The organism is Burkholderia perseverans, from assembly GCF_022870505.1.
GTDB lineage: Bacteria > Pseudomonadota > Gammaproteobacteria > Burkholderiales > Burkholderiaceae > Burkholderia > Burkholderia plantarii.
This window is the reverse complement of sequence record NZ_CP045093.1, coordinates 980,418-1,037,102: the sequence shown is the minus strand read 5'-3', so window position 1 is coordinate 1,037,102 and position 56,685 is coordinate 980,418. Positions and strand designations below refer to the sequence as shown.

Below are 56,685 nucleotides of genomic sequence, written 5' to 3'. Positions count from 1 at the left end.
ATCGAGATCGAGGAACACGTCGCGATATGACATGTTCGAACCGTGCGCGTCCATCGACACGGTGTGCGCGTAGTTCTGCTTGACGGCCTTCTTCCACGCCGAGCCCCAGGCCGGCGTGCCGGCCGGCGTCGCGATCCCGCTGATCGGCTTCACGCCCGCCTGGTTGACCCACAGCGGCGAGCCGCCGACGAAGCCGAGCGGGCCGTGGTCGAAGTTGTCGGCGTTGAAATCGTCGACGGCCACGCCATTGCCGCCCGCGCCGATGAACGGGTTGGTCCAGGTGTCCTCGTCGAAGAACGCCTTGATGGTCGAGAGGTTCTGGTAGGCGAAGTTACGGCCCACCACGCCCTCGCCCGACACCGGATCGTAGGGCTTGCCGATGCCCGACAGCAGCAGCAGGTGGACGTTGTGATACTGGAACGCCGAGACGATCACGAGGTCGGCCGGCTGGAACACCTCGCGGCCCGCCGGATCGACATAGGTCACGCCGGTGGCGCGCTTGCGCGTGTCGTCCAGCTCGACGCGCAGCACGTGGCATTTCGAGCGCAGCTCGAAATGCGGCACCTGCTTCAGCGCGGGCAGGATGTTCAGGTTCGGCGAGGCCTTCGAATACATGTAGCAGGCGTAGCCGCTGCAGTAGCCGCAGAAGTTGCACGGCCCCATCTGCACGCCATACGGGTTCGTGTAGGGCCCCGAGGTATTGGCCGACGGCATCCGGTACGGATGCAGGCCGAGCGACTTCGCGGCGTCGTGGAAGCGTTGCGACGAATACGGATTCAGTTGCGCGGGCAACGGAAAATGATCGCTGCGGTTGGCCTCGAACACGTTGCCGTCGCCCACCACCCTGCCGCCCACGCGATAGGCCTGCCCCGAGGTGCCGAACACCTTCTCGGCGAAGTCGAAGTGCGGTTCGAGCTCGTCGTAGCTGACGCCGTAGTCCTGGATCGTCATGCCCTCGGGAATGAACTTCCGGCCGTAGCGCTCCTCGTAGTGGCTGCGCAGCCGCAGCTCCTCCGGCATGATCCGGAAATGCACGCCCGACCAGTGCAGCCCCGCGCCGCCCACGCCCTCGCCGGGCAGGAACGCCGCCAGCTGGCGGTACGGCAGCGCCGTGTCGCCGGGCGCATGGCGGATCGACACCGTGGTCTTCGAGAGATCGAGGAACAGCTTCTTGCGGATGTTGTAGGTCAGCTCGTCGAGCGTGTTCGGATAGGCGCCGTCGGGATAGGTGTCGCGGTACTCGCCGCGTTCGAGCGCGACCACCGAGAGCCCCGCCTCGGTCAGTTCCTTCGCGAGGATCGCGCCGGTCCAGCCGAAGCCCACCACCACGGCGTCCACATGCGGTTTCTTCCCGGCCATCAGCTGCGCTCCCCGTTGATCGACACCGGCCCGTAGGGATAGGGCTTGCCGTCCTGATTGACGAAATCCATGAAGTCGGCCCGCGCGCCCGGGAACCCGATCATCTTCCAGGCGGCCATGCCGCGATTGCCGCCATGCACGGGATCGCAGAAGTAGCCCTCGCGCGTGTTTTGCAGCAACTGGCCGAAGAACGCCTGGGCCGGCACCTCGCCGAGTTCGACGCGGCCGCCCTCCAGCGCGCCGAGCATGGCGTCACGCATGGCCGCGTCGAGTTCGGCGAACGGCTTGCCGTGCGCGGTCGCGCTGTAGCGGTTCACGGCCGCGATGCCGAGCCGGTAGAGATCGCGCGGCACCAGCTTCAGCTGGTAGCCGAGTTCGGCCGGCCCGCTCTGGAACGGCCCCTGCATGTACCAGTGCGCGCCGTGCGCATAGGGCGTGTCCATCTGGCGGTCGATGAATTCGGGCACGCCCGCCTCCAGCGCGCCGGGGCCTTCGGCATCGGCCGGGATCAGCCGGTCGCAGGCGGCGTGGACGAAGGCCCATTCGGCCGCGTCGAAGAAGCGCGGCCGATAGGCTTCGGCGGGCACCGGGGCCAGAGCCTTGGCGTCGGCCTGCGCCGTCGCGGCGGGCTTGCCAAGATCGCAGCCGGCCAGCGAGGCGGCCGGAACGAGCGCGATCGAGGTCCGCAGGAAACGGCGCCGCGAGCCCGGCGGGTCGGAGGAAGGAGGCATGCTGATCCGTTCGTGGTTGGGAACGATGGGCGAAAACGCGGTGGCGGCGCCCTGCTCCGTTTTGGCCGTCTGACGGCGAGCGGCGGGAGCGACGGGCGGGCCGCCGGCGCCGCTTATCTTGAAAATAGACGGTCCCGATATCGCCCCGACATCGTAATTGGCGCGTGCATTATAAATGGAACCGGTTCCAATTTGCGTCAGCGCGCCGCAACGGATTGTTGCGAAATCGAAACGGAATGGTGGGCGGAGGCGCGAGATTAGGTGGAAGGCTGGCGGGAATGGAGCGGCGTGCAGGCCCTGCCGGCAAAGCGAATCGGCGCCATATAGCACCGGCCGAACGCCCTGGCCGGCTGCGGAACGAGCCCCGGCGCGGTCTTCCCGTGCAGAAAAACCGCCCGCCGCGAAACGAAGCCCCTACCCGCGCCGCCCATCACGGCCGTCTATCGCGCATGGAAATCGCCGTCGAGACGCTGCCAGTCCACACAGCCGGCCGGTGCCCGCGCGATCTCCACGCCCGCGTATCGCGGCCGGGCCGACCCGACCTCGATCGTCAGCGTCACGTCGCGACCTTCGGCGGTGTCGTGGAAGCGCCGCGTGTCCACGCCGGTGCCGTCGCGCAGGAACGCGGAATCGTCACCCGCCGCATCGGCCCGCGCCGCGACATGCACGACGCCGGCCAGGCTCGCGTGGCAAGCGCCGCGCGCAACGCGCAGTTCGTAGGCGAAGCGCCGCTTGCCGCCCGGGTCGAGGCCGGCGTCGCGCAGCGTGAGCGTGGTGGTGGCCGAGGTGCCGTCCGCGCGCAGCGTGACCGCGCCGGCGCCCGCCGCCGCATGGGCGGCCGGAACGGCGGCGAGCGCCACGCCCGCCGCCAGGGCGAGGCCGGCGAGCCGCCGCGCCGTCCGGCTTCGTGCTTCGAATGCCCGCATCGTGTCGATCCCTGTCGTGGCCGGCGCGGAGACGGGCCGGCGTTGCGCCGTGAGCACTGCCGCTCCGGCCATGTGCGTCGAATCGCGGTGCGCATGGCCAGGTCGAGCGATCCGGTGTCGATCTTCGCACGGGCCACGGTCTCGTGCGTACGCGCCGCCGCGCGCTCCCTGGCCGTGCGTCCTGCCACGGATCCTTGCGGCTCGCCGCGCGGCATGCCCGAACCCAGCCGCATCCGCCGCCTCGCCCATCGACCGCGCGTGATCGGGCCACGGGCGCACCCGGTCCGCGCCCCGGTGACCGTCGCAACGGCTCGCGAGCGCGGCCAACCCGCCCCGGCCGCCGCGCGCGCCGCCGCGAAGCCGGCTTTCTTCACACTACTGGTCTTACCAGTATGAACAAAGCCACCGAGCGTCCCGTCGACGCCACCGAGCGCCCGGCAATCCGTCCGAACCGCGTCCACACACCCGCGTCACGCCCGCTCCAGACGCATTCCCGTGCCAATGCACCCGAACGACGCAGCGCCCGCGCGCGAAAACGGTGCATCGCGTCGCCTCTCCCCAGTCCGATGGCCGCCGCGGTGGCCAGACCGGCCAGTCGGCACATGGCCCGGCTCTTGCTAAATGTAGATTCGTGGCGCGCCACGACGCACGCCGCCCGACACCCAGACCGACCACCAAAGAACACCCCGCGATGGATTTCCGACCGAACCGCACTTCCTCCCGCCGCGCCTGGCTCGCCGCGCTGCTCGCCGCCCCGGCCCTGCTGCTGGCCGGCGTCCCCGCCGCGCACGCCGACGCGCTCGACACGATCACGAAGAGCGGCGTGCTGCGCGTCGCGGTGCCGGAGGACTATCCGCCGTTCGGCTCGGTGGGCGCCGACATGCAGCCGCAGGGCTACGACATCGACGCGGCCGGGCTGCTCGCCAGGGCGCTCGGCGCGAAGCTGCAGCTGGTGCCGGTGAACAGCGCGAACCGGATTCCCTACCTGACCACCAACAAGGTCGACCTGGTGATCTCGTCGCTCGGCAAGACGCCCGACCGCGAGAAGGTGATCGATTTCTCGGTCGCCTACGGCCCGTACTTCCAGGGCGTGTTCGGCCCGGCCGACATCAAGGTGAGCGGCCCGGCCGACCTGACGGGCAAGACCGTGGGCGCCACGCGCGGCGCGCTCGAGGAGATCGCGCTCTCGCAGATGGCGCCGAACGCCACCATCAAGCGCTTCGAGGACAACAACGCGACGATCCAGGCGTTCCTGTCCGGCCAGGTGCAGCTGATCGCGGCCGGCAACATCGTGGCGGCCGCGATCCTCGCGAAGAACCCGCCGCGCCGCCCGGAGACGAAGTTCGTGATCAAGAACTCGCCCTGCTTCGTGGGCCTGAACAAGAACGAGCCGCGCCTGCTGGCGAAGGTCAACGCGGCGATTACGCAGGCGAAGCAGAACGGCGCGCTCGACGCGATCTCGAAGAAGTGGCTCGGCCAGCCGCTGCCGGCCGGCCTGTGACGCCGCGCGCGGTCACGCGCTCGCAGGCGGCCCGCGAGGCCGCTCGCGGCGCACTTATGACCGCGCCCGACTGATGCGCGCCCGCCGGCAGCCACGGCGCCCGCCCCCCGCACCGCCCCTCTCCCCGCATTCGAGATGACCTACCAGCTCCAGTTCGGCGATCTCGCCGAGTACACCGGCCTGTTCGCGAGCGGCGCCGCCACCACGCTCGCGCTGACGGCCGTGTCCACCGTGCTCGGCCTCGGCCTCGGCATCCTCGGCGCGGCCGCGCACGACACGCACGCGCCGCGCCTCGCGCCGCTGCGCGGCCTCACCGGCGCCTACGTCGAGGCGATCCGCAACACGCCGTTCCTGGTGCAGCTGTTCTTCGTGTTCTTCGGCCTGCCCGCGCTCGGCATCCACATCGGCGAAGTCACGGCCGCGATCCTCGCGATGACGCTGAACCTCGGCGCCTACTCGGTCGAGATCGTGCGCGCCGGGGTGGCCGCGGTGCCGCGCGGCCATCACGAGGCGGCCGCCGCGCTCGCGATGTCGCGCGCCCAGGCGTGGCGCCACGTGGTGCTGCCGCAGGCGCTCGCCAAGGTGTTCCCGGCGCTCGTCAGCCAGATCGTCATCACCATGCTCGGCTCGGCCGTGGTCTCGCAGATCTCGGTGGCCGACCTGACCTACGCGGCCGGCTATATCCAGTCGCGCAACTTCCGTGCGTTCGAGACGTACTTCGTGATCACGCTCGCCTATCTCGCGATGGCGCTGCTGCTGCGCGCGGCGCTCAACACGGCGGGCCGCCGGCTGTTCGCGCGCGGCGCGGGGGGCGCGCGATGATCGAATTCACGTTCGGACAGATCCTCACGAACCTGCTGCTCGCCGCGCGCTGGACGGTGGTGCTCTCGCTCGTCTCGTTCGTGCTCGGCGGCGCGCTCGCGCTGGTGCTGCTGGCGCTGCGCGTCTCGAGCAACGTCGCGCTGCGCGGCCTCGTGAAGCTCTACATCGAGGTGTTCCAGGGCACGCCGCTGCTGATGCAGCTGTTCGTGGTGTTCTTCGGGCTGCCGCTCGTCGGCCTCGACGTGCCGCCCTGGATCGCCGCCACGCTCGGCCTCACGTTCTTCACCAGCGCCTATCTGGCCGAGATCTGGCGCGGCTGCGTCGAGGCGGTGCCGCGCGGCCAGTGGGAAGCGTCGGCGAGCCTCGCGATGAGCTATCTCGAGCAGCTGCGCCACGTGATCCTGCCGCAGGCCGCGCGCATCGCCATCGGGCCGACGGTCGGCTTCGGCGTGCAGGCGATCAAGGACACCGCGCTGGTCTCGATCATCGGCTTCACCGAGCTGACCAAGGCCGGCACCATGATCTCGAACGCCACGTTCCGGCCGTTCCTCGTCTACGGCCTCGTCGCCCTCATCTATTTCGCGCTCTGCTATCCGCTGACCCGCTGGGCGCGCTCGCTGCAAAGGAAATGGCATGCCGCTCGTTGAAACCCGGGGCCTCGAAAAGAACTTCGGCTCGAACCATGTGCTGAAAGGCATCGACTTCAGCGTCGAACGCGGTCAGGTGGTGACCATCATCGGCCGCAGCGGCTCGGGCAAGAGCACGTTCCTGCGCGCGCTCAACGGCCTGGAAAGCATCGACGCCGGCTCGATCTCGATCGACGGCACCACCGTCGACGCGCGCCACGGCGACCTGCGTGCGCTGCGGCTCAAGGTCGGCATGGTGTTCCAGCAGTACAACCTGTTCCCGCACCTGAGCGCGGGCCGCAACGTGATGCTCGCGCAGACCGTGGTCAAGCGGGCCAACCGGCATCAGGCGCGCGCCATCGCCGAGCTGATGCTCGAGCGCGTCGGCCTCGGCGACAAGTTCGATGCCTATCCGGACCAGCTCTCGGGCGGCCAGCAGCAGCGCGTCGCGATCGCACGCGCGCTGGCGATGAAGCCGGACGTGCTGCTCTGCGACGAGATCACTTCCGCGCTCGATCCGGAACTGGTCGGCGAGGTGCTCGGCGTGGTGGAGGCGCTCGCGCGCGAGGAGACGACGCTGATCATGGTCACGCACGAAATGCGCTTCGCGCGTGCCGTCAGCGACCAGGTGGTGTTCATGCACCAGGGGCGCATCTGGGAAAGCGGGCCGCCCGAGCAGATCTTCGAACGGCCGCAGACGGTCGAGCTGCAGCGCTTCGTCCAGCCGTCGTAACCGGCGCACGATGCTGCGTGCGCGGCATCCGGGTCCGCCCGGAGGCGCCCGGACGCGCGGGCCAACGCGCGCGCCGTTGCTGCGCAGCCGCACGCGTCAGGGGCCGTATTACGCGATCTGGACGGCGTGATCGAACGTAACAAAATCGTGGGAACGAGCGGCCTCGCGAGCCGGTCCATCGCTGCATGACCCATGCGGCACGCCGGCCCTCGCGGCGGCGTGCCGGTTCATCGCCGAGCTTTCGTGCGCGTCGTCATCGTCGCGTCACGTCGATACGGTATTTCCGATGTCCCGCGTTTCACGCGGCAGCCTTGCCTTCGGAGTCGACCATGCTGAGCCCTCATGAACTTGCCACCCTGATGCTGATCCACGGCGCGCCCGATGCGATCGATCCCGACCGCGCCGAACTCGGCACGCTGCTCGAATACCGCCTGGTTCGCGTCGAAGCGCACGACGACGGCGTCGAACGGCCGGCCCTGACCGACTCGGGCCGCTCGCTGCTGGCCGCGGCGGGCCGGATTCCGGTGCAGACGCCGGCGATCCGCGACCTCGGCGCCGGCGCCTGAGCGGCGCGGCACCGCACGACGCGTTCCGGAGCGTTCCACCCGGTCCCTCGCGGGGCCGCACCCCGCGGTCCCGCCACCCGACTCCCTTCTCGCTGTTCCCTCGCCCCGTCCGGGTACCGATACCGGCCGCGCCGGGCGACATCAAACGCGACAAATCGCCTCACATTTCCCCGCGAAAGCCCATCACGTCGTGATCGATATCACGCCGATGACGCAGGCCGCGCGCAACTGGTTTACCATCGCGCGATGCTGCCCCCAACCGATTCCCGTCGCCGCCTGACTGCCTGGCTCGGCCTGCTGGCCGTCTGGCTGCTGGTGCTGATGCCGCTCGCGAGCCAGATGGCCGAGGCGGCCGTCGCGCGCCAGCCCGACGCGACGATCTGTACCGCGGCGCAGCATCCGGGCCACCCCGTCCCGGCCGGCAATGCCCTGTCCGCCTGCGGCTACTGCGACCTGCTCGCCGCCCACTCCTACGCCCCGCCGGTGCCCGCGCCGGCCGCCCTGCCGCTGCACCCGCTGGCGCGGCGCGCGGCACGCCCGCTGCCCGCGTCGGCGCCGCGCTCGTTCACGACGCTCGCCGCATCCGCGCGCGCGCCACCGCCGTCGGCCTGATTCCCGTTTCGCGTTCGATCGCGCGGCGCCCGAACGGCACCGCATGACGGCCGCACGGGCTCGCCCGTGCCGGCCGCCGCGCCCACCCGGCGCGCGATCGATGTCTTCCTCGATGTTCCCGTTTTCGTGGCGACCTTCACCATGTCCACCCGATCCGCCCTTCCCGCGTTCCGCGCCTCGCGGCGCGCGGCCACCCTCGCGATCGCCTGCGCGCTCGCCGGCGTGTCGCTGCTGTCCGGCTGCAAGCAGAGCGAGCCGTCGTTTACCAATCTCGACATCACCGGCAACACGCAGTTCGGCCACGACTTCTCGCTGCCCGACACCGACGGCAGGACCCGCACGCTGGCCGACTATCGCGGCAAGGCCGTGGTGCTGCTGTTCGGCTACACGCATTGCCCCGACGTCTGCCCGACCACGCTCGCCGAACTGGCGCAGGCGCTGAACCAGCTCGGCCCCGACGTCGCGAAGCGCGTGCAGGTGCTGTTCGTCAGCGTCGATCCGAAGCGCGACACGAACACGGTGCTCGCGCAGTACGTGAGCGCCTTCGATCCGTCGTTCCGCGCGCTGCGGCCCGCCAGCGACGCGCAGCTGAAACAGGTGACCAGCGACTTCCGCATCACCTACGAGCAGGTGGCCGGCTCCAGCGCCGACAACTACTCGATGAACCACACCGCCGCCAGCATCGTGTTCGATTCGAGCGGCAAGCTGCGCCTGTTCGCGCGCGACGGCCAGGGCACCGCGCCGTGGGTTCACGATCTGCCACTGCTGCTCAAGAACGACGCGTGAGCCGCCCGCCGCGCCACCCTTCCTTCGCATCCCATCAGGAGTCCAACATGAAACTCGCATTCCGTCTGCTCGCCGCCGCGCCGCTCGTCGCCGCCTGCGCCACCGCGTTCGCCGCGCCCGGCGCCCTGACCGTCTCGCATTGCCGGATCCGCGCGATGCCGGCCGGCATCCCGTCGGGCGGCTTCTTCGAGATCGCGAACTCGGGCGCGAAGCCCGTCGACCTGACCGACGTGGCCACCGACGCGTTCGGCATGGCCATGCTGCACCAGACGCAGAGCAACGGCAGCATGTCGAAGATGGTGATGGTGGACAAGGCGACGGTGCCGGCCAACGGCACGCTGTCGTTCGCGCCGGGCGGCTACCACGTGATGCTGGAAGAGCCGAAGCAGGCACTGAAGGTGGGCACCACGATCCCGCTGACCTTCACGTTCAGCGACGGCGAGAAGCTGACCTCGCCGTGCATGCTGGAAAGCCCGAAGGCGATGTCGAAGTAAGCGGTCGCGCCTCGTCGCGGCCACCATTCATCATTCCATCCGGGAGCCTTCCATGAAGCTTCGCCAGATCGCGGCACGCGGCGCCATCGCCCTGCTGCTCGCGGCCGTCGCGCCGCTCGCGTTCGCGCACGCGCATCCGATCCATCGCACGCCCGAGGCCGGCGCCACCGCGCCGGTCTCCACGGCGGCCGTCGCGATCGATTTCGACGAAGGGCTCGAGCCCGCGTTCAGCTCGATCAAGGTGACCGACGCGGGCGGCCAGCCCGTCACGCAAGGCAAGTCGAGCGTGAGCGGCGACGCGCACAAGCGCATGAGCGTCGCGCTCGCCGCGCTGAAGCCGGGCGTCTATACCGTCAACTGGGTCGCCGTCGCCACCGACGGCCATCGCACCCAGGGTACCTACACGTTCACCGCGCAGTGAGCGACGGCGCGGCCGGCGCGTGATGCGCCGGCCGGGTCCGACATGAAACGGCGACGCCGGCCAGACAGCCGGCGTCGCCGTTTTTGATTCCCGCTTTTGATTCCCGTTCCTGATCCGGCCGGGCTCGCGTCAGGGCCGCTTCGCGATGAAATCGATCTCGACGATCGCGTCGCGCGCGAGCCCCGTCACGCCCACGCAGGTGCGGGCCGGCAGCCGGCCGTTCGGGAAATACGACGCGTAGGTCTCGTTCATCGCCGCGTAGTCGCGCTTGAACTCGGTCAGGAAGATGCGCGCCGACATCACGTGCTCGAGGCCGAGCCCCATGCCTTCCAGCACTAGGATCAGGTTGTCCATCACGCGCCGCGTCTGCGCGACGATGCCGTCGGGCAGCGGCGCGCCGTCGTCGTCGGGCTGCGTCGGCATCTGGCCGGTCACGAAGATCCAGCCGTCGCGCTCGGTCGCGTGAGAGAACGGGCCGACCGGCGTCGGCGCGCCCTCGACCATCCAGAACTGCGTGGGTGAAGACATCGGCAAGGCTCCCGTGTTGTAAAAGGCGGCAGGCGACGATTCTAGCGGGCCAATATTCGCGGCGGCAACGCTGCGCCGCATCACCGCCATCACGTCGTTGCCACCACGCGTGCCCTCAGAACGCGTAACGCATCCCCGCGAACACGCTGCGCCCCGCGCCCGGATAGAAGATCGCGGTGCTCGACGCGGTCTGCGCGTTCGCCACCGTGCTGATGTCCGACACGTAGCGCTTGTTCGCGAGATTGCGCAGATCGACGTAAACCGACAGGCCGTTGCGGAAATCCATCCCGGCCTGCATGCCGAACACCGTGTAGCCGGGCACGCGCAGCGTGTTCGCGTCGTCGGCCCAGGCGCCCGACGGCACCCAGTCGACGCTGGCCGAGACGTGGAAGCCGTTCGGCCGCGCGTAGCTCAGCACGCCGCGCAGGACATTGAGCGGCACGCCGGCGATGCGGTTCGAGCCGTATTGCGGATCGTCCTTGAAGCGGAAATCGCTGAGGTTCCAGACACCCGACAGCGTGATGCGATCGCCCGCGCCGCGGCGCGTCACGTCGCGCCAGACGTCGATCGACGCGCCGGCCTCGATGCCCTGCAGCACCGTCTTGTTGGCGTTGAAGGTCGCGGCCGGGATATCGGGATCGGTCGTGTATTGCAGCAGCTGGTCGCGCACCAGCGAACGGTAGGCGGTCAGGTCCCAGCTGACGCGATCGCGCCGGCCGCGCGTGCCGAGTTCGAGCGTCCAGGCGTGCTGCGCCGCGAGCGGCGTGAAGCGCGTGGTGCCGGCGAAGGTCTGCGAGAGATCCGTGAAGTCGGGCACGTCCTGGCTGCGCGTGATGTCGACGAACGCCTGGATCTCGCGCTCGGGCTGCCAGAGCAGGCCGAGCTTCGGGTTCAGGCCGCTGTACGAGGCGCGCGTGGACTTGTACGCGGCATCGCCCGGCAGGCCGCCGTAGTCGATGTATTCGCGCACCGAGTGCAGCACCTTCACGCCCGTCATCAGCGCGACGGTCGGCAGGAAGAACAGCCGGTTCTCGACGTAGGCCTCGTAGTTGAACGCGGTCTGCCGCGAGTCGAGCGTCTGCGCGCCGCGCTCGCCGTTCACGTTGACGAACTGGTTCGCCTCGGTGCGCCCGCCGAAGAAGCGCGCGCCCACGATCAGGTCGTCGCGCATCCCGGCCAGCGTCGGGTGGGTGGTGAAGCGCGGCGCGAAGCCGTAGGTCCAGCCGTCCTGGTCGATCACCTGGAAGATCGGGTGATAGAGGCTCTTGTGGATCGCCCAGGTGTCGAACTGCAGCTCGCTGCCGCCGTCCAGCTCGACCGTGGTGCGGTTCGCGATGCGCTCGGTGCGCGAGTTGCGCGCCTGGTCACCCGACAGCGCGCTCGGCGCCGCCGCGGTGGGATTGTGCAGCGCGTCGGACAGCGACAGCGAGCCGGGCAACTGCTGGTCCACCACGTAGGCGCCGACGTAGAAGCGCGTCTCCACGCTCGGGCTGAAGCGGTAGCCGACGTTCGCGTTGAACTGCTCGTACTGGCCGCGCTCGTGGTCGCGCCAGCCGTCGGCATGGTTCACGCTGAAGGTGGCGAGGAAATCGAGCGGCCCGATCACGCGCGAGAGCTGCGCGCTGGTACGCAGCGTGCCGTCGCTGCCGCCCTCCACGCGCACGAGGTTCGGCGCCTCGGCCGTGTAGGCCGTCGGCGTGACGAAGTTGATCGCGCCACCGAGCGTGGACGCGCCGTATTGCAGGCCGTTGCCGCCCTTGTAGATCTCGGTGGCCTGCAGCGCGAGCGGATCGATCTGGTAATAGTCGCCGCTGCCGTCGGCCAGGTTGGTCGGGATGCCGTCCTGCAGGATGTCGAGGCCGCGCGCGTGATAGCCGCGCGCGATGCCCGAACCGCGGATCGACAGCCGCAGTTCCTGGCCGTAGCGGTTCTCGACGAACACGCCCGGCGCGTTCTGCAGCACGTCGCGCAGCGTGAACGCATAGGTGTTCGCGTAGCTCGACGCATCGACGAAGCCGACCGAGCCGACCGTCTGGTCGATCCGGCGCCTCAGCTCCGCGCTCGGCAGCGAGGTGGGCGAGGCGATCGGGCGGGCGGTGACGGCGATCGAGGGCAGCGGCGTGGCTGGCGCCGGTTCGGCCGCGCCGCCGGCGGTGTTGGCCTGCGCGGCCGCGCCGGACGCGGCAAGGGCGGACAGCACGCCGGACAGGGCGGCCGCGAGTCGGGAAATACGGATCATGTCGTTATGGGAATTCATCGGTGGTCGGACCGCGGGCGCGGCGGCCGGCCTGTGTCACTCGCGTAGGACTGCGAACCGGATTTCGCAGCGCAATGGAACGACGCAAGGCCAGCCGGCGTGCCGCGCCGGCGGTCGGGATCGCCCCGGCGCGCGCATTACGCACGCACCGGGCGGCCGGTCGATCGGCTGGCGGTGCGCCCCCCGGCGCTCCGCGTTCCCGCCGGCGCGCCGATCGAACGGCGCCGGCGGGCTTGGCGTCAGGCCATCGCGCGCGCGTCCCGGCCGAACAGCAGCCGGTCGACGAGCCAGACGGCGACGAGGCTCGCGCCCATCATCGGGAACACGAGGCCGAGCAGCACGAGCCCGGCGATCCAGGCGCGCATCGGCGGCGGCCGGCGTTCGCGCGGCGGCGCGCCGAGCGACAGCGCCGGGCGCCGCTTCCACCACATCACGAAGCCGGTCAGCGCCATCGCCGCGAGGCCGAGCGATATCGCCGTGCAGATCAGCTGGTTCGCGAGCCCGAAATAGCGGCCCATGTGCAGCGCCGTGCCATACGAGACGGCCTGCGCGATCGCGCCGTAATCGGCGTAGCGGATGTCGCGCAGCACCGCGCCGCTGTACTGGTCGAGCGAGAGCGTGCGCTCCGCCTTCGGATCGGCGGGAAAGTACGAGGCCGTGTAGACGCCGTCCGGACTCGTCGGCAGCACCAGCGTGTAGCCGCTCGTCACGCCGAGCGCGGCCATCGCCGCGATCGCCTGGTCGAGCGTAAGCGGCCGCGCGCCCGGCGCCGCCGCGGCCGATTCGGGCACCGGCACCTGGCCGACGGCCCAGGGCGTGAGCCTCACCGGCAGGTCGTCCATCACCATGCCCGGCATCGAATCGTCGGTGCCGGCGGCGTGATGCATCGCGGCCGATCTGGCGTCCGGGTTGGCGTTCGATGCGGCCGGCGCCGCGCCGGGGCGCGTCGAGCGCAGCGACGCGTCCCCCCACGCGCCGGGCGGCGAGCCCAGCTTCACGCGCGTCGCGAACGCCTTGAAGCCCTGCCCCCACGAGCCCGTCCACGGCAGCCCGCTCAGCACGAACGCGAGCGCGCCCGCCGCGAGCCAGATGCCGAGCGAGCCATGCACGCTCTTCCAGAGTGCCCGGCCGCGCAACCGCGGGTCGGGCCACCAGAGCCGCCGCGCGCGGTCCGGCTCGCGCGGCCACCAGAGCGCCACGCCGGTGCCGATCATCACCAGCGTCCAGCACGCCACCAGTTCCATCAGCAGCTCGCCCGGCTTGCCGAGCAGCAGCCTGCGATGCAGCATCCGGTCGATCTGCATGAAGCGGTCGTCGACGCCGAGCGTACCGAGCACGGCGCCGTCGTAGGGATCGACGTAGACGCTCTCGCGCCGCCCGCCGGGCAGGCGGAACACGAACTCGGCGCTGCGGTCCGGCGCGCGGCGGATCTCGGCCGAGACCGGCATGGCGCCGCCCGGCAGCGATGCGCCGGCGCGGGCCAGCAGCGTATCGGCGTCGAGCGCGGGCGTGGCGCGCGGCGTCACGATCAGGCGATGCGGATAGAGCAGCGGCTCGATCTGCGGCTGGAAACAGTACAGCGTGCCGGTGATCGCAAGCACGATCAGGAACGGCATCACGAACAGGCCGGCATAGAAATGCCAGCGCCATAGCGTGCGATAGCCGGCCTGCGGGGAACGCACGGCCGCGCTCGCGCGCTCGAGGGTGGTGGACATGGCTCAGCTCCTTGCGATCGACGGCGCAACCAGGCGGCGCGCGGCCGGCGACGGCGAAACCGACAGCGACGATGGGGACGGCGACGCGAGGCGCGGCCGGCATGCGCGATCAATGCGCATGCCGGCGTCGCTCGCGGGCCGCGAGCGGTCGACAGGGTTCATGGTTCGGCTTCGGGAAACGGGATGACGAACGCGCGCGGCATCAGGCGCGCGGCGGCAACGGCTCGGTCAGGCGAAGCGGGGAGGCGCGCGGGAGGGAGGACGAACGCCGGACGGGGAACGCGCGGCCACGCACACGGCGGCACGCGCCCAGGCGCGCCGCGCGGCGGCGACGGGGAACAGCACGACGAGCAGCAGGCTCGTGCCCAGTGCAACGAACAGCGCCGCGCCGAACGGGCACAGATCACCGCTCGATCCGGACGAGGTCGAGCCGCCCGGTGAAGCATCGTGGCCATGATGCGAGAGCAGGCTCGCGAGCGCCATCGCGTCGTTGGCCGGCGTGATCGGCGACTGCGCGTCGAAGCGGGCGGAGAGCGTCGCGCCGATCACGAGCGGGCCGTGCCCCGAGCACAGCACCACGCCGCCCGCGCCCGGCGAATCCGGGTCGAGCATCACGGCTCCGGAGATCAGCGCGCGGGACAGCAGCACGGCCAGTATCAGGCCCCACAACAGTCGTGTCGCGACGCCGTTCCGCAACAGGAAATGGCGAAGTGCGTTCATGGCGGCGCGATTGTAACTCCCTGCGGCGGCGACCGTGAAGCGCTATCGCCGAATCGCCGGGATCAGGGCGGCCGGGCCGTGGGGTGCGATGGCGGGCGGCGCCCGCGCCGCCTCGCATCGCGGGTTCCCGCATCGTCACGCACCGCCTCGAAAACCGGCGCGGCGCGTGGCTTTCGACGTGGTGCGGCATCCCGTCGCGGAGCGGACGACCAAGGCAATGCGGCTACAATACCGCCGCCATGAGCCGACTCCGCCATCTGCTGGCGCGGCGCACGAATCACCCGTTGCTGTCGGCGCTGATTCTCTGCGTGCTCGCGTTCCGCCTGATCTTCCCGACCGGTCTGATGCTCGACACGAGCGCGGACGGCGGCTGGCCCGGCCTCGTGATCTGCACCGGACACGGCCCGCTCGCGCCGACGGACGCCGCCGCCGCGCAGGCCGCCGACGCGCTCGAGCAGGCGCTTGCGGCCACGCCCGGCCATGCCAGCGCCTTCAGCAGCGCCGATCCGCATCATGCCGATGCGATGCAGGGCGGCGAGCTGTGCCCGTTCAGCGCCGCGTTCGCCGTCGCGATCCCGTTCGCCGTGCTCGCGTGTCTGCTGTGGGCGCGCATCACGGTCGTCACGCGCCGCGCAACGCCGCGCGTGGTGCGCCCACGCCAGCAACTGCCTCATGCGCGCCCCGGCGCGCGTGCCCCTCCCCGCTTCGCTTCCGCCTGACGCGCTTCGTTTGCCGCGCCTTGCCGTCGCCTGATCCCGCGTGATCCGGCGCCGCCGTTGCGCGTCGCCGCTTCAATTCGTCGATCCGCGTCGGCTTTCGTCGGCCCCGTCACTCGCCACGGCCGCCCTGCTCGCCTCGCCCGTTCACGGCGATGCGATGCGCGGCGCGTTCGGCGCACAAGCAAAGCGCATGCGAACCGGGCCGCACGCCATCCAATACCACGCAGCCCTCAGCAGGCATGCGTGCTTCCTCGTTTCGCTTTCGATTCGCCTCACCGCTCCCGCCATGACGCCTCGCTCGTTTTCCGCCCTCGCCGCCGCGCTCGGCGCGCTGTCAAACCCTGCCCACGCCCAGACCAGCGCCACCGCGTCCGACCTCGCGCTGCCCGCCATCCAGGTCAAGGCCGCGCGCCCCGGCGTGCTGGAGCGCCCGCAGGACACCGGCAGCCATCTCGGCCTCACGCCGCTCGAAACCCCGGCCAGCGTCGAGCAGATCGACCGCGCCACGCTCGCCGAACGCGGCGACGCGTCGATCGTCGACGCCGTCAGCCGCGCCACCGGCATCGCCGCCTCGCCGCATCCGGGCAACGGCGATTCGGAACTGTCGGCACGCGGCTTCGTGGGCGCCTCATCGGTCACGCAGCTGTTCGACGGCGTGCGCCCCTACGGCGCGATCGGCGTGACCTATCCGTTCGATACCTGGTCCGTCGATCACATCGACGTGCTGCGCGGCCCCGCCTCCGTGATCTACGGCGAAGGCGCGATCGGCGGCGTGGTGAACGTCGTGCCGAAGAAGCCCACGCGCGGGCCGATCGAGAACGAGCTGCAGCTCGGCATCGGCACCGAGCGCACCGCGCGCGCCGCGTTCGGCAGCGGCGGCGCGATCAACGACAAGCTGTCCTATCGATTCGACGTGAGCGGCAACCGCTCGGCGAACTGGGTCGACGCGGGCAATTCGCGCAACCTGTCGATGTCGGGCGCGCTGCGCTACGACGTGACGCCCGACCTGTCGATCACCGCCTCGTATGCCGAGGGCTTCCAGCATCCGATGCGCTATTTCGGCGTGCCGCTCGAAAACGGCGTGCTCGATCCCGCGCTGTTCAAGAAGAACTACAACGTCGGCGACAGCCTGATCTCGTTTCGCGACAGCTGGGCCACGCTGGCCGCGAGCTGGCAGCCGAGCGATCAGCTGAGCGTGACCAGCACGTTCTACCGGATGAAGAGCAACCGCCACTGGAAGGACGCCGAGGATTACGCGTTCGTGCCGGCCACCGGCCGGATCGCGCGCAGCGGCTACACCGAGATCCTGCACGACCAGCAGCAGTTCGGCGACGTGACGACGGCCACCCTCGACAGCCTCGTGCTGGGCCACCGCAACACGTTCTCGGCCGGCTTCGAGTTCAATCACACCACGTTCCGCCACGACAACAATTCACCGTACTCCGGCAGCTCGATGGTCGATCCGTATGCGTTCGACCCGGGCAGCTTCATCAACGCGGCCGGCACGCGGCCGAGGTACGACTCGCAGGCCAACCAGTACGCGCTGTTCGCCGAGGATCGCCTCGCGCTCACGAAGCGCTGGTCGGTGGTGGGCGGCCTGCGCTACGACCACGCCAGCGTGAACCGCGACGATCTCGTCAACGGCGGCGGCTTCACGCGCGTCTACGCGAACACCGGCTGGCGCCTCGGCACCGTCTACGACATCACGCCGGCCTTCACCGTCTACGGCCAGTATTCGGTGGCGGCCGACCCGGTCAGTTCGCTGCTGATGCTCAATTCGTCGAGCGCGAACTTCCGCCTCGCCACCGGCCGCCAGATCGAGGTCGGCTTCAAGCAGTCGCTGATCGGCGGCCGCGCCGAGTGGACGCTCGCCGCCTACCGGATCGTCAAGGACAACCTGGTGGCCGCCGATCCGCAGAACCCGAACCAGTCGATCCAGATCGGCCAGCAGTCGTCACGCGGCATCGAGGCGAGCTTCGGCGCGCAGCTCGCGCGCGACTGGCGCATCGACGCGAACGTGGCCGCGCTGCGCGCGAAGTACGACGATTTCACCGAGGCGAGCGGCGGCGGGCTCGTCTCGCGCGACGGCAACGTGCCGGCCTCGGTGCCGCAGCGGCTCGCGAACCTGTGGGTGAGCTGGCACTTCGCCTCGCAATGGACCGGCATCGGCGGGCTGCGCTACGTGGGCAAGCGCTACGCCGACACCGCGAACCAGCTGTCGATGGCGTCCTACACCACCGTCGATCTGGCGCTCGCCTGGAAGCCGCGCAAGGACACCACGATCACGGCGCGTGCCTACAACGTGTTCAACCGCCATTACGTGGAGAGCGCCTACTACGACGAGACGCAGTATCTGCTCGGCAGCGACCGCCGCGTCGAGCTGCTGCTCGACTACCGCTTCTGACGCGCCGGCCGCCGCTCAGAACGAATGCGTGACGCCGACGCGCGCGACGACCTGATGCCCGTTCGACGACGCGCCGGCCGAGCCGAGCACGAACGCGTTCTCGAGCGGCGTGCCGGTACCGCCGCCACTCGCCATCTGATAGGCGACCTGCGAATAGAGGCCGGTGCGCTTCGACAGCGCGTACTGCGCCATCAGCCCGATCTGGTTCCAGTGCAGCGAGGCGCCGGCCGCCGTGTCGAGATGCGCGCGCGAGTACGTGTACATCGCGCCGACGAACAGGTCCGGCCGCACCTGCACCTTCGCGTTGGCTTCGAGGTTATCGAAGCGCAGCGCCGCGACCGGCACGCCGAGCGCGCCCGCGTACAGCGACTCGGTGGGCCGCCGCACCATCACGTGCGTGTAGACGAGCCCGAGCGTGGCCGGCCCGATGCCGTAGTTCGCGCCGATGCCATAGATCTTCTGGTTCGCGGCGGCGAACACCATGTCGCCCGTCGCGACGCTGCCGCCCGTGGTGGTGCCGGGCGCGCCGAGATCCTCGTAGACGGCGCCGAGCGTCAGCGTGTCGTAGCTGTAGCCGAGCCCGACGCCGATCGCGCGGTTCTGCGCGAAGCCGCCGGCCTGGTTGCTGAAGCCGTAGAGCGCGGTGGCCGTCAGCCCGGCGACGCTCGCGCTCGTGAACTTCACGGCGTTGTCGACGTGGAACGAGGCGTCGGTGTTGTCGTTGTCGAACGGATGCGAGAACAGGTAGCCGGCCCAGTTGCCGTTCGCGGTCAGCGGCGCGAGCACGTCGGCCACCGTATCGAACTGGCGCCCGAACGTGAGCGTGCCGAAGCGTTCCGACTGCAGCCCTGCGTAGGACTGATAGCCGAACAGGCGGTCGCCGTAGTAGATGCGGCCGTTGTCGAGCTGGAAGCCGCTTTCGAGATCGAAGATCGCATGCAGGCCGCCGCCGAGATCCTCGTTGCCCTTGATACCCCAGCGGCTCGTCGCGAGATCGACGCTGGTCTGCTGCCAGGCGGCATGACCGCCGGCGTTATTGGTGTAGTTGATGCCCTCGTCGAGCACGCCGAACAGCGTCACGCTGCTCTGCGCCTGCGCGCCATACGACGCGACCAGGCAGGCGATCGCCACCGCCACCCTCTTCCGCATATCGTGTTTCTCCCTGTTTCGATGAATCGGATCATCGTTATCGTCATGGGGCTGCCTCGCCCCGTCCTCACCGACTGCACCGGCCTCGCGAGGTTCCACCGCCGCGCGCGACGAGACGCCCGCGGTGCTGTGCTTCGTCAACGAATCCGTGCTGATCGCGCCGGCAACGCGTGTTCGAGGCTCATCCGAATCGATTCTCAGGAGCGACCCACGGCCGGTCAACGGCGATGGCGGAATGCATCGCATCGATGACGTATTGACGATGCCTCGCCGCCACCTCGCCCAGCTTCAGCGCAGTCCCAGCGTGTAGTCGCTCTCGTCGATCGCGGCCGCTTCGTCACGCGCCGTCACGCCGCGCCACGGCAGCAGGTAGGCCAGCGTCGCCACCGCGAGCCCGACCGCCCAGGCCACGTCCACGCCGCCCAGGCGTGCCGCGAGCGCGCCCGTATAGACGCCCGGCAGCACGAAGAACGGCACCGAGGCGAGCAGGCCGATCGCATACGAGGCGAGCCCGCGCAGGCCCCAGGCGCCGTAGATGCCGTCGGCCGAGAACAGGTGCGTGATCGCATAGCGGCCGCGCCGCACGAAGAAGTAGTCGACCAGATTCACGGCGGTCCATGGCGCGAGCAGGTAGAGCATCATCGTCAGCGCCGCGAACAGGATGTCGATCGCGTTGCCGGTCAGCAGCATCGAGATCACGACCCACGCGGCGCTCACCAGTACGATCGTCACGATGCGGATCGCGCGCGTGGGCCTGACCGGGCGGAACGAATCGAAGCCGGTGATCAGCGTCAGCATCGCGCTGTAGTTGTTGAGCCCCATGGTGGCGACCATTGCGCCGATCGAGACGATCGAGATCAGCGCGCCGAAGCCGTGGAAGATCGCGTTGCCGGCCGCGTTCAGCGCGATCAAGCCATCCGACGCGCCGAGCCGCGAGGCCAGCCAGGCGCCGAGCGCGATCAGCCAGATCGCCGACGACGAGGCGCCCACGAACACCGCGCCGATGATCGCGCGCGGCCGCGTGCGGCGCGGCAGGTAGCGCGAGTAGTCGGACACGTAGGGGGCGTAGGTGATGTTGTAGCTGGCGCTGGCCGCGAACTGCGAGGCGAACGCGACGAGGCTGAAGCTGCCCGCGTGGACCACCTTCGGCGCCACGCCGCCGAAGAGGATCGCGGCCGACAGCACCAGATAGAGCGGCAGGCTCGCGTAGAGCATCCACTTGAACGCGCGGTGCAGCCAGTCGTGGCCGTACACGGCGAGCAGCAGCGCGAGCAGCGCCGTGACGAGCGTGATCGCGGTGGGCGACCAGCCGAAGATCGCATGCAGCCCGCTCGCCATCAGCACCACGTCCACCACGTTGAACGCGACGAACGTGAACGCGGTGGCGAGCAACACCACCACCACGCCGCGATAGCCGAACTGCGCGCGCGACTGGATCATCTGCGGCAGCCCGAGGTGGGCGCCCTGCGAGGCATGGAACGCCATGAACAGCGTGCCGAACAGGATGCCGAGGATGCCCGACAGGATCGTGTAGCCGAGCGAGAGCCCCATGCCCGGGCCGACGAAGCCGATCGCGATGGTGAAGAACTGGAAATTGCCGAGGAACCAGAACGGCCCCTGGTCGATGACCCTGCCGTGCCGCTCGCTGTCGGGCACATAGTCGATCGAGCGCGTCTCGATCGTGGTGAAGCGCGCCTGCGCGGGCGCCGCGGCGCCGCTCAGGTCGGCCGTGCCGGGATGTTCCATGTGGAGTCCTTGTTAAGTTGTCCTGATTCATGTGACGCTTCGCGCCGGGCGCTCGCGGCTTTCCGGTCCGGCTTTTTGTTCTGGCTTACGCGCCGCCGCCGGTGTCCGGCAGCGGCGAGAGATGTTCGTGGATCGCGAGCCAGCGCTCGCCGCGTCGCGCGAACACGATCGTCTCGCGCTCGTCGAGGCACGCCTCGCCCGCCTGTGTGCGCAGGGTGGTACGCACCGCGTGCGTGAAGATCGCCGCGTCGTCGCCCACCAGCTGCACGGCGCGCTCGCGCGACTCGCAGGCGTGGACGGCGAAGCCGTCGTCGCGCTCCCATTCGCGCCAGCGGCGCTCGTAGGCGTCGCGCGAAGCCAGCGGCACGTCGACGTGATGGAACACGAAGGTCGCCTCCGGCGCGAACGCGGCGAAGTAGGCCGTGCGGTCGTGGCGGCCAAACGCGTCGATCAACGCGTCGGCGGCGGCCATCACCTGCTGCTCGGTCGGATTCATCGAAAGGCTCCCTGCTCGTGTGTCGATGGATTGAGGCCGATCGTAGTGAGTCAAAAATGCACGACCCATACCAACGTGTCGATGTTGACATCGACATCGATCGATGTGAGCCCGACGGCGGCACCGCGCCCGGGCGGCCGCGCTGTCCATCCGGGAATGCCCGCCCGGCGCGGCGTGCCGGGCGCCTTGCGCGCGGCTTTCACCGCCCGGCACCGATGCTGGCCACGCGGGCCGGCGCGGCCGTCCGAAACTTGGCATCATGGCGGCATCGCGTCGATCCACGAGCCCTCTCATGCCGTTACAGCGTCTGCGTATCGCCGAACCCGAGACCGCCTGCAAGTGCTGCGGTGCCGTGAGCCGGCTCTGCGGCGTGGTCGATTTTTCGGTCGGCGGCGCCGACCGCCTGGCCGGCCGCAAGATCGATCCGTATGCGGGGGTACCGGTCTACTACCACTGCTGCATCCGCTGCCGCTTCGTGTTCACGCGCTGTTTCGACGACTGGAGCCGCGAGGATTTCGCCGCCCACATCTACAACGCCGACTACGCACGCCAGGATCCCGACTACGCCGGCCAGCGCGCGCTGGGGAACGCCGAGCTGATCGCGCGGCAGTTCCCCGAGCTGGCCCACGCGCCGCTGCTCGACTTCGGCGCGGGCCTCGGCCTGCTCGAACGCGAGCTGCGCGCGCGCGGCTTCACCGGCGTCACGTCGTTCGATCCGTATGTCCATGCGCAAGACGCGGCGGGCACGGCCGCTGCGCCGCCCGCCGGCGCCAGCCGCGTCGTGCTCGCGTTCGAGGTGTTCGAGCATCATCCCGATCCGCACGCGCTGCTCCAGACGCTGCTGCAGCTGCTCGACGCCGACGGCGCGATCCTGTTCACCACCCTGCTCGTCACCGACGCGGTGCTGGAAGCCGGCATCGACGCGTGGTGGTACTGCATGCCGCGCAACGGCCATCTCTCGCTGTTCTCGGCGCGCGCGCTCGCGATGCTGGCCGGGCGGCACGGGCTGCAGCTGCGCTCGCTGGACGAGGGCCTGCATCTGCTGTACCGGCATGCGCCGCCGGCCTGGGCGGCCCGTTATCAGGCGCGGGACGGCGGCACGGCCTGAGTCGCCGCCGTCCATGCATGCCGGGGCCGGCGGGCCGCCCGGGTGCGCGTGGCCGTAGAATGTCGGGTTTTCGCTCGCGACGTCCGGGCTCGCCCCGTCTCGTGCCGCACCGCACGCCGCCGGTGCCGCGCTCCGCGAACGCACCGCCGAACCCGAGAAGCCGCATCGCCGCCCGACCATGACCTACACCCTCGCGCAAACCTGCACGCAGGAGATCGAGATCCGCAAGAGCCGGTTCATCGCCCACGCGATCCCGGTGGCCGATCGCGATGCCGCGATGGCCGAGCTGCAACGCCTGCGGGACACGCATCCCGCCGCCACGCACGTCTGCTGGGCGCTGCTCGCGGGCGGCCAGTCGGGCATGTCCGACGACGGCGAGCCGTCCGGCACGGCCGGCCGCCCGATCCTCGAGGTGCTGCGCCATCACGATCTGGACGGCGTGCTGGGCGCCGTGATCCGCTATTACGGCGGCGTGAAGCTCGGCGCGGGCGGCCTCGTGCGTGCCTACACCGACGCGATCGCCGGTGCGCTGCTCGGCGCGCAGCGCATCGAGCGCATCGCGCTGGCGCGGCTCGCGATCGAGATCGGCTATCCCGACGAGGCGCGCGTGCGACGCTGGATCGAACAGGGCGGCGCCGAACTGGTGGACAGCGCCTACGGCATGACCGTGCGGCTCGTTCTGCGGTTGCCGGTGACCGAGGTGGCCGCCGCGCGCGAGACGCTGTTCGACGCCACGCAGGGGCGCGCGGGCTTTCCGGCCTTCGAGTGAGCGCGGCGGGCTTGCCGGCGGCCAACCCGGCCGGGCCGTTGCGGCCCGGCGCCGGGAATTACGCCAGGAACAGCCGGTAGGCCGGGTTCGCGGTCTCTTCGTGATACGGGTAGCCGAGCGCGGCGAGGAACCGGTCGAACGCCGCGTGATCGGCGCCCGGCACCTGCAGCCCGACCAGGATCGAGCTGTGGTCCGCGCCCTGGTTGCGGTAATGGAACAGGCTGATGTTCCAGTTCGGCGCCATCGCCGACAGGAACTTCATCAGCGCGCCCGGACGCTCCGGGAACGTGAAGCGGAACAGCCGCTCGTCGCGCGAGAGCGGCGAGCGCCCGCCCACCATGTAGCGAATGTGATCCTTCGACAGTTCGTCGCCGGTCAGGTCGGCCGCCTCGAAGCCGTGCGCGGCGAAGTTCGCCGCGATCTCGGCCGATTCCCCGCGGCGGCGGATCTGCACGCCCACGAAGATCTGCGCGGCGCGCTCGTCGGCGATCCGGTAGTTGAACTCGGTCACGTTGCGCTCGCCCACCAGCTCGCAGAAGCGCCGGAAGCTGCCGCGCTCCTCGGGGATCGTCACCGCGAACACCGCCTCGCGCGCCTCGCCCACCTCGGCGCGCTCGGCCACGAAGCGCATCCGGTCGAAGTTCATGTTGGCGCCCGAGGTGATCGCCACCAGCGTCTCGCCCTCGATGCCGACTTGCGCCGCGTAGCGCTTCGCGCCCGCCACGGCCAGCGCGCCGGCCGGCTCCAGCACGCTGCGCGTGTCCTGGAACACGTCCTTGATCGCCGCGCACAGCGCGTCGGTGTCCACCGTGATCACGTCGTCGAGCAGCTCGCGGCAGAGCCGGAAGGTTTCCTCGCCGACCTGCTTCACCGCCGTGCCGTCCGAGAACAACCCGACCTCGGCCAGCGTCACGCGCTCGCCGGCGCGGATCGACTGCGCCATCGCGCAGGAATCCTCGGTCTGCACGCCGATCACACGGATCTCGGGGCGCACCGCCTTGACGTAGGCGGCCACGCCGGCCGCCAGGCCGCCGCCGCCGATCGGCACGAAGATCGCGTGGATCGGCCCCTGGTGCTGGCGCAGCACTTCCATCGCGACCGTGCCCTGGCCCGCGATCACGTCGGGATCGTCGAACGGGTGGACGAAGGTCAGCTCGCGCTGGCGCTGCACCTCGAGCGCGTGGGCGTAGGCGTCGCTGAACGATTCGCCGGCCTGGATCACCTCGACGGTCGGCCCGCCGTGCGTGCGCACCGCGTCGACCTTGACCTGCGGGGTGGTGACGGGCACCACGATCACGGCCTTCACGCCGAGGCGCGCGGCCGAGAACGCGACGCCCTGCGCGTGGTTGCCGGCCGAGGCGGTGATCACGCCGCGCGCGAGCGCATCGGCGCTCAGGTGGGCCATGCGGTTGTAGGCGCCGCGCAGCTTGAACGAGAACACCGGTTGATTGTCCTCGCGCTTGAGCCAGACGCGGTTGCGCACGCGCGCGGACAGGTTGCGCGCCGGTTCGAGCGCGGTTTCGACCGCCACGTCGTAGACGCGCGCGGTGAGGATCTTCTTCAGGTAATCGTCGATGCCGGGCGCGGACAAGCGCGCGGGTGACGGTGTGGCGGATTCCGGACTGCGGGGGGACGGCGATGACATCGGACGCTCCTGGCTTGGGATTCATGCCCGGAGACGGATATGAAAAACCCGCCTCGGGGGCGGGTTTCGTGTCGGCTTCCTGCGCGCGCTAACCCACCATTTGATGAATGGTGCGAATAATCTGCGCGATCGGGAAGGCGTGACGGTTCATGTGCGAGAGCATCCGTGATGCGGCGTGCTTTGTCAATCCCCGTCGGGTCCGGGCCGCTCAATAGCGCTCGGGAACGATCATCGTTTCCGGAACCGGGCGGCGCAGATAATCGGCGTGGTGGACGCGCTCGGGCAGTTGCACCGGCTCGCGCTCGACCTCGTGATACGGTACGAGGCTCAGCAGATGGTCGATGCAGTTCAGGCGCGCGCGCTTCTTGTCGACGGCCTGCACCACCCACCACGGCGCCTCGGGGATATGCGTGCGGGCCAGCATCTCCTCCTTGGCGATCGTGTAGGCTTCCCAGCGGCGGCGGCTCTCGAGGTCCATCGGGCTCAGCTTCCACTGCTTGAGCGGATCCTCGATGCGGCTCTGGAAGCGCGTTTCCTGCTCTTCGTCGGTAATCGAGAACCAGTACTTGACGATCTGGATGCCGCTGCGCACGAGCATCTTCTCGAACTCGGGCACCGAGCGGAAGAACTCCTCGTATTCGGCGTCGGTGCAGAAGTTCATCACGCGCTCCACGCCGGCGCGGTTGTACCAGCTGCGATCGAACAGCACCATCTCGCCGCCGGCCGGCAGGTGCGCGGCGTAGCGCTGGAAGTACCACTGCGTGCGTTCGCGGTTGTTCGGCGCCGGCAGCGCGGCCACCCGGCATACGCGCGGGTTCAGGCGCTGCGTGATGCGCTTGATCGCGCCGCCCTTGCCGGCCGCGTCGCGGCCTTCGAAGATCACCACCATCCGGTGGCCGGTGGCGACCACCCAGTCCTGCAGCTTGACGAGTTCGCCCTGCAGGCGGAACAGTTCGCGGAAATACTGCTTGCGCGCCTCGCGACGCTCGGCCGTGAAGATCGCGTCCGGATCGTCGAAGCGGCGGTCGTCGAGTTCCATTTCGAGTTCTTCGTCATAGGCATCGACGAGATCTTCCTCCAGGCGGCGCTGGCGCTCCTGAGCTTGCAATTCGGCGGCGTCGCCTTCGATTCGGGGGTCGGTCATCGTTCACCTCCATGAAACGTCAGATTCGTTCGTGCGCCGATTATCGCAGCCGTGCGTGTCAGATGCATTAATTCCGGAATCGGGCCGGGGCACGGCGATGCGGGCGCCGGCCGGGGCCGGGAAGCACGGAGCGGGCACTGCCAGCGGCCGGTGGCGGCCCGGGTGGCGACGCGCCGGTGCCGGCTCTCCGTTGATGACTCCCCATTCGCGCGCCGATTTCCTACACTGGGAGGGTTGCGCGGCCGGCGCCTCGGCCCGGCCGGACGCTCGGGCGGTTTGCCGCGACGCCTTGCATCGCAGCATGCCCGCCGTTCGCCGTTCGCCGTTCGCCGTTCGCCGTTCGCCGTTCGCCGTTCGCCGTTCGCCGTTCGCTCGTTAGCCGTCAGCCGTCAGCCGTCAGCCGTCAGCCGTTAGCCGTTAGCCGTTAGCCGTTAGCCGATGCTGCCATGCGCGCTGGCCCCGCGTCATGCATGGCGCCGGCCGTTCGCCGTCGGTCGCGGTCCGGGCCGGCATCCGGAACAACACGCTGCCCGAGCCCACGCCCCATGCGCCCGACTTCGACGCTCCCGCCCCATCCCTGGTTCGGCGTCCCGCTCGCCCGCCCCGCGCACGACGGCGGGATTCCGCCGTTCCTGCGCGAGATCTGCCGGCAACTGATCGTGCAGCGCCGCGAGGACGAGTTGCTGCCGTGGGCCGAGCGCGCGCTCGCGATCGATCCGGACGCCGTCGAGTTCATCGAGATGCGCGTCCGCGCCCTGTCGCTGGCGGGCCGCCACCGCGAGGCCGCCGACACGCTGCGCCGTCACGCGGCGCTTGCATCGCAGCGCGGGCGACTCGATGCGCGGCTCGGCCACGAACTGGCGATGGCCGGCGACCTAGACGGCGCGATCCGCCAGCTCGACGCGGCGCTGTTCCGGGCGACCGTCGAACGCGACCCCGCCACCGCCGCGCTGGCCGCGCACCGGCTCGGCGAGGCGCGGCTCCGGCTCGGCGAGCCGGCCGGCTTCCGGGGCTGGCTGCGGCGCGCCGAGGACCCGGCCTCGAGCGGCGGCTACCGCCCCGCCGGCATCGCGCCGTGGAGCGGCGGCGACCCGGCCGGCCGGCGCGTGCTGGTCACGCATCAGCTCGGCTTCGGCGACCAGTTGCTGATGCTCGCCTGCGCGCGCGACTGGCTGCATGCGGGCGCGCGGCTCATGATCACCTGCGATACGCCGCTGCTGTCGCTGGTGCGCGCGTCGCTGCCCGACTGCCGCGTGGTGGATGCGCCGCGCCCACTGACGACCGACGAGCCGCTGCCGGACTCGCTGCGCCGCGAGATCGCGGTGTTCGCGCCGGACCGGCACGCCACGCTCCTGCACCTGCCGCTGCTCGATGCGGCGCGCACGACCCCGCGCGCGCGTTTCGAGCCCTATCTGCGCGTACCGCCCGAGCGCGCACGGGCCGCGGCGCTGTGGGCGCGCCGGATGCGCGCCGCCGCGCCGGGCCGCAAGCTGGTGGGATTGTTTTACGACTGCTCGCAGCGCCACCGGCCCGAACTCGGCGCCGAGACACGCTGCTGGGCCGCGCGGCGCAGCCTGCCGCGCGCGGACGTCGAGCAGTGGGTGGCGAATCCGGTACTGGCCGCGCGCGTGCAGTTCGTGAGCCTCCACCATCCCGATGCCGAGGCGCTCGCCGGCGGCCTGCCGCACGGCATGCGCCGCTACGCGCCCGACATCGCCGACTTCGGCGACACGGCCGCCTGCATCCGCGAACTCGACGCGGTGATCGCCGTCGATTCGGTCGTCGCAAACCTGGCCGCACTGCTCGGCGCACGCACCTGCGTGGCCGTCAACGCGTCGGGAGACTGGCGCTGGGGCAACGGCGGACGCGGTACGCGCTGGCTGCCGGAGGCGGTCGTGCTGCGCCAGCGCGAAACGGGAGACTGGCGCCCCGTACTTGACGAACTGATGGACTGGCTGCTGGCCGAAATCGATCGAGAAGGTCGGACCAACTGATCGTGACCGTGCGCTGGATCGCGCGCGACGGTGCGTGATGGTCCGTGATGGCGTCGTGACACACAGCCGATGGCAGACCCACGGCATCGAGCCGTGCCGGCCGTCAGGTGCATCAGGAAAGGGGATGCGGCCGGCCTGAGTGCAGGCGCACGCGATCGTGATCGCAAACCACGCCAGCCACCCGCCACGACTCGCGAGCCCGATGGCATTGCACGCCGGCGGCAGGACGAGGCGAAAGAAGCGGAAGCGGACCGGGGTTCAGCCCCGCGCGTCGATCCAGTGGCGCGCGTAGCGGCTCGAATGGCGCAGCGCGGCTTCTTCGCTACCGAAATAGTCGAGCGAGTAGAACTCGTAGCACATCGGCCCGCCGCGCGGATCGACGCGCGTGAGCGTCAGGTTGGAGGAAAAGCAGCCGTCAGGCAGACGGTGGACCGAGGGGGCAACCGCGTATCCGCGATATTGTTTGATGTTGGCTTGTTGCATGATGAATTGAAATTGTCATGAGCATGGATCGGTAATGACACGGTCCGGCATGGCCGGTTGATCGTCAGGAATCCTGCCGTTATGGGCTCGCACCGCCGGCAATCCTGCGCGGCGGGCGGGGAAAATCCGGCCTGGGCCGGTGTCGCCCGGACGAGTCCGGGCAAAAAACGGGATGGGCAAGCGAAAAGCCGGCGCTCGCCGGCAAGCGAGCCATCGAAACGAATCGACGTGCAAATCGGCGAGCGAATCGGGGTGAAAGCACGCGAGCCGGCATCGCATGCGCGGGCTCGCTACGGCAACCTCGAGGTTCGGGGCGCGACGCTCACGTCGCCTTGCCACGATTCAAGAATACGACACGAATCCGTGTCGACTCGCGCTGCGTCAGCGTCGAGTTTGATCGAAACGGCCCACCCGTTTCAGGGGCCGCTTCGGCGGCTTCACCGTCGGTCGCGCCGCGGGCGGCGCGCCGTATCGTCGTCGTTGTCGGTGAAGCCGCGAGGCACATGCCGTGCCGCGCGTGGAACGATGCGCGACTCAGCGCCGGAAGGTACGCGCGCGCGGCGCGCTCGCTCCGGCACGTTCGTCCTTGTGACGATAGTTGATCCGGCCTTTGGTCAGATCGTAGGGCGAAAGTTCGAGCCGGACGCGATCGCCGGCAAGAATCCGGATATGGTTCTTGCGCAATCTTCCGGACGCGTAGGCGCCCACCACGACGCCGTTTTCGAGCGTCACGCGATAGCGGCTGTCGGGCAACACTTCCTCGACGACGCCGTCCAGTTCCAGCAGTTCTTCCTTCGCCAAATTGATCTCTCCGTTGACTGAATGAGGGCGGCACGGCGTGCAAACGCCAATGCCGCGCGAGGCGCGAAACCCGGCGCGACATGCGGCACCGGGTGCCGATCGATCGTGATCTTCAACGCTTGCCGGCCGGCGCAATCATGCCGGCGGGATGCTGCCGGGGCGCCCACTGCGGCGCCACCGTTTGAAAGCGATGCCAGGTGGCGGCATCGCCAAGGCATCGCGCGCTTGCCGCGCGATGCGATTTCAGAGCGGCTCGACGCGGCTCAGAGCGGCGTGATGTTGGCCGCTTGCAGGCCCTTCTGGCCGACCTTCGTCTCGAAGCTCACGCGCTGGCCTTCGGCCAGCGAACGGAAGCCGTCGCCGCGAATTTCGGAAAAATGGGCGAACAGGTCATCCTTGCCGTTGTCCGGCGAGATGAAACCAAAACCCTTGCTGTCGTTGAACCACTTGACGATACCGGTATCCATGATGCTCCTTTGAGTGAATGACGAACGAAGCTCCGCGCCCGCTCAGCAGGGTGCGAAAGATCAAGGAGGGAGAGGACAACGAATACCGCGGTCCGCGGTCAGTGATGAGCAGCAATCGCGCTTCTTGAAGACTTCAGCCGCAGACCTTACGCGCTGTTGTCGATTTGGTCAAGTTGTTTCGGTGCGTCGGGTGCTACGCATGGGTCCTACGCACGGGTCCGGATCAGGTTGAAAATCAGGCCGGAAATCGCGCTGGAAAATCGGGCCAAAAACCGTTCGGCACACCGCGCGAATGCGGTCGTGAATCGTCGTGACGGAGCCGCGCCGCCGCCGCGAGCTTGCCGCTGCGGTTCGCCGCGAGGCAACGCGCGCGTTGCATGTGCGAGCCGCATCGCGCGTGAGCCGAATCAAGCGAAAACCGCGTCGTCGAGCAATTTAAATCGCGGGAGATGACGGCAATCGGCGTATCATCATTTGGATCGTCAGGTCTCGATCATTCCGTCATCCTGACTGCAAGCCGCATCGATCGCAGCATTCAGGCATCCCTCCCGATCGACCTTCCGCACCCACGCAGCAAGCGCGTGCCGCGCCTGCACGTGGGATATCGCGTTCATCGCCTTACCGTCGCCTCACCGTCAGGAGCCAGACATGAGCATGCATCTGTACCGCGGCTTCGAGATCTACCCATTGATCTTTCCGCATTCCGGTGCGCAGGAAAACGCCGGCCGTTACAACGACAACGGCTTCGACGCCGCCGTGAAGATCTGCCTGCGCGACGCCGACACGACGCTCACCTTCAGCAACACGTTCAAGCTCAGCGAGACGTCGCCGTTCCCCAGCGCCGGTGCCGCGCGCCGTGCCTCGCTGCGCTACGCGGAAGACCTGATCGACCGGCACGACGGGCAGAACTGGATGCAATCCTGAGCGTTGCCCTCGCGTGACCGGCGCGCCTCATCGTGCCGCGTCGCCGCGCGATCCGTGCAGCGGCCCGCGAGCGTCGAACCCGCAAGATCGCACACCAGCCGACGCGCCCCGCTGCCCGCGTCGTCAAGACTCCCCTTCCCCACCCGCCCGGTGCCGGCGCGCCGAGGCCGGCGTAAAATTCCGGCACCCTGTTTCTCACGCGGTCGTGAACGGATGGAACTGAAACATCTCGGCGCCTTCGTCGCGCTCGCCGAAGAACTGCATTTCGGCCGAGCGGCCGAGCGCCTCTGCATCGTGCAGCCCGCGTTGAGCATGCAGATCAAGGCGCTCGAAACCGATCTCGGCGTGCGTCTGTTCGATCGCGACCGTCACAAGGTGGCGCTGACCGACGCGGGCCACCTGTTCCTGCCCGAGGCGCGCGCGACGCTCGAACAGGCTGCGCGCGCCGCGCAGGTGGCGCGGCTGTCGGCGCAGGGCGAGATCGGCACGCTGCGGCTCGGCTTCGTCTCGTCGGTACTGCCGAAGCTGCTGCCGACGCTGATCCGCACCATGCATGCGCGCTACCCGCGCATCGCGCTCGAACTGAAGGACATGCCGACGCCGGACCAGATCGCCGCGCTGCACGGCGGCACGCTCGACTTCGGCATCGCGCGGCTGCCGCTCGCCGCCAGCGGGCTGGCCTCGCGCGTGGTGATGGAGGAATCGTTCGTGGTGGCCGTGCCGGCCTCGCACGCGTTCGCGCAGCTGGCGCACATCGAGCCGGCGCAACTGCGCGGCCAGCCCGCGTTCGTGCTCGCGCGCCGCTACGCGCCCGGCTTCTTCGACGCGCTGCTGGTGGCGCTCGGCGCGCGCGAGGTCACGCTCGACATCGCGCGCGAACTCGGCGAATACACCACCATGCTCGCGCTCGTCGCGGCCGGCCTCGGCATCGGCCTGATCCCGGCCGAGGCGGCCGCGGCCGTGCCGCCGAACGTGGTCGCGCGACCGCTCGCGCTACCGTCGTATCGCGCGCCGCTCGGGCTGATCTGGGTCGACGACGGCAGCGCGCTGAAGCGCGTGTTCCTCGACGTGATCGAACGGGGCATCGCGAACGGCTGGGCGGCCTGAGCGGGCGTCGGCCGCTGTTTCCGAAGGCGGTCGAGCCGCGCGCCGAACACCGTTTGGCGGCCTGCCCCTCGTCCCATCTTTACGCGAGCCGCCCCGCTTTTTACGCGGTTTTGACGCGTGCCCCGCTACGCTGGACGACATCCTCGCTACCCGTCCGGGTCAACGTCCATCGCATGAACCACCGTCAGGCCGCCGCGCCGTCCGCCGTTCTTCCCCCACCGTCCCGTCCGCGCCCGCGCGGCTCCGCCGTCCGCCACGCCGGGAGGCACTGACATGCTCAAAGGCATCTGGATCCCGCTCGTCACGCCGTTTCGCGACGGCCGGCTCGACCTCGCCGCGCTCGAAGCGCTGACGGCCTCGTATCTCGACACCGGCATCGCCGGCTTCGTCGCGCTCGGCACCACGGCCGAGGCCGCGCTGCTCGACGACGCGGAACGCGCGGCCGCGCTGAAGGCCATCACCGGCGTCGCGGCCGGCCGGCTGCCCGTGTTCGTCGGCGTCGGCGGGATCGGCACGCGCGATTTCGTCGACGCGATCGACCGACTGGAGCTGCAGGACGTGGCCGGCTATCTCGTGCCGCCGCCGGCCTACCTCTGTCCGAGCCAGGCCGGCCTGCTCTGGCATTTCGGGCAGATCGCGGCGCGCACGCGGCGCCCCGTGATGCTCTACGACGTGCCGCATCGCTGCGGCGTGACGATCGAGCCGGCCACCGTCGCGCAACTCGCCTGTCATCCGAACCTGGTCGGCATCAAGGAATGCGTGCCGGCGCACTTCGAGGCCCTGCGCGCCGCCCCGCTCGAGGTGCTGTGCGGCACCGACGACGCGTTCGCCCGCTGTCTCGCGGCGGGCGGCGCGGGCGGCGTGCTGGCGAGCGCGCACGTCTGCGCCGACCTGTTCGTCGAGGTGCAGCAGCTTCACGAAGCCGGCCGCGTGACCGAGGCGCAGTCGCGCTTCGACGCGATGCTGCCGGTGCTGCGGCTGCTGTTCTCGGCGCCGAATCCGGCCGCGATCAAGGCGATGCTGTCATTCACGCACGGCATCACGGCCGAGGTGCGGATGCCGATCACGCCGGCTTCGTCGCCGCTCGTGACCGAGCTGCGGCGCGCGCAGGCCACGCTGGAGCGCCTGCGCGCCGAGCGGCCGGCGACGTTGCGCGAGGCGCCGGTGCAGGCCAACGCGGCGGCCAGCGCCGCGCCGGCACCGCTCAGCGAATCACGCGCGTGACGCCGCGCCCGCGCGGGTCGGCCGCCGCCTCGGGCGTGCTGCCGTCCACGCGGATCACCTGGATGTCGCCGCTGAAGTCCTGCCCCTTCAGCGTGTAGCCCTTCGCCTCGATCTGCTGCGCGAGCTCGCCCGTGATCGGGTGGTACGGCTCCCAGAAGATCGTGTTCGGCGGCAGCAGCTGGTGGTGGAAGCGGAACGCGCCGACGGCCTCCTTCAGCGGCAGGTCGAAATCGTAGACATTGGTGATCACCTGGAAGATCGAGGTGAAGATGCGCGAGCCGCCCGGCGTGCCGATCACGAGCGCGACCTTGCCGTCCTTGGTCAGGATCGTCGGCGACATCGACGAGAGCGGGCGCTTCTTCGGCCCGATCGCGTTCGCGTCGCTACCCACCACGCCGAACATGTTCGCCACGCCGGGCTTCGCGGAGAAGTCGTCCATCTCGTCGTTGAGCACGATGCCGGTGCCCTCGGCCACCACGCCCGAGCCGAAATAGCCGTTGATGGTGTAGGTGTTCGACACCGCGTTGCCCCACTTGTCGACCACCGAGAAGTGCGTGGTCTCGGCCTTCTCCGGCATGCTGGTGCCGAGCCCCGGTTGCACGCTCTTCGTATCGGACGGCGCGTCGGGGTTCACCTCGGCCGCGCGTTTGGCGAGATAGGCATCGTCGATCAGCTGCGCCACCGGCACCTTGTAGAAGTCGGGGTCGCCCAGATACTGCGCGCGATCGGCGAACACGCGCTTCTCGATCTCGGCGACCAGATGGACGTACTGCGCCGAGTTCAGCGGCACGCCCTTGAAGTCGGCCGCGCGGTCGGCCTTCATCTTCAGCAGCTGCACGAGGCCCACGCCGCCCGAGCTGGGCGGCGGCGCCGTGATCACGCGATAGCCGTTCCAGCCGGCTTCCACGGGCTGGCGCCAGACGGCGCGGTACTGCGCGAGATCCTCGGTGGTGATCAGGCCGTCGCCGGGCTGCATCGCGGCGGCGATCTTCGCGGCGGTCGGGCCTTCGTAGAAGCCCTTCGCGCCCTGCGCCGAGATCCGTTGCAGCACGGCGGCCAGATCGGGCTGGCGGAACGTCTGGCCGGCCTTCATCGCGCCGAAGAAGCGGTCGAAGTTGGTCTTGCCGCCGAACTCCTTCGACGCGTCGTCGCGGCGCTGCGCGAGCTGCTCGTCCACCACGAAGCCGTCCTTCGCGTAGTGGATCGCGGGCGCCAGCACCTGCCGCCAGCTCAGCCTGCCGAAGCGCTTCTGTGCTTCCCACATGCCGGCCACGGTGCCCGGCACGCCCACCGCGCGCGGCCCATATAGGCTCATGCCCTGGATCACGTTGCCGTCCTTGTCGAGGTACATGTCGCGGGTGGCCGCGAGCGGCGCGCGCTCGCGATAGTCGAGGAAGTAGGGTTTGCCGCCGACGAACAGCGTCATGAACCCGCCGCCGCCGATGTTGCCGGCCTCGGGATAGGTGACGGCCAGCGTGAAGGCGATCGCGACCGCGGCGTCCACCGCGTTGCCGCCTTCCTTGAAGATGGCCTGGGCCGCATCGGCGCTGTATTGATCGGCAACCGCCACGGCTGACGCTGTTAGTTGCGCATGCAACGAAGTCTTGGCGAGCGCGGGCGCGGCGGGCACGAAACCGGCGGCAGCAGCGCCGAAGCAGGCCGCGGCGGCGGAAATCCTGAAACGATGAAGCGTGGCATGAAGCGTGACGATCATTGCGCATCCCTCATGAAGTGTCATTGGTGGGCTGAAGCAAGGCCGATTTGCGCTTATAGCATGATCCGGCACGCGAAAACAAAACAACGCGGTGCATGATGCACTGCAACTTTCGGTGCATGTGGCAAGGCTCGCGGCGGTTCGGCGGCGTTATCGGCCGATGCGGACAACAGCGAAATATTCGCTGCCGGACGTATCGCGGCGCGTGCCGATCTGAGAAGATGGCGCCCCTGATTTTTGCAGCGCAACCTTCGCCGCCCTCGTTCCGCATGGCATCACACAACGCTCATCGTGCGACCGGCTGGGCCGCCGGCCTGATCGCCGCCGCGCTGGTCTGGCAGGCGGGTGCCGCCGGGCCGTGGCATGCCGGCAGCCTGGCCGCGTTCGTTGGCGGGGTGGCGGGCGGCACCGCGCCGGACTGGCTCGAGGTGGCATGGTGGACGCGCCGGCGACGCCTCTGGATCAAGCATCGCACCGCGACGCACTGGGGGCTCGGCTGGCTCGCGCTGCTGTGGTTCGCGGACCGCTCGCTGCGCGCGCTGCATCCGTGGGCGCCGCCGCTGTTCGGCTTCGCCTGCGGCGGCCTCATGCACCTGCTCGCCGACTGGCCGAATCCGCTCGGCGTGCCGTGGATCCTGCAGCGGCATTCGCTGAACTGGTGGAAGAGCGGGCGCTGCGACCTGATCGTGGTCACGCTCGCGTGGGTGGGGGCGTTATGGGTCGCGCAGGCCGCGTGGCAGCGCGATGCGCTGCTCGAACACTGGCTGAGATGGCTGAGGATGGTGTGACCGGCGCCGGGGCGGCAGACGGTGCGGACAACGTGATGCGACAGCGGCCGGCGCGCCCGCAGGGAACGGCGCCGGCCGTATGCGGGCCTTCGAGCGGCCCGCCGGCCGCCTAGCGGCTCTGCGCGGCGACCTTGAGCCCGAGCCCGATCAGCAGCGTGCCGATCAGCTTGCCCTGCAGGCGGCGCAGCGCCGGCAGCCGGCCGAGCAGATGGCGCAGCGGCCGCAGCGCCATGACCAGCAGCACGGTATAGAGCGCGCCGCCCACCGCGAACACGAGGCCGAGTTCAAGGCATTGCAGGAACGCCTGACCGCGTTCCGGATGCACGAACTGCGGCAGGAACGCGATGAAGAACAGCGCCGTCTTCGGATTCAGCAGCTCGGTGACCACTGCCTGCAGGCAGGCGCGCATCGGCGTGACGCCGGCCAGCTCGGGCAGCCGCGCGTCGCCGGCCGGCTCGCGCCAGGCGCGCCAGCCGAGATAGAACAGATACGCGGCGCCCACGTACTTGACCGCGTTGAAGGCCAGCGCCGAGGTCATCAGCAGCGCCGAGAGGCCGGCCGCCGCCGCGATGGTATGCAGGAAATCGCCGATCGCCACGCCGATGCTCGTCATCACGCCGGCGCGGCGCCCGCCCTGCGCGGTGCGCGACAGCACCAGCAGCACCGCCGGCCCCGGCACCAGGAACAGCCCCACCATGATCACGACGAACGTGCCGAGCGTCTGCAGATCCACCACTTGCGTCTCCTTGTCATACGAACCGGCCGGCCTCGTGCGGGCCGGCCGCGCATCACGCGAGCGTCGATTGTAAAGCGGCGGAAAACGGCTTGCAGCGCGTCAATAATCGAGGCGGCGGCGGCCCGGCGCGAGCGGCGTGAGCGGCGCGACGCGGCGGCTTTCGCCGGGACGCGCCGCCAGCGCCTCAGACCGCGATTTCAGGCGGCGCCTGCCGGAAGCCGCGCGTCAGCCAGCCGAGATAGACGAGCCCGAGCACGAACCAGATCGCGCCGAGCACGAGCGCCGATTTCTCGAGGCTCACCAGCAGCCAGACGTCGGCGATCGCGCCGAGCGCCGGGAACAGCAGCCCGCCGATCGGCCCGAAGCGTCGCTGCGCCGGCGGCGTGGTCAGGTACTGGCGCATCACGCAGAGATTGACGGCCGTGAACGCGAGGAACGCGCCGAAGTTGATGAACGAAGTGGAGGTGGCCACGTCGAGCTTCAGCGCGATCAGCCCGACCACGCCGGCGAGCGCGATGTTGAGCGCCGGCGTCTGGAAGCGCGGGTGGATGTAGCCGAAGATCCGGCGCGGCAGCACCTCGTCGCGGCCCATCGCGTAGAGCAGCCGGCCGACGCTGGCCTGCGCCGAGATCCCGGAGGCGAACTGCGCGAGGATCAGCCCGGCGAGGAACACCGACACGAACAGGTCGCCGCCCACCTTCTTCGCGATTTCGAACGCGGCCGAATCGGGATCCTTGAACACGGCGCCCGGATGCGCGAGCTGCAGCGTGTAGGCCGCGATCACGAAGATCGCGCCGCCGATCAGCGCGATCAGCACGATCGCGCGCGGAATCGTCTTCTCGGGGTTGACGGTTTCCTCGGTCAGCGTCGAGACGGCGTCGAAGCCGAGATACGAATACGCGGCGATCGCGGCGCCGGCCATGGTGGCCGACAGCGGCACCCTGGCGTTGAAGAACGGCTGCGCGGCGGCCAGCCCGCCCGGCCCCGCCGCGGCCAGCGCGTAGTGGCAGCACAGCACCACGAACAGCGCGACGATCACGAGCTGTACCAGCATCAGCACGATGTTGAAGCGGTTCGCGAGCTCGATGCCGAGGATGTTCAGCGCGCTGGTCAGCACGATGAACGCGACGATCCAGAGCCACGCCGGAATCGACGGGAACGCCGCGCCCAGATAGGCCGCGCCGATCAGCCAGATCACCATCGGCAGGAAGAAATAATCGAGCAGCGTGGCCCAGCCGATCAGGAAACCCAGGTGCGCGTTGAAGGTCTTGCGCGTGTAGGTGTAGGCCGAGCCCGCCACCGGGAACAGCCGCGCGAGCTTGCCGTAGCTGAGCGCGGTGAACACGATCGCGATCAGCGCGAGCAGGTAGGCGAGCGCGGCCGTGTCCCGGCTCGCGCCGGCCAGCACGCCGTAGGTGCCGTAGACGATCAGCGGGGCCATGTAGGCGAGGCCGAACAGCAGCACGGACGGCAGGCCGAGCGCGCGCTTCAGGTGCGGCGCGTGTCCGGCCGCGGGCCGCGACGGGGAGGATTGAGTCATGGTCGGGTCTCCTGTGAACGCGCGAGGCGCGTCCGAACGCAAAACACCAGGTTGCACGGTGCCGCGCCGCGTGACGGCGCAGCCAAGTCGGCACGCTGGGTCGCCGCGGCGGCGGCATGGAGGATCAGGGTGGGTACGACGAAAACGGACTGCGAAAAGCAAACTACGACGAACTGCGACGAACCGTGGAAAACAAAAAGCGAAACGATGCAATACCCGCGGCGGATCACTTGCGCCGGCGCGCCCGGCGGTGCTCCGCGATGAGCACGCCGGGGCGGGCGCGCGCCGCTCAGCGCGCGCGGATCACGCGGCCGCGTCCGTCGAACGGCGCGGCCGGCGCCGCCGCGGCGTCCTGCGGGTCGTCCTCGAGCACGAGGCCCACGCGCGCATCGTGCAGATAGCTGTAGTGCTCGCGGCTCGCGGCGAGCAGCGCCGGATCGAGCGTCACGCCAAGCACCGCGTCCTCGCCGCGCAGCTCGGCCAGCACGTCGCCCGACGGACCGATCAGCGCCGACTCGCCGGGGAAGCTCAGGTTGTCGTCGCCGTCGCCGATCCGGTTCACGAGCGCCGCGAACATCTGGTTCTCCATCGCGCGCGCGACGATCGCGCGACGATGCACGGGGCCGAACGGGTCCATGTTGCCGTTGGTCACGATCAACAGGTCGGCGCCGAGCGAGGCGATGGCGCGCGCCGTCTCCGGGAACTCGATGTCGTAGCAGATCAGGAGGCCCACCGTCAGGCCGTTGAATTCGCAGACGGCGTAGCGATCGCCGGGTTCGAACACGCCGACGTCGGACGCCCAGAGGTGGGTCTTCCGGTAGCGCAGCGCGATCTCGCCGCGCGCGTCGATCAGCAGCGTGGTGTTGAAGCAGCGCTCGCCGTCGCGCTCCGCGAAGCCCACCGCCACGCCCACGCCGGCCGCGCGGGCGGCCTCGCGCACCGCGGCGATCGACGGGCCGTCGATGGCCTCGGCCACGTCGCGCACGTTCTCGCGCGTCGGGAAGCCCGTCAGCGTGGTCTCGGGGAAGACGATCAGGTCGGTGCCGGCGCGCCGCGCGCGGATCACCTCGGTCACGCGGGCCAGGTTCGGTGCGACGTTGCCGTCCACGACCGGAATCTGGGCGAGTTCGATTTGCATTGCTTGCCTCCAGTATGGCGGGCCGATAGACTCGCGCTCGCATTTCGCCGGCCGCTCGGGCCGCGGCGTGGCGCTATTATCGGGACGTTATTTTTGTCCAGGAATTCCCCACCTGGGTTACCACGATCGGAGGACACATGGAACTCGACTGGCAGGATCTCGCGTTCCACCATCACGTCGCGACGCTGATCGACGCGATCGACAGCGCCGATTTCTGGACCCGCCTCGCCCGCGTGCTGCAGCGCTTCGCGCCGTTCGACAACTGGGTCGGGCTGCTGTTCGCGCGCGATCGCGCGCCGCTCGTGTGCGCCGAATCGCCGACGCCGGACGGCACCGTCGACCAGATGTTCCAGAGCTACCTCGGCGCGCTCTACCAGCTCGACCCGTTCTACATCGCCGCCTGCGAGCGGCCCGCCTCGGGGCTCGTCACGCTCGAATCGGTCGCGCCCGACAACTTCAGGATGACCGATTATTACCAGCGCTATTTCAAGCGCAACATCATCGGCGACGAGGTGCAGTTCAATCATGCGATCGACGCCGGCCACACGCTGATCTTCTCGCTCGGCGCGACGCGCCGCTACGGCGAGCGCGATCTCGCCACCTTCGCGCTGGTGACGCCGTGGGTGATCGCGCTGATGCGCCAGCGCCTGCCTTACGAAACCTTTACCGGCGGCAGCGCGCAAGGCGCCGCGGCCGGCCCGGTGGAGGCCGTCGATGCCGCCGCCGCGGTGGCCGCGCGCGACGAGGCCGGCTACGTCGAGCATTTCGATCGCGTCGTGCAGCAGCGCGGGCACGCGCCGCTGACCGCGCGCGAGGTGGAAGTGGTGCGGCTCGGCCTGAGCGGATTCTCGACGCGCGCGATCGCCGAGCGGCTGACGATCTCGTTCGAGACCGTGCGCGCGCACAAGAAACATATCTACGCGAAGCTCGGCGTCAGTTCGCAGTCGGAGCTGTTCGCGCTGTTCTACGAACCGGGGCGCTGAGCGGGCGGCCCGGACACCGCGCCGGGCGTGGGCGGCGCGGACAATGCCCGGCGTGGTTGCGTGATTTCGTGCGATGCGTGCGGCGCAGCAAACCGGCGTCGAGCCAGCCGGCCATTCGGCGTGGCCGCGATTGCGATCGGCGCGCCCGTCCCCATCTCGTGAAGGTGCCCGCGGGCGGCCCGCCTCGTATCCGGACCGCTCGCGATCTGTCCCGAATCGTCCCGATCCGGCCCCCGGCAAACGCCTCGCGGGTCTGGCACACTGGACGCCAACCTTCATCGCGCGCCACGCTCATCCCCTTGTCCGATCCGTCGCCCGTACCCGTTGCCATTTCGATGGACGCCACCGCCGCCCTCCCGGCCGCCGCGCCGCTCGCCGCGTTCCATCCGGCCGTCGCCGGCTGGTTCTCGCGAACGTTCAGCGCGCCCACCGACGCGCAGGCGCGCGCCTGGCCGCTGATCAAGGCCGGCCGCTCGACGCTGGTGGCCGCGCCCACCGGCTCGGGCAAGACGCTCACGGCATTCCTTTGCGCGATCGACGATCTGGTGCGCGACGCGCTCGCCCACGACGGCATGCTGCCCGACGAGACGCTGGTGGTGTACGTGTCGCCGCTCAAGGCGCTGTCGAACGACATCCGCGTGAATCTGGACGCGCCGCTGGCCGGCATCGCGCACGAACTCGCGCGGCGCGGCCTGCCGGTGCCCGAGATCCGCACCGCCGTGCGCACCGGCGACACCACGCAGGCCGAACGCAGCGCGCTGCGCAAGCGCGCGCCGCATATCCTCGTGACCACGCCCGAGTCGCTGTACGTGCTGCTGTCGTCGGAATCGGGGCGGCGCATGCTCTCGACGGTGCGCACCGCGATCGTCGACGAGATCCACGCGCTGGCCGGCAACAAGCGCGGCAGCCATCTGTCGCTGACGCTCGAACGGCTCGACGCGCTGGCGGGCCGGCCGCTGCCGCGCATCGGGCTGTCGGCGACGCAGCGGCCGATCAGGCTGGTCGCGCGATTCCTGGTGGGCGGCAAGGATGCGGTGGACGACGCCGCCAGCGGCGACGCGAACGCCTCGACGAACGCGCTCGCACCCGACGCCGCGCGCGCCGATGCATCCGGTGAATCCCCGGCAGCGGGCAAACGTCCACGCCAACGCAAACGCGCGGCGGGTGCCGATCCGGTCGCCACGACTGAACCCACGCCATCGACCACGGCGGCCTCGCCCGCCGACTGCGCGATCGTCGACGTCGGTCACGCGCGCGAGCGCGATCTCGCGCTCGAACTGCCGCCCGTGCCGCTCGAGCCGGTGATGGCCAACGACGTCTGGGAACGTGTCTACGACCGCATCGCCGAGCTGGCGGCCGGGCATCGCACGACGCTCGTGTTCGTCAACACGCGGCGCATGGCCGAGCGGCTCGCGCGCCATCTCGGCGAGCGGCTCGGCCACGACGTGATCGCCGCGCATCACGGCAGCCTCGCCAAGGAATACCGCTTCGACGCCGAGCAGCGCCTCAAGCACGGCAAGCTGAAGCTGCTCGTCGCCACCGCCTCGCTCGAACTCGGCATCGACATCGGCGACGTCGAGCTGGTCTGCCAGATCGGCTCGCCGCGCGGCATCGCGCCGTTCCTGCAGCGCGTCGGGCGCTCGGGCCACCATGTCGGCGGCACGCCGAAGGGGCGCCTGTTCCCGCTGTCGCGCGACGAGCTGGTGGAGTGCGCGGCGCTGCTCGACTGCGTGGCGCGCGGCGAACTCGACCGGCTGCGCGTGCCGCGCGCGCCGCTCGACGTGCTCGCGCAACAGATCGTGGCCGAGGTGGTCTGCGCCGAATGGGACGAGACCGAACTCTGGCGGCGCTTCACGCACGCCGCGCCCTATGCGGACCTGTCGCGCGAGCGCTTCGACGAGGTGCTGGCGATGCTGGCCGACGGCTTCTCGAACCGGCGCGGCGCGCGCCGCGCCTACCTGCATCGCGACAGCAGCACCGGCACCGTGCGTGCCAAACGCGGCGCGCGGCTGACCGCCGTGACCTCGGGCGGCACGATCCCCGACAGCGCCGACTACTCGGTGCTGCTCGAACCGCAGGGGACGCAGATCGGCACCGTCAACGAGGATTTCGCGGTGGAGAGCCTGGCCGGCGACGTGTTCCAGCTCGGCAACCAGTCGTACCGGATCCTGCGCGTGGAGACGGGCCGCGTGCGCGTGGAGGATGCGCGCGGGCAGGCGCCGAACATCCCGTTCTGGCTCGGCGAGGCGCCGGGGCGCAGCGACGAGCTGTCGGTCGGCGTGGCGCGGTTGCGCGCGCAGATCGACGCGCTGCTCGAACAGGGCGAACTCGACGCGGCGGGGCCGGCGGCGTCGCGCGCGATCGATGCGGCGCGTGCGGGGATGAAGGCGGGTGTGAAGGCGAATCCAACAACGTCGACGGACGTGGCACGCGACGCGGCTGGTGACGGCGGCGCGGCATCGGCGGCCGATCCGGCAAACGCCGCTGGCGCCGACAAGGCCATCGGCGCGCCGGCCTCGGCCCAGCCAGCGAATGCCGGCAAACGCGGGAAGGCCGCGCCGGCGACGCAGGCCGCAAACGCAAGCCGCACGAGCCGCGCAACGGCACCAAGCCAGGCCCCGGCCCTGGCCGACACCAACGCCCTCTCCGACACCCCACGCGACCTCGCCCCAAGCCGCCTCGCCCCCGCGCTCGCCTGGCTCACCGGCACGCTCGGCCTGGCGCCGGAAGCCGCGCGCCAGATCGTCGAGTACCTTGCGCGCGCGCGTTCCGCGCTCGGCGCGCTGCCGACCCAGCACACGCTCGTGATGGAGCGCTTCTTCGACGAATCGGGCGGCACCCAGCTGGTGATCCACTCGCCGTTCGGCAACCGCGTCAACCGCGCCTGGGGGCTCGCGCTACGCAAGCGCTTCTGCCGCGCGTTCAACTTCGAGCTGCAGGCGGCCGCCACCGACGACGCGATCATCCTCTCGCTGTCGCTCGCGCACAGCTTCGTGCTGTCCGACGTCTGGCGCTACCTGCGCACCGCCACGGCCGAGCACGTGCTGGTGCAGGCGCTGCTCGACGCGCCGCTGTTCGGCGTGCGCTGGCGCTGGAACGCCACCACCTCGCTCGCGCTGCCGCGCTATACGGGTGGCCGACGCACCGCGCCGCAACTGCAGCGCATGAAGAGCGAGGACCTGCTCGCGACGGTGTTCCCCGATCAGGTGGCCTGCGCCGAGAACCTCGTCGGCGAGCGCGAGGTGCCAAGCCATCCGCTCGTCGACCAGACGCTCGACGACTGCCTGCACGAAGCGCTCGACACCGAGGGCTGGCTCGCGCTGCTCGCGCGCATCGAGGCCGGCGAGATCGAGCTGATCGCGCGCGACCTGCCGGCGCCCTCGCCGCTCGCCGCCGAGATCCTCAACGCCAAGCCCTATGCGTTCCTCGACGACGCGCCGCTCGAGGAGCGCCGTACCCAGGCCGTGCTCGCGCGCCGCTGGACCGATCCCGAATCGGCCGACGATCTCGGCGCGCTCGATGCCGACGCGATCGCCGCCGTGCGCGAGGAAGCGTGGCCGGCCGTGCGCGACGCCGACGAAGTCCATGACGCGCTGGTGAGCCTGGCCTGCGTATCCGACGAGGAAGCGCGCCGGCACGACGGCTGGCTCGCGGCGCTGACGAAGCTGGCGGCCGGCAGGCGCGTGGCCGCGCTGCGGCTCGCCGACGGCCGCGCGCTGTGGCTCGGCGCCGAACGCGCGGCCTGCCTGCGCGCGCTGCATCCGGAGGCGCGCCTCGAACCGGCGCTCGCCGCGCCGAAGCGCGCCGAACCGTCATGGACGGCCGAGGCCGCGCTGATCGACGTGATCCGCGCGCGGCTGACCGGCTTCGGGCCGCTGCCGGTCGCCGCGATCGCCGCGCCGCTCGGGCTGCCGGATGCCGCCGTCGAGGCCGCGTTGATCGCGCTCGAAAGCGAGGGCTACGTGATGCGCGGACGCTTCACGCCGGGCACCCTCGCCGAGGAATGGTGCGAGCGCCATCTGCTCGCGCGGATTCATCGCTATACGGTCAAGCGCCTGCGCCGCGAGATCGAGCCCGTGGAGCGCGCCGATTTCATGCGCTTCCTGTTCCACTGGCAGCACGTGAGCGCCGACACGCGCGGCATGGGCCGCGAGGCGCTGGCCGCCGTGATCGAACAGCTCGAAGGCTTCGAGGCCGCCGCCGGCGCGTGGGAAGACGACCTGCTGCCGGCACGTGTGGCCGACTACGCGACGGGCGGCATCGACGAGCTGTGCCGTTCGGGCCGCGTCGTCTGGACCCGCATCGCGCCGCCGTCGCCGGCCCGGGCAGCGGGCACGCAGGCGGCCACGCGCGCGGCGGCCTCGGCATCGGGCGACCGCCTGCTCGCGCAGCTGGCCGACAAGGACGCGGGTGGCACCGGTGGCGCGAACGGCCCGCGTACCGCCACCGCCGCCGCGAAAACCTCGGGCGGCCCCGTGAAGACCACGCCGATCGTGCTGCTGCCGCGCCGCAACGTCGGCGCCTGGCAGGCGCTGCACGACGAGCGCGCGCAGCCGGCGCTGTCGGCGCGCGCGCAAAAGGTCCACGACGCGCTGGCCGCGCACGGCGCGATGTTCTTCGACGAACTCGTCGACGACGCGCGCCTGCTGCCCGTCGAACTCGAGCAGGCGCTCGGCGAACTCGTCGCGGCGGGCCGCGTGAACGCCGACAGCTTCGCCGGGCTGCGCGCGCTGCTGCGGCCCGCCGTCAAGCGCAGCGCCTACTACTCGCCGCGCACGCGCCGCGGCGGCGCGCTGATCGGCGGCATGGACGACGCCGGGCGCTGGGCGCTGGTGCGGCGGCCGGTGCGGATGACGGCTGCGGCTGACGATGCGCAGGCCGGCGCGTTCGCGGCGGACGGCGGCGGCATCGACGGCGGCGACGATCGCGCGGTCACACCGCCGCCTTCGACCGGTTCGGCCGCGGCGCCGCGCGAGGCGCTCGAACACATCGCCTGGACGCTGCTGCGCCGCTACGGCGTGGTGTTCTGGCGGCTGCTCGAACGCGAGGCCGCGTGGCTGCCGTCGTGGCGCGAGCTGCTGCGCGTGTACCAGCGGCTGGAGGCGCGCGGCGAGATTCGCGGCGGACGGTTCGTGGCGGGGCTCGCGGGCGAGCAGTTCGCGCTGCCCGAGGCGATCCCGGTGCTGCGCGAGGTGCGCCGGCAGCCGGCCGACGGACAATGGACCGTGGTCAGCGGCGCCGATCCGCTGAACCTGGCCGGCACGCTGCTGCCGGGCCGCAAGGTGCCGGCGCTGGCCGGCAATCGCGTGCTCTATCGCGACGGCGCGGCAGTGGCCGCGCTGGTCGGCGGCGAGTTCGTCTACGAGGACACGCTGCCTGCGGCCGAACACGAGACGGCGCGCCTGAAGCTCGCGCGGCGGCGCTGAGGGCCGGGCCGGTCGCACCTGCGGATGAGATGGCGAGGGCCGGCCGCCACGCCTACATCGGCCGCCCGGCGCAGGCACGGGCGGCATCGAACGCCTGAGCCGTCGATCCGCCACGCGCGGCGATGCCCGGCGCCATGTGACAACACCTGGCACCGCCTGACACCATCTGACACCACGCGAAAGCCGGCTCGCCGGCACCGACGTCAGCCGCCCATCGCGCACCACCGCCCCCTTGCCTCGCACCCCGCCAAACGGAAACGCCGGGCGCGAAGCCCGGCGTTTCCCGATGCCGATCGTCAGCCGGCGATCACACGGCGGCCAGCACAAACGAGCGCGAGGCTGCTCCCGTCGCGTACCCCGCGTGCGTGCTGCCGCCCGTCAGGCGGAATACCGACACCGCGTCGCCGAGCGCCGCCGACTGTTCGTCGAGCGACTGCGCCGCCGCAGCCGCCTCCTCGACGAGCGCCGCGTTCTGCTGCGTGACCGCATCCATCTGCGTGACGGCCTGGTTGATCTGCTCGATGCCGCGCGCCTGCTCGTCGGACGCCGCCGAGATCTCGGCGACGATGTCGGCGACGCGGCGGATCGCCTCGCGCACGTGGCCCATCTTCTCGCTGACGTGGTTCGCCTGACCGGCGCCGCCTTCGATCAGCGTGACCGACGACGCGATCAGCTCCTTGATCTCCTTCGCCGCCGAGGCCGAACGCTGGGCAAGCGTGCGCACTTCGCTCGCCACCACCGCGAAGCCGCGGCCCTGCTCGCCGGCGCGCGCCGCTTCCACCGCCGCGTTCAGCGCGAGGATGTTGGTCTGGAACGCGATGCCCTCGATCGTGCCGGTGATCTCGGAGATCTTGCCCGAGCTGCCGCTGATCTGCAGGATCGTGTCGACCATCTCGCGCATCGCGTGGCTGTTGTCCTCGGCGAGGCTGGTCGCGTTGTTGGCGAGGCCGTTGGCCTGACGCGCGTTGTCGGCGTTCTGCTTCACCGTCTCGGTCAGCTCGGTCATGCTGGAAGCCGTTTCCTCCAGCGAGGCCGCCTGCTCCTCGGTGCGCGACGACAGGTCGAGGTTGCCGGTCGCGATTTCCTTCGAGGCGTGCGACACCGACGACGCGCTGGTCTGGATGCGGCGCACCGTTTGCGCGAGCTGCCCGTCCATCTGCGCGAGCGAATGCATCAGTTCGCCGAATTCACCGCGGTAGCGGTTGTCGATGGGCGCCTCGAGGCGGCCTTCGGCGATCGTGTTGGCCACCGCGATCGCGCTCGCGAGCGGACGTGTGATCGCACGCAGCAGGTAAAGCGACGCGAACACCGCCACCAGCACGCCGGCCACCACCAGGCAGATCGCGATCACGAGCGCGGTGCGCACGCTGGAGGCGGCCGCCGAGGTGAACTCCCCGGCCTGCTCGTCGTTGATCTCGATGTCGCTCTTGACCTGGCCGATCATGTCGCTCGCGACCTGGTTGAGCTGGTCCGCGAGCGGCGCCGCGCCGTCGTAGTTGCCGGCCTCGAACATCGTGGCAGCCTGCGCCGCGAGCTGGCGGAACTGCGGCATCGCCGCGTCGATCTTGTCGGCCACCGCGCGTTCGCGATCGGACGACACCGCGGCCGGGTAGTACTGCGGCCAGACCTTGGCAATGCGATTGACCGTTTTCCGGATCGATTCGATCGCCTGGCGGTTCTTGTCGGCATCACGCTGCAGCTGGATGCGGCTGATCTGCAGGCGCACGTCGATCGCGCCGGCACGCACGTCGCCGAGGCTGCGGATCGGCTTCACGGTGGTGGTGTATTCGTCACCGACCATACGATCGAGCCGCGAGATGGTCAGGGCGCCGAACAGGCCGACGGCGGCGATGATCAGCACGCAGACGGCCATCGCCGCCACAATCTTGAAACGAACAGTGTGATGCATGCTGCTCACGGGAAAATCTCCTCATCTGGCGGCCCGGTATGGCCAATCAAGCGGCGGTCGCGGGCGGCGCGTTCGTTGGGGAATTCGCGCTGCCCGTTCAGGCGCGATTACGGCGCCGCCCTCATCGAACTTTAATTTTTTCCATTTTTATGGACGACACCGGAAAAAATTACGTGCATTGGCCAGCGATTCAACCAGGAAGCAGGCCGGAACAGCGTATCGCGCCACCTGTCGCGGCGCCCGGCCGGCCTCACGCCGAGACCCGCGCCGTCGTTTTTTTCATATTTATGAAGCGCCGTTGCAGGATGGCGCGGCGGCGCGTATCGTCGCCGCCAGACCGGCAACCACAACAACACGAATGAGTGATCCGATACTCACCACCCGAGAGGCCGCCCATCTGCTGGGCGTTTCGATCCGCACCGTGCAGACGTGGATCGAGCAGAACGTCATCGAATCCTGGAAGACGCCCGGCGGCCACCGGCGCGTGCGGCGCAGCCGCGTGATCGAACTGCGCGAGCGCATGGCGCTGCGCGCGCCGCCCGTGGCCGCGCCGGTTCTCGTGATCGCCGGCCCGGCGCTGGCGCGCCGCGCCGAGGCCGCGCTCGACACGCTGCCCGGGCTGCGCGTGACGAGCGTGGACGACCCGCTCTCGGGGCTGATCGAGGCCGGCCACCGGTTGCCGGCGGCGATCGTGATCGAACTGGCGCGCGGCGACTGGGAACGCATCGCGCTGCTGCGCCGCCTGCTGGCCGCGGACGCGCTCGCCCGGACGCGGATCGTGGTGATCACCGAGATTGGCGCCGGCCCGTTGCGCATCGATCTGGGCGAGGCGAACCGCGTGAAGGTACTCGCGCCCGACGTCGAGCCGGACGCACTGCGCGCGGCGGTGGCGCCGGACGCGGCATCGGCTGCCGCCGCAACCGACGACGTCGGGGCCACGCCGCCCGACCACCCGCTACCGCACGACGAGGCCGCGCGGCTGCACGCCGTGGCGCGCAGCCAGCTCGCGGACACGCCCGCGCACGAGGCGTTCGACACCGTCACCGCGCTGGCCGCCCGGCTGTTCGACACGCCGCTCGCGCTGATCACGCTGCTCACGCGCGACCGGCAATGGTTCAAGGCGCGCCACGGGCTGCCGCTACCGGCCGGGACGCCGCGCGCCTGGGCGTTCTGCAATCACACGATCCTGCAGCCGGAGCCGCTGGTGGTGGAGGACGCCGCCGCGGACCCACGCTTCGCGGCCAACCCGCTGGTGGCGGGCGCCCCCGGCCTGCGCTTCTACGCCGGCGCCACGCTGCGCGACTACGAGGGTTACGCGCTCGGCGCGCTGTGCGTGCTCGACCTGAAGCCGCGGCGCCTCGAGCAGCCGCAGCGCGACACGCTGCGGCTGCTCGCCGGACTCGTCTCCGACCGCATCAACCTCGCCACCCGCAGCCGCCAGCTGCGCTGGGCCGGACATCACTGAACACGCGCGCCGCGCTCAGCCCTTCCAGGCCGAGCAGCGAATCACCGAGCAGAAATTGCCGGCATGGAAATGCGGCTCCTTGTCGGCGATCACGTCGGCCTTCACGTTGCCGAACGTGGTGTCGGGCTTGTGGCGGATGCCGTCGTAGAACGCCTGGATGATGTCTTCCTTGAAGTGCTCGGGGCGCGGATGCGCGTGCGTGACGGCCTCGCGCTCGTGGTCGTCGTACTCGTGATAGGTCAGGCCGAGCACGTCCATCTCCACGCCGGCCGTCACCAGCGCGATCACCGGATGCATGTGCTGCGGAATGCCCGGCGTGGTGTGCAGCGCGATCGCGGTCCACACCAGGTCGATGTCGTGCTGCGCGATGCCGCGCTGGCGCAGGAACTCGCGCGCCGCGTTCGCGCCGTCCACCTCGAAGCGCTCGTGCGCGCTGCTGTGCGACGGCATCAGCCCGACGTCATGGAACATCGCGCCCGCGTAGAGCAGCTCGGGATCGAACGTCAGGCCGCGCTTGCGGCCGGCCATCGCGCCGAAATAGAACACGCGGCTCGAATGATGAAACAGCAGCGGGCTTTCGGTATCCCGCACGAATTCGGTGATTTCCCGCGCGAGACGGCTGTCGGGGACGACGATGCCACCCATGTCGACACTCATGATCTTCTCCTGGTAAGGACTTCGGGATTCATTCTCGCGCTCGCCGGGACTGGCATCAATCGATGTGATGCGCCAATTCCTGCCAAATCGCGTACCATTCGGACAGGGCGTCCGGACCGCGCGCGAACCGCGCCGGCCAGCGCATTGGCAAGCGGTTTGACAAGGGGATGTCCATGAGCCGGACGAGCGTCAGAACCATCGCGATCCTGGCCGTGCCGGGCGTGCAGCTGCTCGACGTGAGCGGGCCGCTCGACGTGTTCGCGCAGGCGAACCTCGAGGCCGGCCGCGAGGCGTACCGGCTGCTCGTGCTCGCCTGTGAGCCGGGCTACATCGTCAGTTCGTCGGGGGTGCGGCTCGTGCCGGACGGGGTGGTGGGCGTGGTCGGGCAGGCGCTGCCCGAGCTGCATACGCTGCTCGTCGCGGGCGCGCCCGGCATCGCCGCCGCGGGCCAGGCCGGCGGCGCGGGCGTGCCGGCCGCGGTGCCGGCCTGGCTGCGCGAGGCGGTGCGGCAGTGCCGGCGCTTCGGCTCGGTCTGCACCGGCGCGCTGGTGCTGGCCGACGCGGGGCTGCTGGACGGGCGGCGAGCGACCACGCACTGGGCCTCGGTGGCGGCGCTGGCCGAGCGCTGCCCGAGCGCGACGATCGAGGCCGACGCGCTCTACGTGCGCGACGGCCGGCTGCGCACCGCGGCCGGCGTGACGGCCGGGCTCGATCTGGCGCTCGCGCTGGTGGAGGAGGATCTTGGCCGCGAGATCGCGAAACGCGTGGCGAGCCAGCTCGTGATGTTCTTCAAGCGCCCGGGCGGGCAGCTGCAGTTCAGCCGCAACGGCCAGACGCAGCCGGCCGGGCGCTCGGTGCTGCAGGACGTGCAGCGCTGGGTGGCCGCGCAGCCGGGGCTCGATCACAGCGTGACGAATCTGGCCGAACGCACCGGGCTGAGCCCGCGCCATTTCGCGCGGCTGTTCCATGCCGAGGTCGGCGTCACGCCGGCCGCCTGGGTCGAGCTGGCGCGCGTGAACGCGGCACGCGAGTTGATCGAGACGGCCGGCGACACGCCCAAGCAGGTGGCCGCCAAATGCGGCTTCGCGAATGCCGACGTACTGCGCCGCGCGTTCGCCAAGCATGTCGGGGTCACGCCGGCCGAGTACCGGAAACGGTATCGGCGGGAAGAACGGTAGCGAGCGTGGGCTGGCGAAAAGATCCGGAGTCCCGATCAAATGCGAGCGAAGCGGGAGCGGTCAGGCATGCCCTACTGATACGCGTCACCGCGCGTTCACGCCAACCGGATTGCCCCGCCCGGCTCAACCAATCGAAGCAAGGCGACAGCCTCAGGCCCCCGACGCATCCTCGCGGCCGCAGCGCCAGCCGCGCTGGCGCGCGGGCTTCACCGGCGCATCGGCCACGGCGCGCCACCAGCGCTCGCCGCGATGCGGCGCCTGCAGATCGAGCCGCTCGCCCATGCGCGGCGTGGCGAGCGGAATTCCGCGCGCGGCGGTGAGCCCGAACACGCGCTCGAACGGCTCCTGCCAGCGGTGCATCGCCAGATCGAACGTGCCGTTGTGGACCGGCACGAGCCAGCGGCCACGCAGGTCCACGTGGGCCTGTACGGTCTGCTCGGGCTGCATGTGGACGTAGGGCCATTGCGCGTCGTAGGCCCCCGTCTCCAGCAGCGTCACGTCGAACGGGCCGAGGCGCTCGCCGATCTCGCGGAAGCCGTCGAAATAGCCGGTGTCGCCGCTGAAGAACACGCGCAGGTCGCCGTCGACGATGGTCCACGACGCCCACAGCGTGCGATCGCCGTCGAACAGGCTGCGCCCCGAGAAATGCTGCGCGGGCGTGGCCGTGAACGCGATGCCGTCGAGTTCGGTGCCCTGCCACCAGTCGAACTGGCGCACCTTCGCCGCGTCGATGCCCCATTCGATCAGCCGCTCGCCGACGCCGAGCGGCGTCAGGAACACATCGGTGGTGGCCGCGAGCGCGAGCACCGTCTCGCGGTCGAGGTGATCGTAGTGATCGTGCGAGAGGATCACGCCGGCCAGCGGCGGCAGGTCCGCCAGCGCGATCGGCGGCGCATGGAAGCGCTTCGGGCCGAAGCGCCGGAACGGCGAGGCGCGCTCGGCGAACACCGGATCGGTCAGCCAGAAGCGGCCGCGCAGCTTCAGCAGCATGGTGGAGTGGCCGAGCCGGAACAGGCTGCGATCGGGCGCGGCCTCGAGTTCGGCGCGCGTCAGCGCGTCCACCGGCAGCGCGGCGGCCGGCGCCGTGCCGCCCGGCTTGTTGACGAGCACGTTCCAGGCGATCGACAGCATCTTGCCGGCCCCTTCCGCCGGGCGCGGCCGCACGTTGCGGAAGCGCTCGCCGTCGTGCTGCGGCGACGCCGCCGCCCACGCCTGCGAGCGTCGCGCGGCGGCCGTGCCGAGCATGCGGCTGAACCAGCGGGTCGGGGAGGTCATCGAGTCGGTCCGATACAAAAAAGTAGACTTGCTAGTGTAGTTTGTTTTCGAGAAAAGTAAACTGCGCGGTGTAAAATTCGCCAATGGACTCCCACGCTCCCCCCACCCGGCTGACCGACCGGAAACGCGCGGCGATCGTCGGCGCGGCGATCGACGAATTCCTGTCGGCCGGCTACGACGCGACCAGCATGGACCGCATCGCGGCCAGCGCGCAGGTGTCGAAGCGGACCGTCTACAACCACTTCCCGAGCAAGGAGGCGCTGTTCGCGGCGATCCTGCAGCGGCTGTGGGATTCGACGCGCGCCGGCGACGCGCCCGCCTACCGGCCCGACGCGCCGCTGCGCGGCCAGTTGATCGAGCTGCTGCTGCGCAAGCTGCGGCTGCTCAGCGACGAGACGTTCCTGGCGCTGGTGCGGATCGCGATCGCGGCCGCGATGCATTCGCCCGAACGGGCGAGGGAGATGGTGGCGCGGCTTGGCGAGCGCGAGGAAGACCTGACCGTGTGGATTCGCGAGGCCGCCGCCGCCGGGCGCCTCGCCACCGACGATCCGCCGTTCGCCGCGCAGCAGTTGCAGGGGCTCGTGAAATCGTTCGCGTTCTGGCCGCAGGTGGCGATGGGGCAGCCGGCCGTGGACGGCGAGGCGCGCACGCGGCTCGCGGAATCGGCGGCGGACCTGTTCCTCGCGCGCTATGCGCGCGGCGAGGCCGACGGCGGTTGAGCCGACGCGGGGTCCATCGCTCGCTCCTGCATTGCTCGTCCCGCTCCGCTGCCTCGCTTGCGATTCGCCTCGGCCGATCGCACAATCGCCCTCACCTTCCGCTCCCGATGCCTCCGATGTCCGATCCCGCCCGTTCCCCCGCGCTCGTCGGCGTGCTGCTCGCCGCCGGCCTCGGTACCCGCTTCGATCCGAGCGGCCGCGACAGCAAGCTGCTCGCCGCGCTGCCCGACGGCACGCCGGTGGCGGTGGCCGCCGCGCGGCGCCTGCTCGCCGTGACGCCGGAAGTTCACGCCGTGGTGCGGCCCGGCGCCGATCGGCTCGCGGCGTATCTGACCGAAGCGGGCTGCCGCGTGCTGGTGGCCGAGGAGGCGAAACAGGGCATGGGCGCGAGCCTGGCCGCCGCCGTGCGCGCCTCGCGCGACGCGGGCGGCTGGCTGGTCGCGCTCGGCGACATGCCGTGGATCGACCCGGCCGCGATCCGTGCCGTGGCGCAGGCCATCACGTCCGGCCAAGCCAGCATCGCGGCCCCGCATCACGGCGGCCGGCGTGGCCATCCGGTCGGCTTCGCCGCCGTGCATGGCGAGGCGCTCGCCGCGCTCGACGGCGATGCCGGCGCGCGCGCGCTGCTCGGCGCGCATCCGGTCGCGCGCATCGAGGTCGATGATCCCGGCGTGCTGCGCGACGTCGATACGCGCGAGGATCTGGTTGCGCACGCAACCACGCATGGCGATCTCGCCGCGCTGTTCGCGCCGCCGCCCGCGCAATGGGGGCTGCGTGGCGATCCGTATCTGTGGGAAGCGCTGCGCGCGCGGCTGGCCGGCACGCCGCTGCCGGCATCGGACGATGCGCTCGAGGCATCCATCGCCTCGGTCTATGCCGAACTGACCGGGCAGCCGCTGTCGCGGCAGGAGCCCGTTCACGTGCCGGCGTTCGCGCATGGCGGGATGTCGAGCGGCATGGTTTCGCCGGCGTTCTGGACCGACGTGGCGCTGCCGCTGCTGCGCCAGCGGCTCGCAGCGGCGCGGCGACAAACGTAGATCGCGGAGGCGGAGAACCGGCGCGGGCGCGGCTCGTGTCCGCCTGTCAGGTCACCGGCCGCGCCTGGCTCAGCGCGCGCCACGCAGCGGAAAGCGCGCTTCCGGCAGCCCGCGATAGGCCGTGGCCGCGACGAACACGCCGCCCGCGTGCGGATCGGCGGCGAGCGCGTCACCGTCGAGGCCCTCGCGCGCACTCGTCACGTAGAGCGTGCGCCAGCCCTCGGTGCCGTCGGCCGGCTCGCCGGCGCGCTCGGGCGCGGGGCCGAACGACGGGCAGCTCGGCTGCGCGGTGGGGATCGCGATGCGGTCCGTCTCCACGCCGTTCGCGTCGTAGCGCACCACGCGCGCGCCGCCCCACTGCGCGTTCCAGAGGCCGCCGTCGGCATCGACGGTCGAGCCGTCCGGGCCACCCGTCGCGTCGGTCAGCGCCACGAACGGCCGCACGTTCGCGACCGGGCCGTCGGCGCGGTAATCGCACACCATGATCTGTCGCGTGAGCGTGTCGCAGAAGTACATGCGCGTGCCGTCGGGCGAGAACGCGATGCTGTTGGCGATCGCCGCGGGCGGCAGCGCGAGCCGTTCGAGCGAACGGTCGGCATTGAGCCGGTAGAAGCCCGTTGCGGCCTGCAGCGGATCGTTTTCGTCCTTCATGCCGAACACCAGATTGCCGGCGCGATCGCAGCGCCCGTCGTTCAGGCGCGAGCGCTGGTCCGGCTCGACCTCGACGATGCGCTCGAAGCGGCCGTCGCGCAGGTCGAACAGCGCCAGATGCGACGCGAGCCCGACCACCAGCACGTCGCGCTCGTCGGTCAGCGCGAAACAGCCGAGCCGCTCGGGCATCGGCCAGCTTTCGGTCTCGGGCGTCGCGCCGGGGCGGTGGCGCCAGAGCCGCGCGCCCTCGATGTCGGTCCAGTAGAACGCCTGGGCGAGCCCGCACCAGGTCGCGCATTCGCCGAGCACGTGGCGGGCATCGACCAGCAGCGTGGCGGCCGGCGCGCCGGCGGGTCGGGTCGGATCGGAGGAAACGGTCGTATCGGTCATCGGTTGTCGGTCGGGGGTGACGGTTCGTGGCCGGCCGCCGCGTCGCTGCGGCGGCCGCCGTTCCGCTCTGATACACGGTCGCGCCGCGAAACGCAAAACGCGGGCGGCGCGGCCCAGATAGTGGGCGGCCAGCACGGCATGGCCGCGCCCAGGCCGCCGCCAGCAGGCTCGCGCGATTCGCGCTACCCTGTCCGCCTCTCGCATTCCGCCATGATTTTGATCATGTCTCAACCGTTGACCATCGATTTCGTGTCCGACATCGCGTGCCCGTGGTGCGCGGTCGGCCTGTCCTCGCTGCTGATCGCGCTCGAGCGCGTGGGCGACGAGGCCGACGTGCAGATCCGCGTGCATCCGTTCGAACTGAATCCGAACATGGGGCCGGAGGGCGAATCGATCGTCGAACACATCGGCAAGAAATACGGCCGCACGCCCGAGCAGATCGCCGAATCGCAGGCCATGATCCGCGAGCGCGGCGCGAGCGTGGGCTTCACGTTCGGCAAGCGCGACGCGATCTACAACACCTTCGACGCGCATCGCCTGCTGCACTGGGCCGGCCTCGAAGGCAAGCAGCTGCCGCTCAAGCTCGAACTGCTGCGCGCCTACCACGGCGAAGGCAAGCGCACCGACGATCCGGAGGTGCTGGCCGCCGCCGCGCAGGCCGTCGGGCTCGACGCCGAACGCGCGCGCGAGGTGCTGGCGAGCGGCGCCTACGCCGACGAGGTGCGCGCGGCCGAGCGCGAATCGCAGGCGCTCGGCATCAGCTCGGTGCCGTCGATCATCTTCAACGAGCGCTATCTGGTGACGGGCGGCCAGCCCGCCGAGGCGTTCGAGCGCGCGATCCGGCAGATCCTCGCCGAAGCGGCCTGACCGGGCCGGACCCGGCCTGATGGCCTGATGACCGACGGGCCGCCGCGCCCGCAGGCCACCCGCCGCGCGTGCGTGGCACCATCGTTCCCGCCGCGAGTGGTTCTTCCCCTGGAGCCACGACGCCACTACAGTGAGCGCATCTTTTTGTTACTCGCCGAGGAAACGATGTCCACCCGCACCAACGAACACGGCCAGCCGATCGGCCCGGCCGTCGAAGGCTGGACCGCACGCGCGCTGCCCGCCGCCGTCACGCTCGAAGGCCGCTGCTGCCGGCTCGAACCGCTCGACGCGGCGCGCCATGCCGACGATCTGGCCGCCGCCTACCTCGGCGCGCCGGACGGCCGCGACTGGACCTACCTGTTCGTCGGCCAGTTCGCGAGCGTCGAGGCCTATCGCAGCTTTGCCGAGAGCGCCGCGCGCAGCACCGATCCGCGCCATTACGCCGTGATCGACCGCGCCACCGGCCGCGCGGTCGGCACGCTCGCGCTGATGCGGCAGGATCCCGCGCACGGCGTGATCGAGGTGGGCAGCGTGACGTTCTCGCCGGACCTGAAGCGCACGCCGCTGTCCACCGAGGCGCAGTATCTGCTGATGGCCTATGCGTTCGACACGCTCGGCTATCGCCGCTACGAATGGAAATGCGACAGCCTGAACGCGCCGTCGCGGCGCGCCGCCGAGCGGCTCGGCTTCAGCTTCGAAGGGATCTTCCGGCAGGCGATCGTCTACAAGGGCCGCTCGCGCGACACCGCCTGGTATTCGATCATCGACAGCGAATGGCCGCGCGTGAAGCAGGCCTTCGACCGCTGGCTCGCGCCGGAGAACTTCGACGCCGGTGGTCGCCAGCGGCACTCGCTCGCCGAGCTGCGCGAGGCGGCCAGCTGACCGAAGCAGCTTCCAGCATCCAGGCCAACCAGCTCAGCGGCAGGCCGGCCGCCGGAAGCGCCGGCGCGCGAGTTCCACCGTCTCGCGGCAGGCGCAGCCCGTCAGGTGATCGTTGATCATGCCGACCGCCTGCATCAGCGCATGGATGTTGGTCGGCCCGACGAAGGTCCAGCCGCGCCGCTTCATCGCCGCCGACAGCGCATGCGATTCGGGCGAGGTCGGGTTGCCCTTCCAGTAGTCGAGATCGATCGAGGCGGGCCGCGCGCCCGGCTTCGGCTCGTATTGCCAGAGCCAGCCGCCCAGCGAACCGAACGCCTCCACCGCCTCGATCGCGCGGCGCGCGTTGTTGATCA

At 70.4% G+C, this 56,685-nt stretch carries 47 protein-coding genes and 4 pseudogenes (2 of these 51 running past the window's edge); 27 read left to right on the top strand and 24 right to left on the bottom strand.

What is annotated here, in order from left to right:
- From BpN12_RS04320 to BpN12_RS04310, 3 genes are all read right to left on the bottom strand, one after another.
- Positions 1-1,362: the 5' portion of a GMC family oxidoreductase gene (locus tag BpN12_RS04320; RefSeq protein WP_246794620.1), read on the bottom strand. 417 nt of this gene lie to the left of the window's left edge; the window shows 1,362 of its 1,779 coding nt (coding positions 1-1,362); it begins with the start codon at positions 1,360-1,362; its stop codon lies beyond the left edge, outside the window.
- The gene (locus BpN12_RS04315; protein ID WP_246794074.1) at positions 1,359-2,090 is read right to left on the bottom strand and encodes a gluconate 2-dehydrogenase subunit 3 family protein; all 732 of its coding nucleotides are present in this window, start codon (positions 2,088-2,090) and stop codon (positions 1,359-1,361) included. Before BpN12_RS04315 ends, BpN12_RS04320 begins: the two co-directional genes overlap by 4 nt.
- A gap of 440 nt (positions 2,091-2,530) precedes the next feature.
- Positions 2,531-3,016, bottom strand: coding sequence for a hypothetical protein (locus BpN12_RS04310; protein ID WP_246794073.1), 486 nt, complete (start codon positions 3,014-3,016; stop codon positions 2,531-2,533).
- 691 nt (positions 3,017-3,707) lie between these two features.
- Between BpN12_RS04310 and BpN12_RS04305 the strand changes: the two genes are divergently transcribed.
- The 9 genes from BpN12_RS04305 (at position 3,708) to BpN12_RS04265 (ending at position 9,577) form a co-directional block, all read left to right on the top strand.
- Positions 3,708-4,517: a transporter substrate-binding domain-containing protein gene (locus BpN12_RS04305; protein ID WP_246794072.1), complete on the top strand. Its 810-nt coding sequence runs from the start codon at positions 3,708-3,710 to the stop codon at positions 4,515-4,517.
- Positions 4,518-4,652: 135 nt separating this feature from the next.
- A complete protein-coding gene (locus BpN12_RS04300) occupies positions 4,653-5,339 on the top strand; it encodes an amino acid ABC transporter permease (RefSeq protein ID WP_246794071.1) in 687 nt (228 codons plus the stop codon).
- The gene (locus BpN12_RS04295) at positions 5,336-5,986 is read left to right on the top strand and encodes an amino acid ABC transporter permease (RefSeq protein ID WP_042627526.1); all 651 of its coding nucleotides are present in this window, start codon (positions 5,336-5,338) and stop codon (positions 5,984-5,986) included. Before BpN12_RS04300 ends, BpN12_RS04295 begins: the two co-directional genes overlap by 4 nt.
- On the top strand, positions 5,973-6,698 hold the full coding sequence (locus tag BpN12_RS04290) for an amino acid ABC transporter ATP-binding protein (protein WP_246794070.1): 726 nt from the start codon (positions 5,973-5,975) through the stop codon (positions 6,696-6,698). Before BpN12_RS04295 ends, BpN12_RS04290 begins: the two co-directional genes overlap by 14 nt.
- A gap of 329 nt (positions 6,699-7,027) precedes the next feature.
- Positions 7,028-7,264, top strand: coding sequence for a hypothetical protein (locus tag BpN12_RS04285; protein ID WP_246794069.1), 237 nt, complete (start codon positions 7,028-7,030; stop codon positions 7,262-7,264).
- A 246-nt stretch (positions 7,265-7,510) separates the two neighbouring features.
- Complete coding sequence (locus BpN12_RS04280; RefSeq protein ID WP_246794068.1) at positions 7,511-7,876, top strand: DUF2946 domain-containing protein; 366 nt, start codon at positions 7,511-7,513, stop codon at positions 7,874-7,876.
- 141 nt (positions 7,877-8,017) lie between these two features.
- Positions 8,018-8,662, top strand: a complete 645-nt coding sequence (locus tag BpN12_RS04275) for an SCO family protein (protein WP_246794067.1) — start codon at positions 8,018-8,020, stop codon at positions 8,660-8,662.
- Between the two features lie 47 nt (positions 8,663-8,709).
- The gene (locus BpN12_RS04270) at positions 8,710-9,156 is read left to right on the top strand and encodes a copper chaperone PCu(A)C (RefSeq protein WP_246794066.1); all 447 of its coding nucleotides are present in this window, start codon (positions 8,710-8,712) and stop codon (positions 9,154-9,156) included.
- A 52-nt stretch (positions 9,157-9,208) separates the two neighbouring features.
- Positions 9,209-9,577 carry a copper resistance CopC family protein gene (locus tag BpN12_RS04265; RefSeq protein WP_246794065.1) on the top strand — a complete coding sequence of 123 codons (369 nt, stop codon included), beginning with the start codon at positions 9,209-9,211 and terminating at the stop codon, positions 9,575-9,577.
- Positions 9,578-9,706: 129 nt separating this feature from the next.
- Here the strand turns inward: BpN12_RS04265 and BpN12_RS04260 are convergent, their stop codons facing one another.
- From BpN12_RS04260 to BpN12_RS04245, 4 genes are all read right to left on the bottom strand, one after another.
- Entirely contained in the window at positions 9,707-10,105 is a 399-nt protein-coding gene (locus BpN12_RS04260; RefSeq protein WP_246794064.1) for a RidA family protein, read from the bottom strand.
- Positions 10,106-10,220: 115 nt separating this feature from the next.
- On the bottom strand, positions 10,221-12,344 hold the full coding sequence (locus tag BpN12_RS04255; protein ID WP_246794619.1) for a TonB-dependent receptor family protein: 2,124 nt from the start codon (positions 12,342-12,344) through the stop codon (positions 10,221-10,223).
- Positions 12,345-12,601: 257 nt separating this feature from the next.
- Positions 12,602-14,077 (bottom strand): PepSY-associated TM helix domain-containing protein, encoded by a 1,476-nt coding sequence (locus BpN12_RS04250; RefSeq protein WP_246794063.1) that lies wholly within the window; start codon positions 14,075-14,077, stop codon positions 12,602-12,604.
- Between the two features lie 228 nt (positions 14,078-14,305).
- The gene (locus BpN12_RS04245) at positions 14,306-14,797 is read right to left on the bottom strand and encodes a hypothetical protein (RefSeq protein WP_246794062.1); all 492 of its coding nucleotides are present in this window, start codon (positions 14,795-14,797) and stop codon (positions 14,306-14,308) included.
- A gap of 239 nt (positions 14,798-15,036) precedes the next feature.
- On the opposite strand from BpN12_RS04245, the gene BpN12_RS04240 reads away from it, so the two are divergent.
- Complete coding sequence (locus tag BpN12_RS04240) at positions 15,037-15,516, top strand: hypothetical protein (protein WP_246794061.1); 480 nt, start codon at positions 15,037-15,039, stop codon at positions 15,514-15,516.
- Between the two features lie 286 nt (positions 15,517-15,802).
- On the top strand, positions 15,803-17,920 hold the full coding sequence (locus BpN12_RS04235) for a TonB-dependent receptor (RefSeq protein ID WP_246794060.1): 2,118 nt from the start codon (positions 15,803-15,805) through the stop codon (positions 17,918-17,920).
- Positions 17,921-17,935: 15 nt separating this feature from the next.
- On the opposite strand, the gene BpN12_RS04230 is transcribed toward BpN12_RS04235, so the two are convergent.
- The 3 genes from BpN12_RS04230 to BpN12_RS04220 form a co-directional block, all read right to left on the bottom strand.
- Positions 17,936-19,069: a porin gene (locus tag BpN12_RS04230; RefSeq protein ID WP_246794059.1), complete on the bottom strand. Its 1,134-nt coding sequence runs from the start codon at positions 19,067-19,069 to the stop codon at positions 17,936-17,938.
- A gap of 288 nt (positions 19,070-19,357) precedes the next feature.
- A complete protein-coding gene (locus BpN12_RS04225; protein WP_246794058.1) occupies positions 19,358-20,815 on the bottom strand; it encodes a purine-cytosine permease family protein in 1,458 nt (485 codons plus the stop codon).
- Positions 20,816-20,900: 85 nt separating this feature from the next.
- A complete protein-coding gene (locus BpN12_RS04220; protein ID WP_246794057.1) occupies positions 20,901-21,311 on the bottom strand; it encodes a YybH family protein in 411 nt (136 codons plus the stop codon).
- Positions 21,312-21,603: 292 nt separating this feature from the next.
- Between BpN12_RS04220 and BpN12_RS04215 the strand changes: the two genes are divergently transcribed.
- Positions 21,604-22,419 carry a class I SAM-dependent methyltransferase gene (locus BpN12_RS04215; protein ID WP_246794056.1) on the top strand — a complete coding sequence of 272 codons (816 nt, stop codon included), beginning with the start codon at positions 21,604-21,606 and terminating at the stop codon, positions 22,417-22,419.
- Between the two features lie 178 nt (positions 22,420-22,597).
- Positions 22,598-23,188, top strand: a complete 591-nt coding sequence (locus BpN12_RS04210) for an IMPACT family protein (RefSeq protein ID WP_246794055.1) — start codon at positions 22,598-22,600, stop codon at positions 23,186-23,188.
- Between the two features lie 58 nt (positions 23,189-23,246).
- Here the strand turns inward: BpN12_RS04210 and ilvA are convergent, their stop codons facing one another.
- On the bottom strand, positions 23,247-24,833 hold the full coding sequence (gene ilvA, locus BpN12_RS04205) for a threonine ammonia-lyase, biosynthetic (protein ID WP_246794054.1): 1,587 nt from the start codon (positions 24,831-24,833) through the stop codon (positions 23,247-23,249).
- Positions 24,834-25,041: 208 nt separating this feature from the next.
- A complete protein-coding gene (ppk2, locus tag BpN12_RS04200) occupies positions 25,042-25,977 on the bottom strand; it encodes a polyphosphate kinase 2 (protein WP_246794053.1) in 936 nt (311 codons plus the stop codon).
- Positions 25,978-26,522: 545 nt separating this feature from the next.
- Here ppk2 and BpN12_RS04195 point away from each other — a divergent pair.
- Complete coding sequence (locus BpN12_RS04195; protein WP_246794052.1) at positions 26,523-27,971, top strand: glycosyltransferase family protein; 1,449 nt, start codon at positions 26,523-26,525, stop codon at positions 27,969-27,971.
- 258 nt (positions 27,972-28,229) lie between these two features.
- Here BpN12_RS04195 and BpN12_RS04190 read toward each other — a convergent pair whose 3' ends face one another.
- From BpN12_RS04190 to BpN12_RS04180, 3 genes are all read right to left on the bottom strand, one after another.
- The gene (locus tag BpN12_RS04190) at positions 28,230-28,454 is read right to left on the bottom strand and encodes a hypothetical protein (RefSeq protein ID WP_246794051.1); all 225 of its coding nucleotides are present in this window, start codon (positions 28,452-28,454) and stop codon (positions 28,230-28,232) included.
- A 534-nt stretch (positions 28,455-28,988) separates the two neighbouring features.
- A complete protein-coding gene (gene infA / locus BpN12_RS04185; RefSeq protein WP_042627507.1) occupies positions 28,989-29,255 on the bottom strand; it encodes a translation initiation factor IF-1 in 267 nt (88 codons plus the stop codon).
- Between the two features lie 263 nt (positions 29,256-29,518).
- Positions 29,519-29,722 carry a cold-shock protein gene (locus BpN12_RS04180; RefSeq protein ID WP_015877559.1) on the bottom strand — a complete coding sequence of 68 codons (204 nt, stop codon included), beginning with the start codon at positions 29,720-29,722 and terminating at the stop codon, positions 29,519-29,521.
- A 648-nt stretch (positions 29,723-30,370) separates the two neighbouring features.
- Here BpN12_RS04180 and BpN12_RS04175 point away from each other — a divergent pair.
- The 3 genes from BpN12_RS04175 (at position 30,371) to BpN12_RS04165 (ending at position 32,977) form a co-directional block, all read left to right on the top strand.
- Positions 30,371-30,646, top strand: a complete 276-nt coding sequence (locus tag BpN12_RS04175; protein WP_246794050.1) for a hypothetical protein — start codon at positions 30,371-30,373, stop codon at positions 30,644-30,646.
- Between the two features lie 213 nt (positions 30,647-30,859).
- Complete coding sequence (locus tag BpN12_RS04170; RefSeq protein ID WP_246794049.1) at positions 30,860-31,753, top strand: LysR family transcriptional regulator; 894 nt, start codon at positions 30,860-30,862, stop codon at positions 31,751-31,753.
- Between the two features lie 273 nt (positions 31,754-32,026).
- Positions 32,027-32,977 carry a dihydrodipicolinate synthase family protein gene (locus BpN12_RS04165; RefSeq protein WP_246794048.1) on the top strand — a complete coding sequence of 317 codons (951 nt, stop codon included), beginning with the start codon at positions 32,027-32,029 and terminating at the stop codon, positions 32,975-32,977.
- Here the strand turns inward: BpN12_RS04165 and ggt are convergent.
- A complete protein-coding gene (gene ggt / locus BpN12_RS04160; RefSeq protein ID WP_246794047.1) occupies positions 32,958-34,691 on the bottom strand; it encodes a gamma-glutamyltransferase in 1,734 nt (577 codons plus the stop codon). The two genes, BpN12_RS04165 and ggt, sit on opposite strands and share 20 nt — an antisense overlap.
- 269 nt (positions 34,692-34,960) lie before the next feature.
- On the opposite strand from ggt, the gene BpN12_RS04155 reads away from it, so the two are divergent.
- Positions 34,961-35,479: a metal-dependent hydrolase gene (locus BpN12_RS04155; RefSeq protein ID WP_198254439.1), complete on the top strand. Its 519-nt coding sequence runs from the start codon at positions 34,961-34,963 to the stop codon at positions 35,477-35,479.
- A 109-nt stretch (positions 35,480-35,588) separates the two neighbouring features.
- Here BpN12_RS04155 and BpN12_RS04150 read toward each other — a convergent pair whose 3' ends face one another.
- The 3 genes from BpN12_RS04150 to BpN12_RS04140 all read right to left on the bottom strand — a co-directional run bounded on the left by BpN12_RS04150 (position 35,589) and on the right by BpN12_RS04140 (position 38,893).
- Entirely contained in the window at positions 35,589-36,215 is a 627-nt protein-coding gene (locus tag BpN12_RS04150) for a LysE family translocator (RefSeq protein ID WP_246794046.1), read from the bottom strand.
- A 184-nt stretch (positions 36,216-36,399) separates the two neighbouring features.
- Positions 36,400-37,755, bottom strand: coding sequence for an APC family permease (locus BpN12_RS04145; RefSeq protein ID WP_246794045.1), 1,356 nt, complete (start codon positions 37,753-37,755; stop codon positions 36,400-36,402).
- A 289-nt stretch (positions 37,756-38,044) separates the two neighbouring features.
- Positions 38,045-38,893, bottom strand: coding sequence for a carbon-nitrogen hydrolase family protein (locus BpN12_RS04140; RefSeq protein WP_246794044.1), 849 nt, complete (start codon positions 38,891-38,893; stop codon positions 38,045-38,047).
- A 137-nt stretch (positions 38,894-39,030) separates the two neighbouring features.
- On the opposite strand from BpN12_RS04140, the gene BpN12_RS04135 reads away from it, so the two are divergent.
- From BpN12_RS04135 to BpN12_RS33430, 3 genes and pseudogenes are all read left to right on the top strand, one after another.
- The gene (locus BpN12_RS04135; protein ID WP_246794043.1) at positions 39,031-39,876 is read left to right on the top strand and encodes a helix-turn-helix transcriptional regulator; all 846 of its coding nucleotides are present in this window, start codon (positions 39,031-39,033) and stop codon (positions 39,874-39,876) included.
- A 335-nt stretch (positions 39,877-40,211) separates the two neighbouring features.
- Positions 40,212-42,191 (top strand): annotated as a pseudogene (locus tag BpN12_RS33435) (DEAD/DEAH box helicase); the annotation flags it as partial.
- Positions 42,192-42,554: 363 nt separating this feature from the next.
- A pseudogene (locus BpN12_RS33430) lies at positions 42,555-45,302 on the top strand (Lhr family helicase); the annotation flags it as partial.
- A 307-nt stretch (positions 45,303-45,609) separates the two neighbouring features.
- Here the strand turns inward: BpN12_RS33430 and BpN12_RS04125 are convergent.
- Positions 45,610-47,220, bottom strand: a complete 1,611-nt coding sequence (locus BpN12_RS04125) for a methyl-accepting chemotaxis protein (RefSeq protein ID WP_246794041.1) — start codon at positions 47,218-47,220, stop codon at positions 45,610-45,612.
- A gap of 349 nt (positions 47,221-47,569) precedes the next feature.
- Between BpN12_RS04125 and BpN12_RS04120 the strand changes: the two genes are divergently transcribed.
- Positions 47,570-48,676: a GAF domain-containing protein gene (locus BpN12_RS04120; protein WP_246794040.1), complete on the top strand. Its 1,107-nt coding sequence runs from the start codon at positions 47,570-47,572 to the stop codon at positions 48,674-48,676.
- A 15-nt stretch (positions 48,677-48,691) separates the two neighbouring features.
- On the opposite strand, the gene BpN12_RS04115 is transcribed toward BpN12_RS04120, so the two are convergent.
- Positions 48,692-49,333, bottom strand: a complete 642-nt coding sequence (locus tag BpN12_RS04115) for an HD domain-containing protein (RefSeq protein WP_246794039.1) — start codon at positions 49,331-49,333, stop codon at positions 48,692-48,694.
- Positions 49,334-49,506: 173 nt separating this feature from the next.
- On the opposite strand from BpN12_RS04115, the gene BpN12_RS04110 reads away from it, so the two are divergent.
- Complete coding sequence (locus BpN12_RS04110; protein ID WP_246794038.1) at positions 49,507-50,511, top strand: GlxA family transcriptional regulator; 1,005 nt, start codon at positions 49,507-49,509, stop codon at positions 50,509-50,511.
- A gap of 150 nt (positions 50,512-50,661) precedes the next feature.
- Here BpN12_RS04110 and BpN12_RS04105 read toward each other — a convergent pair whose 3' ends face one another.
- Complete coding sequence (locus BpN12_RS04105) at positions 50,662-51,786, bottom strand: MBL fold metallo-hydrolase (protein ID WP_246794037.1); 1,125 nt, start codon at positions 51,784-51,786, stop codon at positions 50,662-50,664.
- An 83-nt stretch (positions 51,787-51,869) separates the two neighbouring features.
- On the opposite strand from BpN12_RS04105, the gene BpN12_RS04100 reads away from it, so the two are divergent.
- On the top strand, positions 51,870-52,505 hold the full coding sequence (locus tag BpN12_RS04100) for a TetR/AcrR family transcriptional regulator (protein WP_246794036.1): 636 nt from the start codon (positions 51,870-51,872) through the stop codon (positions 52,503-52,505).
- Positions 52,506-52,621: 116 nt separating this feature from the next.
- Positions 52,622-53,215 (top strand): annotated as a pseudogene (locus BpN12_RS04095) (nucleotidyltransferase family protein); the annotation flags it as partial.
- A gap of 396 nt (positions 53,216-53,611) precedes the next feature.
- Here BpN12_RS04095 and BpN12_RS04090 read toward each other — a convergent pair.
- A complete protein-coding gene (locus BpN12_RS04090; RefSeq protein ID WP_246794035.1) occupies positions 53,612-54,583 on the bottom strand; it encodes an SMP-30/gluconolactonase/LRE family protein in 972 nt (323 codons plus the stop codon).
- 222 nt (positions 54,584-54,805) lie between these two features.
- Between BpN12_RS04090 and BpN12_RS04085 the strand changes: the two genes are divergently transcribed.
- Positions 54,806-55,450 carry a DsbA family oxidoreductase gene (locus BpN12_RS04085; RefSeq protein ID WP_246794034.1) on the top strand — a complete coding sequence of 215 codons (645 nt, stop codon included), beginning with the start codon at positions 54,806-54,808 and terminating at the stop codon, positions 55,448-55,450.
- Between the two features lie 165 nt (positions 55,451-55,615).
- Positions 55,616-56,323: pseudogene (locus tag BpN12_RS04080) on the top strand (GNAT family N-acetyltransferase); the annotation flags it as partial.
- 42 nt (positions 56,324-56,365) lie between these two features.
- Here the strand turns inward: BpN12_RS04080 and BpN12_RS04075 are convergent.
- On the bottom strand, positions 56,366-56,685 hold the 3' portion of the coding sequence (locus BpN12_RS04075) for a DNA-3-methyladenine glycosylase I (RefSeq protein WP_246794032.1). 316 nt of this gene lie beyond the right edge of the window; 320 of the gene's 636 nt are visible here — the last part of the coding sequence; its start codon lies beyond the right edge, outside the window; its stop codon occupies positions 56,366-56,368.

Bases quoted from the DNA above. Each gene is read 5' to 3' on its own strand.
- BpN12_RS04115 (WP_246794039.1), bottom strand. From the start codon at position 49,333: ATGAGTGTCGACATGGGTGGCATCGTCGTCCCCGACAGCCGTCTCGCG.
- BpN12_RS04210 (WP_246794055.1), top strand. From the start codon at position 22,598: ATGACCTACACCCTCGCGCAAACCTGCACGCAGGAGATCGAGATCCGC.
- BpN12_RS04180 (WP_015877559.1), bottom strand. From the start codon at position 29,722: ATGGATACCGGTATCGTCAAGTGGTTCAACGACAGCAAGGGTTTTGGT.
- BpN12_RS04190 (WP_246794051.1), bottom strand. From the start codon at position 28,454: ATGCAACAAGCCAACATCAAACAATATCGCGGATACGCGGTTGCCCCC.
- BpN12_RS04135 (WP_246794043.1), top strand. From the start codon at position 39,031: ATGGAACTCGACTGGCAGGATCTCGCGTTCCACCATCACGTCGCGACG.
- BpN12_RS04100 (WP_246794036.1), top strand. From the start codon at position 51,870: ATGGACTCCCACGCTCCCCCCACCCGGCTGACCGACCGGAAACGCGCG.
- BpN12_RS04240 (WP_246794061.1), top strand. From the start codon at position 15,037: ATGAGCCGACTCCGCCATCTGCTGGCGCGGCGCACGAATCACCCGTTG.
- BpN12_RS04120 (WP_246794040.1), top strand. From the start codon at position 47,570: ATGAGTGATCCGATACTCACCACCCGAGAGGCCGCCCATCTGCTGGGC.
- BpN12_RS04250 (WP_246794063.1), bottom strand. From the start codon at position 14,077: ATGTCCACCACCCTCGAGCGCGCGAGCGCGGCCGTGCGTTCCCCGCAG.
- BpN12_RS04260 (WP_246794064.1), bottom strand. From the start codon at position 10,105: ATGTCTTCACCCACGCAGTTCTGGATGGTCGAGGGCGCGCCGACGCCG.
- BpN12_RS04105 (WP_246794037.1), bottom strand. From the start codon at position 51,786: ATGACCTCCCCGACCCGCTGGTTCAGCCGCATGCTCGGCACGGCCGCC.
- BpN12_RS04110 (WP_246794038.1), top strand. From the start codon at position 49,507: ATGAGCCGGACGAGCGTCAGAACCATCGCGATCCTGGCCGTGCCGGGC.
- BpN12_RS04090 (WP_246794035.1), bottom strand. From the start codon at position 54,583: ATGACCGATACGACCGTTTCCTCCGATCCGACCCGACCCGCCGGCGCG.
- BpN12_RS04315 (WP_246794074.1), bottom strand. From the start codon at position 2,090: ATGCCTCCTTCCTCCGACCCGCCGGGCTCGCGGCGCCGTTTCCTGCGG.
- BpN12_RS04255 (WP_246794619.1), bottom strand. From the start codon at position 12,344: ATGATCCGTATTTCCCGACTCGCGGCCGCCCTGTCCGGCGTGCTGTCC.
- BpN12_RS04275 (WP_246794067.1), top strand. From the start codon at position 8,018: ATGTCCACCCGATCCGCCCTTCCCGCGTTCCGCGCCTCGCGGCGCGCG.
- BpN12_RS04155 (WP_198254439.1), top strand. From the start codon at position 34,961: ATGGCATCACACAACGCTCATCGTGCGACCGGCTGGGCCGCCGGCCTG.
- BpN12_RS04170 (WP_246794049.1), top strand. From the start codon at position 30,860: ATGGAACTGAAACATCTCGGCGCCTTCGTCGCGCTCGCCGAAGAACTG.
- BpN12_RS04310 (WP_246794073.1), bottom strand. From the start codon at position 3,016: ATGCGGGCATTCGAAGCACGAAGCCGGACGGCGCGGCGGCTCGCCGGC.
- BpN12_RS04280 (WP_246794068.1), top strand. From the start codon at position 7,511: ATGCTGCCCCCAACCGATTCCCGTCGCCGCCTGACTGCCTGGCTCGGC.
- BpN12_RS04195 (WP_246794052.1), top strand. From the start codon at position 26,523: ATGCGCCCGACTTCGACGCTCCCGCCCCATCCCTGGTTCGGCGTCCCG.
- BpN12_RS04165 (WP_246794048.1), top strand. From the start codon at position 32,027: ATGCTCAAAGGCATCTGGATCCCGCTCGTCACGCCGTTTCGCGACGGC.
- BpN12_RS04290 (WP_246794070.1), top strand. From the start codon at position 5,973: ATGCCGCTCGTTGAAACCCGGGGCCTCGAAAAGAACTTCGGCTCGAAC.
- BpN12_RS04140 (WP_246794044.1), bottom strand. From the start codon at position 38,893: ATGCAAATCGAACTCGCCCAGATTCCGGTCGTGGACGGCAACGTCGCA.
- BpN12_RS04285 (WP_246794069.1), top strand. From the start codon at position 7,028: ATGCTGAGCCCTCATGAACTTGCCACCCTGATGCTGATCCACGGCGCG.
- ggt (WP_246794047.1), bottom strand. From the start codon at position 34,691: ATGATCGTCACGCTTCATGCCACGCTTCATCGTTTCAGGATTTCCGCC.
- BpN12_RS04225 (WP_246794058.1), bottom strand. From the start codon at position 20,815: ATGGAACATCCCGGCACGGCCGACCTGAGCGGCGCCGCGGCGCCCGCG.
- BpN12_RS04270 (WP_246794066.1), top strand. From the start codon at position 8,710: ATGAAACTCGCATTCCGTCTGCTCGCCGCCGCGCCGCTCGTCGCCGCC.
- BpN12_RS04215 (WP_246794056.1), top strand. From the start codon at position 21,604: ATGCCGTTACAGCGTCTGCGTATCGCCGAACCCGAGACCGCCTGCAAG.
- BpN12_RS04145 (WP_246794045.1), bottom strand. From the start codon at position 37,755: ATGACTCAATCCTCCCCGTCGCGGCCCGCGGCCGGACACGCGCCGCAC.
- BpN12_RS04175 (WP_246794050.1), top strand. From the start codon at position 30,371: ATGAGCATGCATCTGTACCGCGGCTTCGAGATCTACCCATTGATCTTT.
- BpN12_RS04305 (WP_246794072.1), top strand. From the start codon at position 3,708: ATGGATTTCCGACCGAACCGCACTTCCTCCCGCCGCGCCTGGCTCGCC.
- BpN12_RS04245 (WP_246794062.1), bottom strand. From the start codon at position 14,797: ATGAACGCACTTCGCCATTTCCTGTTGCGGAACGGCGTCGCGACACGA.
- BpN12_RS04295 (WP_042627526.1), top strand. From the start codon at position 5,336: ATGATCGAATTCACGTTCGGACAGATCCTCACGAACCTGCTGCTCGCC.
- BpN12_RS04085 (WP_246794034.1), top strand. From the start codon at position 54,806: ATGTCTCAACCGTTGACCATCGATTTCGTGTCCGACATCGCGTGCCCG.
- BpN12_RS04230 (WP_246794059.1), bottom strand. From the start codon at position 19,069: ATGCGGAAGAGGGTGGCGGTGGCGATCGCCTGCCTGGTCGCGTCGTAT.
- BpN12_RS04235 (WP_246794060.1), top strand. From the start codon at position 15,803: ATGACGCCTCGCTCGTTTTCCGCCCTCGCCGCCGCGCTCGGCGCGCTG.
- ppk2 (WP_246794053.1), bottom strand. From the start codon at position 25,977: ATGACCGACCCCCGAATCGAAGGCGACGCCGCCGAATTGCAAGCTCAG.
- BpN12_RS04300 (WP_246794071.1), top strand. From the start codon at position 4,653: ATGACCTACCAGCTCCAGTTCGGCGATCTCGCCGAGTACACCGGCCTG.
- BpN12_RS04220 (WP_246794057.1), bottom strand. From the start codon at position 21,311: ATGAATCCGACCGAGCAGCAGGTGATGGCCGCCGCCGACGCGTTGATC.
- BpN12_RS04265 (WP_246794065.1), top strand. From the start codon at position 9,209: ATGAAGCTTCGCCAGATCGCGGCACGCGGCGCCATCGCCCTGCTGCTC.
- ilvA (WP_246794054.1), bottom strand. From the start codon at position 24,833: ATGTCATCGCCGTCCCCCCGCAGTCCGGAATCCGCCACACCGTCACCC.